Annotated in this window: 56 protein-coding genes and 3 tRNA genes (1 of these 59 running past the window's edge); 5 read left to right on the forward strand and 54 right to left on the reverse strand. The window is 38.2% G+C overall.

The window, feature by feature from the left end; translation table 11 throughout:
* Positions 1–778: 778 nt before the first annotated feature.
* The 18 genes from ABH968_RS23160 to ABH968_RS23245 form a co-directional block, all read right to left on the reverse strand.
* Complete coding sequence (locus ABH968_RS23160) at positions 779–1,051, reverse strand: hypothetical protein (protein ID WP_370047840.1); 273 nt, start codon at positions 1,049–1,051, stop codon at positions 779–781.
* Between the two features lie 279 nt (positions 1,052–1,330).
* Positions 1,331–2,833 (reverse strand): lysine--tRNA ligase, encoded by a 1,503-nt coding sequence (gene lysS / locus ABH968_RS23165; protein ID WP_208327622.1) that lies wholly within the window; start codon positions 2,831–2,833, stop codon positions 1,331–1,333.
* 232 nt (positions 2,834–3,065) lie between these two features.
* The gene (dusB, locus tag ABH968_RS23170; RefSeq protein ID WP_370047842.1) at positions 3,066–4,106 is read right to left on the reverse strand and encodes a tRNA dihydrouridine synthase DusB; all 1,041 of its coding nucleotides are present in this window, start codon (positions 4,104–4,106) and stop codon (positions 3,066–3,068) included.
* A 119-nt stretch (positions 4,107–4,225) separates the two neighbouring features.
* The gene (gene folK, locus ABH968_RS23175; RefSeq protein WP_370047844.1) at positions 4,226–4,747 is read right to left on the reverse strand and encodes a 2-amino-4-hydroxy-6-hydroxymethyldihydropteridine diphosphokinase; all 522 of its coding nucleotides are present in this window, start codon (positions 4,745–4,747) and stop codon (positions 4,226–4,228) included.
* Positions 4,747–5,112: a dihydroneopterin aldolase gene (folB, locus tag ABH968_RS23180; RefSeq protein WP_370047846.1), complete on the reverse strand. Its 366-nt coding sequence runs from the start codon at positions 5,110–5,112 to the stop codon at positions 4,747–4,749. The genes folK and folB overlap by 1 nt, the downstream gene beginning before the upstream one ends.
* On the reverse strand, positions 5,112–5,966 hold the full coding sequence (gene folP, locus ABH968_RS23185; protein WP_370047848.1) for a dihydropteroate synthase: 855 nt from the start codon (positions 5,964–5,966) through the stop codon (positions 5,112–5,114). The genes folB and folP overlap by 1 nt, the downstream gene beginning before the upstream one ends.
* Positions 5,967–5,979: 13 nt before the next feature.
* A complete protein-coding gene (gene pabC, locus ABH968_RS23190; RefSeq protein ID WP_370047850.1) occupies positions 5,980–6,819 on the reverse strand; it encodes an aminodeoxychorismate lyase in 840 nt (279 codons plus the stop codon).
* Positions 6,820–7,401: an aminodeoxychorismate/anthranilate synthase component II gene (gene pabA, locus ABH968_RS23195; protein WP_370047852.1), complete on the reverse strand. Its 582-nt coding sequence runs from the start codon at positions 7,399–7,401 to the stop codon at positions 6,820–6,822. It lies immediately after the preceding gene.
* Positions 7,398–8,807: an anthranilate synthase component I family protein gene (locus ABH968_RS23200; RefSeq protein ID WP_370047854.1), complete on the reverse strand. Its 1,410-nt coding sequence runs from the start codon at positions 8,805–8,807 to the stop codon at positions 7,398–7,400. Before ABH968_RS23200 ends, pabA begins: the two co-directional genes overlap by 4 nt.
* Before the next feature lie 226 nt (positions 8,808–9,033).
* Positions 9,034–9,963, reverse strand: coding sequence for a cysteine synthase A (gene cysK / locus ABH968_RS23205; RefSeq protein WP_370047856.1), 930 nt, complete (start codon positions 9,961–9,963; stop codon positions 9,034–9,036).
* Positions 9,964–10,224: 261 nt separating this feature from the next.
* Positions 10,225–11,196, reverse strand: coding sequence for a peptidyl-prolyl cis-trans isomerase (locus tag ABH968_RS23210; RefSeq protein WP_370047857.1), 972 nt, complete (start codon positions 11,194–11,196; stop codon positions 10,225–10,227).
* Positions 11,180–12,061, reverse strand: a complete 882-nt coding sequence (gene hslO / locus ABH968_RS23215; protein ID WP_370047859.1) for an Hsp33 family molecular chaperone HslO — start codon at positions 12,059–12,061, stop codon at positions 11,180–11,182. The genes ABH968_RS23210 and hslO overlap by 17 nt, the downstream gene beginning before the upstream one ends.
* 21 nt (positions 12,062–12,082) lie before the next feature.
* A complete protein-coding gene (locus tag ABH968_RS23220) occupies positions 12,083–12,850 on the reverse strand; it encodes a type III pantothenate kinase (RefSeq protein WP_370047860.1) in 768 nt (255 codons plus the stop codon).
* 561 nt (positions 12,851–13,411) lie between these two features.
* Complete coding sequence (locus ABH968_RS23225) at positions 13,412–14,245, reverse strand: aldo/keto reductase (RefSeq protein ID WP_370047862.1); 834 nt, start codon at positions 14,243–14,245, stop codon at positions 13,412–13,414.
* 148 nt (positions 14,246–14,393) lie between these two features.
* Entirely contained in the window at positions 14,394–16,418 is a 2,025-nt protein-coding gene (ftsH, locus tag ABH968_RS23230; RefSeq protein ID WP_370047864.1) for an ATP-dependent zinc metalloprotease FtsH, read from the reverse strand.
* A gap of 254 nt (positions 16,419–16,672) precedes the next feature.
* Complete coding sequence (gene hpt / locus ABH968_RS23235; protein ID WP_370047865.1) at positions 16,673–17,215, reverse strand: hypoxanthine phosphoribosyltransferase; 543 nt, start codon at positions 17,213–17,215, stop codon at positions 16,673–16,675.
* A 64-nt stretch (positions 17,216–17,279) separates the two neighbouring features.
* Positions 17,280–18,686 carry a tRNA lysidine(34) synthetase TilS gene (tilS, locus tag ABH968_RS23240; protein WP_370047867.1) on the reverse strand — a complete coding sequence of 469 codons (1,407 nt, stop codon included), beginning with the start codon at positions 18,684–18,686 and terminating at the stop codon, positions 17,280–17,282.
* 29 nt (positions 18,687–18,715) lie between these two features.
* Complete coding sequence (locus tag ABH968_RS23245; RefSeq protein ID WP_370047868.1) at positions 18,716–21,109, reverse strand: SpoIIE family protein phosphatase; 2,394 nt, start codon at positions 21,107–21,109, stop codon at positions 18,716–18,718.
* Positions 21,110–21,638: 529 nt separating this feature from the next.
* Here ABH968_RS23245 and ABH968_RS23250 point away from each other — a divergent pair.
* The 3 genes from ABH968_RS23250 to ABH968_RS23260 all read left to right on the forward strand — a co-directional run bounded on the left by ABH968_RS23250 (position 21,639) and on the right by ABH968_RS23260 (position 21,877).
* Positions 21,639–21,713 (forward strand) — tRNA-Gly (locus ABH968_RS23250).
* A gap of 10 nt (positions 21,714–21,723) precedes the next feature.
* Positions 21,724–21,800 (forward strand) — tRNA-Met (locus tag ABH968_RS23255).
* A gap of 5 nt (positions 21,801–21,805) precedes the next feature.
* A tRNA-Glu gene (locus ABH968_RS23260) sits at positions 21,806–21,877 on the forward strand.
* A 205-nt stretch (positions 21,878–22,082) separates the two neighbouring features.
* On the opposite strand, the gene ABH968_RS23265 is transcribed toward ABH968_RS23260, so the two are convergent.
* Positions 22,083–22,436, reverse strand: a complete 354-nt coding sequence (locus ABH968_RS23265; RefSeq protein ID WP_370047870.1) for a hypothetical protein — start codon at positions 22,434–22,436, stop codon at positions 22,083–22,085.
* A gap of 148 nt (positions 22,437–22,584) precedes the next feature.
* Between ABH968_RS23265 and ABH968_RS23270 the strand changes: the two genes are divergently transcribed.
* Entirely contained in the window at positions 22,585–22,836 is a 252-nt protein-coding gene (locus tag ABH968_RS23270; RefSeq protein ID WP_370047872.1) for a hypothetical protein, read from the forward strand.
* Positions 22,837–22,982: 146 nt separating this feature from the next.
* Here the strand turns inward: ABH968_RS23270 and ABH968_RS23275 are convergent, their stop codons facing one another.
* The 25 genes from ABH968_RS23275 to metG all read right to left on the reverse strand — a co-directional run bounded on the left by ABH968_RS23275 (position 22,983) and on the right by metG (position 48,611).
* On the reverse strand, positions 22,983–23,420 hold the full coding sequence (locus ABH968_RS23275; RefSeq protein ID WP_008180281.1) for a S1 domain-containing RNA-binding protein: 438 nt from the start codon (positions 23,418–23,420) through the stop codon (positions 22,983–22,985).
* Between the two features lie 134 nt (positions 23,421–23,554).
* Entirely contained in the window at positions 23,555–24,019 is a 465-nt protein-coding gene (locus ABH968_RS23280; protein ID WP_370047874.1) for an FtsB family cell division protein, read from the reverse strand.
* A 17-nt stretch (positions 24,020–24,036) separates the two neighbouring features.
* Positions 24,037–24,528 (reverse strand): spore cortex biosynthesis protein YabQ, encoded by a 492-nt coding sequence (yabQ, locus tag ABH968_RS23285; protein WP_370047875.1) that lies wholly within the window; start codon positions 24,526–24,528, stop codon positions 24,037–24,039.
* On the reverse strand, positions 24,525–24,824 hold the full coding sequence (gene yabP / locus ABH968_RS23290) for a sporulation protein YabP (RefSeq protein WP_004229167.1): 300 nt from the start codon (positions 24,822–24,824) through the stop codon (positions 24,525–24,527). Before yabP ends, yabQ begins: the two co-directional genes overlap by 4 nt.
* Positions 24,825–24,996: 172 nt before the next feature.
* Complete coding sequence (locus tag ABH968_RS23295; protein ID WP_053485331.1) at positions 24,997–25,287, reverse strand: RNA-binding S4 domain-containing protein; 291 nt, start codon at positions 25,285–25,287, stop codon at positions 24,997–24,999.
* Positions 25,288–25,291: 4 nt separating this feature from the next.
* Complete coding sequence (gene yabN / locus ABH968_RS23300) at positions 25,292–26,752, reverse strand: bifunctional methyltransferase/pyrophosphohydrolase YabN (RefSeq protein WP_370047878.1); 1,461 nt, start codon at positions 26,750–26,752, stop codon at positions 25,292–25,294.
* A gap of 9 nt (positions 26,753–26,761) precedes the next feature.
* The gene (locus ABH968_RS23305) at positions 26,762–28,384 is read right to left on the reverse strand and encodes a putative polysaccharide biosynthesis protein (RefSeq protein ID WP_370047880.1); all 1,623 of its coding nucleotides are present in this window, start codon (positions 28,382–28,384) and stop codon (positions 26,762–26,764) included.
* 148 nt (positions 28,385–28,532) lie between these two features.
* A complete protein-coding gene (gene spoVT, locus ABH968_RS23310) occupies positions 28,533–29,069 on the reverse strand; it encodes a stage V sporulation protein T (RefSeq protein WP_370047881.1) in 537 nt (178 codons plus the stop codon).
* A gap of 535 nt (positions 29,070–29,604) precedes the next feature.
* Positions 29,605–33,111 carry a transcription-repair coupling factor gene (gene mfd / locus ABH968_RS23315; RefSeq protein WP_370047882.1) on the reverse strand — a complete coding sequence of 1,169 codons (3,507 nt, stop codon included), beginning with the start codon at positions 33,109–33,111 and terminating at the stop codon, positions 29,605–29,607.
* 136 nt (positions 33,112–33,247) lie between these two features.
* On the reverse strand, positions 33,248–33,475 hold the full coding sequence (locus ABH968_RS23320) for an anti-sigma-F factor Fin (RefSeq protein WP_370047883.1): 228 nt from the start codon (positions 33,473–33,475) through the stop codon (positions 33,248–33,250).
* Between the two features lie 223 nt (positions 33,476–33,698).
* Positions 33,699–34,259, reverse strand: a complete 561-nt coding sequence (pth, locus tag ABH968_RS23325; protein ID WP_370047885.1) for an aminoacyl-tRNA hydrolase — start codon at positions 34,257–34,259, stop codon at positions 33,699–33,701.
* A 271-nt stretch (positions 34,260–34,530) separates the two neighbouring features.
* Positions 34,531–35,121 (reverse strand): 50S ribosomal protein L25/general stress protein Ctc, encoded by a 591-nt coding sequence (locus ABH968_RS23330; protein ID WP_370047887.1) that lies wholly within the window; start codon positions 35,119–35,121, stop codon positions 34,531–34,533.
* A 552-nt stretch (positions 35,122–35,673) separates the two neighbouring features.
* A complete protein-coding gene (locus ABH968_RS23335) occupies positions 35,674–36,633 on the reverse strand; it encodes a ribose-phosphate diphosphokinase (RefSeq protein WP_370047888.1) in 960 nt (319 codons plus the stop codon).
* A 24-nt stretch (positions 36,634–36,657) separates the two neighbouring features.
* Positions 36,658–38,028, reverse strand: a complete 1,371-nt coding sequence (gene glmU, locus ABH968_RS23340) for a bifunctional UDP-N-acetylglucosamine diphosphorylase/glucosamine-1-phosphate N-acetyltransferase GlmU (protein ID WP_370047889.1) — start codon at positions 38,026–38,028, stop codon at positions 36,658–36,660.
* A 338-nt stretch (positions 38,029–38,366) separates the two neighbouring features.
* Entirely contained in the window at positions 38,367–38,669 is a 303-nt protein-coding gene (gene spoVG / locus ABH968_RS23345; protein ID WP_370047891.1) for a septation regulator SpoVG, read from the reverse strand.
* Positions 38,670–39,143: 474 nt separating this feature from the next.
* On the reverse strand, positions 39,144–39,518 hold the full coding sequence (locus tag ABH968_RS23350; RefSeq protein ID WP_370047893.1) for a RidA family protein: 375 nt from the start codon (positions 39,516–39,518) through the stop codon (positions 39,144–39,146).
* On the reverse strand, positions 39,515–40,348 hold the full coding sequence (gene purR, locus ABH968_RS23355) for a pur operon repressor (RefSeq protein WP_053485319.1): 834 nt from the start codon (positions 40,346–40,348) through the stop codon (positions 39,515–39,517). The genes ABH968_RS23350 and purR overlap by 4 nt, the downstream gene beginning before the upstream one ends.
* Before the next feature lie 56 nt (positions 40,349–40,404).
* The gene (gene ispE / locus ABH968_RS23360) at positions 40,405–41,271 is read right to left on the reverse strand and encodes a 4-(cytidine 5'-diphospho)-2-C-methyl-D-erythritol kinase (RefSeq protein WP_370047894.1); all 867 of its coding nucleotides are present in this window, start codon (positions 41,269–41,271) and stop codon (positions 40,405–40,407) included.
* A gap of 550 nt (positions 41,272–41,821) precedes the next feature.
* On the reverse strand, positions 41,822–42,004 hold the full coding sequence (locus tag ABH968_RS23365) for a small, acid-soluble spore protein, alpha/beta type (protein ID WP_053485317.1): 183 nt from the start codon (positions 42,002–42,004) through the stop codon (positions 41,822–41,824).
* Positions 42,005–42,112: 108 nt separating this feature from the next.
* Complete coding sequence (gene veg, locus ABH968_RS23370; protein WP_370047895.1) at positions 42,113–42,373, reverse strand: biofilm formation stimulator Veg; 261 nt, start codon at positions 42,371–42,373, stop codon at positions 42,113–42,115.
* 157 nt (positions 42,374–42,530) lie between these two features.
* Entirely contained in the window at positions 42,531–43,412 is an 882-nt protein-coding gene (gene rsmA, locus ABH968_RS23375) for a 16S rRNA (adenine(1518)-N(6)/adenine(1519)-N(6))-dimethyltransferase RsmA (protein ID WP_370047897.1), read from the reverse strand.
* The gene (gene rnmV, locus ABH968_RS23380) at positions 43,405–43,971 is read right to left on the reverse strand and encodes a ribonuclease M5 (RefSeq protein WP_370047899.1); all 567 of its coding nucleotides are present in this window, start codon (positions 43,969–43,971) and stop codon (positions 43,405–43,407) included. The genes rsmA and rnmV overlap by 8 nt, the downstream gene beginning before the upstream one ends.
* Positions 43,972–44,262: 291 nt before the next feature.
* Positions 44,263–45,474, reverse strand: coding sequence for a resuscitation-promoting factor (locus ABH968_RS23385; protein ID WP_370047901.1), 1,212 nt, complete (start codon positions 45,472–45,474; stop codon positions 44,263–44,265).
* Between the two features lie 135 nt (positions 45,475–45,609).
* Entirely contained in the window at positions 45,610–46,380 is a 771-nt protein-coding gene (locus ABH968_RS23390) for a TatD family hydrolase (protein ID WP_370047902.1), read from the reverse strand.
* A 254-nt stretch (positions 46,381–46,634) separates the two neighbouring features.
* Positions 46,635–48,611, reverse strand: a complete 1,977-nt coding sequence (gene metG, locus ABH968_RS23395; protein WP_370047904.1) for a methionine--tRNA ligase — start codon at positions 48,609–48,611, stop codon at positions 46,635–46,637.
* Positions 48,612–49,274: 663 nt separating this feature from the next.
* On the opposite strand from metG, the gene ABH968_RS23400 reads away from it, so the two are divergent.
* Complete coding sequence (locus ABH968_RS23400) at positions 49,275–49,553, forward strand: transition state genes transcriptional regulator AbrB (protein ID WP_276563222.1); 279 nt, start codon at positions 49,275–49,277, stop codon at positions 49,551–49,553.
* 546 nt (positions 49,554–50,099) lie between these two features.
* Here ABH968_RS23400 and rsmI read toward each other — a convergent pair.
* From rsmI to ABH968_RS23450, 10 genes are all read right to left on the reverse strand, one after another.
* Positions 50,100–50,972: a 16S rRNA (cytidine(1402)-2'-O)-methyltransferase gene (gene rsmI, locus ABH968_RS23405; protein WP_370047906.1), complete on the reverse strand. Its 873-nt coding sequence runs from the start codon at positions 50,970–50,972 to the stop codon at positions 50,100–50,102.
* Complete coding sequence (locus ABH968_RS23410) at positions 50,969–51,232, reverse strand: GIY-YIG nuclease family protein (RefSeq protein WP_370047908.1); 264 nt, start codon at positions 51,230–51,232, stop codon at positions 50,969–50,971. The genes rsmI and ABH968_RS23410 overlap by 4 nt, the downstream gene beginning before the upstream one ends.
* Positions 51,216–51,965, reverse strand: coding sequence for a tRNA1(Val) (adenine(37)-N6)-methyltransferase (locus ABH968_RS23415; protein WP_370047909.1), 750 nt, complete (start codon positions 51,963–51,965; stop codon positions 51,216–51,218). The genes ABH968_RS23410 and ABH968_RS23415 overlap by 17 nt, the downstream gene beginning before the upstream one ends.
* A gap of 63 nt (positions 51,966–52,028) precedes the next feature.
* Entirely contained in the window at positions 52,029–52,385 is a 357-nt protein-coding gene (gene yabA / locus ABH968_RS23420) for a DNA replication initiation control protein YabA (RefSeq protein WP_134025818.1), read from the reverse strand.
* A gap of 27 nt (positions 52,386–52,412) precedes the next feature.
* Positions 52,413–53,228: a PSP1 domain-containing protein gene (locus ABH968_RS23425; protein ID WP_370047910.1), complete on the reverse strand. Its 816-nt coding sequence runs from the start codon at positions 53,226–53,228 to the stop codon at positions 52,413–52,415.
* Positions 53,221–54,225: a DNA polymerase III subunit delta' gene (holB, locus tag ABH968_RS23430; protein WP_370047911.1), complete on the reverse strand. Its 1,005-nt coding sequence runs from the start codon at positions 54,223–54,225 to the stop codon at positions 53,221–53,223. The genes ABH968_RS23425 and holB overlap by 8 nt, the downstream gene beginning before the upstream one ends.
* 219 nt (positions 54,226–54,444) lie before the next feature.
* A complete protein-coding gene (locus tag ABH968_RS23435) occupies positions 54,445–54,885 on the reverse strand; it encodes a YaaR family protein (RefSeq protein WP_370047912.1) in 441 nt (146 codons plus the stop codon).
* Positions 54,886–54,972: 87 nt separating this feature from the next.
* Entirely contained in the window at positions 54,973–55,302 is a 330-nt protein-coding gene (locus tag ABH968_RS23440) for a cyclic-di-AMP receptor (RefSeq protein ID WP_049667342.1), read from the reverse strand.
* A gap of 409 nt (positions 55,303–55,711) precedes the next feature.
* On the reverse strand, positions 55,712–56,341 hold the full coding sequence (gene tmk / locus ABH968_RS23445) for a dTMP kinase (RefSeq protein WP_053485304.1): 630 nt from the start codon (positions 56,339–56,341) through the stop codon (positions 55,712–55,714).
* A 17-nt stretch (positions 56,342–56,358) separates the two neighbouring features.
* On the reverse strand, positions 56,359–57,671 hold the 3' portion of the coding sequence (locus ABH968_RS23450) for an aminotransferase class I/II-fold pyridoxal phosphate-dependent enzyme (RefSeq protein ID WP_370047914.1). Its footprint extends 112 nt past the window's final position; the window shows 1,313 of its 1,425 coding nt (coding positions 113–1,425); its start codon lies off the right edge, out of view — the gene reads right to left on this strand; it ends in the stop codon at positions 56,359–56,361.

Genomic DNA, 57,671 nt, shown 5'->3' on the forward strand with positions numbered 1-57,671 from the left:
TGTCCAAAATTTTGTTTCGTTCACCAACTCAAGGTTAGCTACTAAAAACTTTATTGATTACGTTTTGCTTGTTCAGTTTTCAAGGTTCATTTCGTTGTCGTTTTATTTCAACAACTTTTATAGTATAACATTTCTTGTTTTCGTTGTCAACTCTTTTTTTCTAGAAGTTTTTTAACTTCTTTCCCCAAGCGACAACTCTTATATAATATCATTCTAGGATTTTGATGTCAACATCTTTTTTGATGTTTTTTTCAATCCGTTTTATTTCTTACGTCGTCTTAACGACAAGTAATAATTTATCATGATTCCAATACAATCGCAAGTGTTTTTCGCTATAAAATTATCTTTTTTTATAAAAATAGAATTAGTAAGCTATTTTACGTCTTTTCGAGCACTAAATAATTCTTATAATCTTCTAGCTATCACTTTATTTGTTTTACTATACATCTCTTCCTTATAAATCTCAACAAACTAAATAAGAAGATATCAAAATAAACCCTTTTTAAAGAACACTTTCTCAAGCTTCCCTTGAAAAAGCATCAACGATCACACACACATTGTAACGCGCCATTGCCCTTACAAATTACTCAATCGCGAAAAAAAGGAGCCAAAGTGGTTCTCTTGCACCTCGACTCCTACTTATTCATGTTTGTTACTTCTTTAACTTTATTGTTCTGCTACAAAATAACAAGAAAAAAGAAATCCGAATAAGATACAATAATATGTTCCCTTTTCAAATGCGGTTTGTTTTTTAAATTAAATCTAAAAATCTACTAATTTAATCATTTTGTTTATCAACTATATCTAGGCACCAAGAGAAATTATCCCAAGCCGAATACCAGCCGGTGAAAATTTCAGAGGAATCATCCCAACGGACATCGAATTTCTTCTGACCGTCTATATCCACTAAATATAAAGTAAGATTTGGATCTGACTTAGAAACCGCCAATTTCATACCATTCTCAAGCTCTTCTTCAGTTAACAGGACATCTGAAACTGATCGTACTTGTGCCTGTTCAAATACTTGTTTGTTAAAGATTTTATAATTCATTATAAGCCTCCAATAAAACTTTTGATAATGTCTATTTCTATTTAATCTGCAAATTATAGAACTCTAAAAGTATACCTTATATTCATTCATCATTTAAATACTCTACTTAATTCTTTCTAATTTATTTCATCGCAGAAGATGCAAAACAGGAGTCTTGGTGCTTCTTCTGCACTTCGACTCCTGCTTATTCAAGATAACCTTTTAACAAAGCTTTCTTTTTCTAGTTCGACTACCGCTTTTTATCCCGAGTAGTAGTTGTGCTATATCTTTTTAAAACTACTATTTAGTAGTATGACGCATTGTTGGGAATAATAATACGTCGCGAATTGATGGTGAATTTGTAAGAAGCATGATTAAACGGTCGATACCAATACCTAATCCACCTGTTGGAGGCATACCGTATTCTAATGCTTCAATGAAATCATTGTCCATTTCGTGTGCTTCATCATTACCAGCTGCTTTTTCAGCTAACTGAGCTTCAAAACGCTCACGTTGGTCAATTGGATCATTTAGTTCTGTAAAGGCATTTGCATGCTCGCGTCGAACGATAAATAGTTCGAAACGGTCAGTGAAACGCTCGTCCTCTGGATTTTTCTTTGCTAGAGGTGAGATTTCTACTGGATGACCATAAACAAATGTAGGCTGAACAAGAGTCTCCTCAATCTTTTGCTCGAAGAACTCGTTAATAATATGTCCTACTTCATGAGTTTCTTTAACTTCTACTCCATGTTCTTTAGCAAGTGCTTGAGCTTGCTCCTTAGTCATAGGTTGCCAGAAGTCTACACCTGTAGCTTCTTTTACTGCATCTACCATATGAACTCGTTTCCAGCCTACAGCAAGATTAATTTCATCTTCACCGTATTGAACTGTAGTAGTACCTAAAACTTCTTGAGCTACATGAGCAATAAGGTTTTCTGTTAGAGACATAATATCTTTGTAGTCTGCATAAGCTTCATACAGCTCTATCATTGTGAATTCAGGATTGTGGCGTGTTGAAATCCCTTCATTTCGGAAAACACGACCAATTTCATATACTTTTTCTAGTCCACCAACAATTAGACGTTTCAAATGCAGTTCGATTGCAATACGCATATATAATTCCATATCAAGTGCATTATGGTGTGTAATAAACGGACGAGCCGCTGCACCACCAGCAATTGTATGAAGCATTGGTGTTTCTACTTCTAAATATCCTGCATTATCTAAATGATTGCGAATAGCGCGGATAATTTTAGAACGTGTAATGAATGTAGTTTTACTATCCTCATTCGTCATTAAATCTAAATAACGTTGACGGTAACGTTGTTCAACATCTTGTAAGCCATGGAATTTTTCTGGCATAGGGCGTAAAGCTTTTGATAGGAATGTAAATTCTTCAGCTTTAACCGAAAGCTCTCCTACTTGTGTTCGGAATACATTACCGCGAATCCCTACGATATCGCCTAGGTCAGCTTGTTTAAATAATTCATATGCTTCTTCGCCAACATGATCCTGACGAACGTAAATTTGAATTTGGCCACCTAAATCTTGAATATGTGCAAAGCCAGCTTTTCCTTTACCGCGTTTCGTCATAATACGACCCGCAATAATTACCTCTTGTAGGTTTTCCTCTAGCTGCTCTTTTGTTTGATCTGCAAATTGTTCACGCACTTCCGTTGATAAATGCGTACGTTCAAAACGGCTACCAAATGGATCTTGACCATTTTCTCGAATAGCCGTCATTTTTTGGCGTCTCACCAAAAGCTGATCATTTAATTCTTCTATGTTTGACACTTGTTTCACTCCTTATTAAATTGTCCGCGTTGCGTTTACGTCCATAATATTTCTATTGTACACAATTTTATCGCTGTAATCATCTGTTTCGATTTAATTTCCATAAGAGAACAAATGATTAATAATTCTAAAAATTAAAGTTGACAAAAAAATAGACGTCTCAAAACGAACGGTGAGACGCCTCTTCAATTTAATCAATTTAACTTCTTTCAGCGGATGTTTGGACACCCGCTGAAAGAAGTTAAATAATTAATTCTTTTGCTTCCGGTACTATTAATTTAGATTCAAGCTCTTCATAGTCTTGTACAAGTCCATTTAATAGTGCACGAAGCTCTGCCGCAGTTTCTGTTTGGTTAATCGCATTACGCGCTTTACCATTACCGCGAATACCTTTTAAATACCATGAAGCATGTTTACGCATTTCTCGTACCGCCACAGATTCGCCTTTTAATTGCATAAGGCGTTCAAAGTGAAGCAAACACACATCAATTTTTTCACGTACACTAGGCTCTTCTTTCAGCTCACCAGTTTCAAGGTATTGAACAGTACGATAAATCATCCATGGATTACCTAGAGCAGCGCGTCCAATCATTACTGCATCTACCCCAGTAGTATCAAGCATACGTTTTGCATCTTGAGGAGTTTCTACATCACCATTACCAAGCACAGGAATTTTTACGTTTTCCTTCACTTGACGAATGATATCCCAATTTGCTTTTCCTTCGTACATTTGTACACGTGTACGTCCATGAACAGCTATTGCTGAAGCACCAGCACGTTCGGCAGCTTGTGCGTTCTCAACTGCAAAGATATGCTCGTCATCCCAACCAATACGCATTTTTACGCTGACAGGTTTTTTTACTGCATCTACAACAGCCGCTACCATTTCATATAATTTATTTGGATCTAAAAGTAAACGAGCGCCCGCTTCACATTTAATAATTTTATTAACAGGGCAGCCCATATTAATATCGATAATATCGGCAGTTGTGTTTTCATCTACATACTTGGCCGCTTCCACTAGTGTTGCCTTATCACCACCAAAAATTTGCAATGAAAGTGGATTTTCACGCTCATCGATATAAAGCATACCTAGTGTTTTTTCGTTCTTCTGGACAATCCCTTTATCACTAATCATTTCTGCATATACTAGCCCTGCTCCGAACTCCTTAACTGTTAAACGGAAAGCAGAGTTACAGATTCCTGCCATTGGCGCTAATACGACACGGTTGTCCATGACTATATCGCCAATTTGAAACGGCTTCTCAGTTGTCTGACTCAACGATGTTTTCCCCCTTCTATAGGTTTTCACCTATTTCTATATATATATCGTTAATGCAATACAATCAAATATGCCTCGGCATAATTGCGTCCGAAGGCTTTAACTTAAGGATTAGAAACTTAATTAACGGATTGCATAATTTTCAGCTCTGCTGATGCTTGCCATAAAGTTATGCCTTCCTCTTCACAATCCATCTGTTGCATTATACCATGGGCCCTTTGCAGTTGTTTTCCTACTGGTGCAGGCGTAATTTCTATCAGTGGTACTAATACGAAAGCTCGCTCGTACATTCTTGGATGTGGAACAATTAAGCTCTCTGTTTCAATATTTTCGTGATTGTAGAGCAAAATGTCAAGGTCAATGATTCGTGGGCCCCATCGAAATTCACGAACACGCCCTAATTCACTTTCAACCCATTGGCAAATTTTCAGCATTTCAGAAGATGAATAACTCGTTTTAATATGAACAGCAATATTTAAAAAGTCTGCTTGGTCCGTGTAGCCGACAGCAGCTGTTTCATAAACTGAAGAAATGTGTACAACTTCAATTTCCTCTTTACCCTTTAAAAGGGTAACAGCATGTTGTAGGTTTTCAAACCGCTCTCCCATATTTGTACCAATCGATAAGTACACATCATTCATTAGTATTCACCTCTCGTTACCTCTACCGATACTTCTTTATAATACCCTTGGATTGGTGGGTCTGGTTTAATAAGCTCCACGCGAACACCCTTAACCTTTTCTGGATATGTCTCTAAAATACTATTGGCTATTTTTGATACAAGTGCTTCAATAAGCTTGAACGGCTCGCCTTCTACGATATCACGGCATAACGCATAAACCTCTGCATAGTTCACCGTATAATTTAAGTCATCTGTCTCCCCAGCCTTTGTCATATCTACAGCAAGTGAAACATTGGCACGGAAGCGTTGACCGAGTGTTGTTTCCGCTGCTAAAACACCGTGATAGCCGTAAAACTGCATATCCTTTAAATGAATATAGTCCATTACGCTTCCTCCTTATACGTACGCTTACCAACTAAAATATCAGCCATATGTGAAGCTCGTGCCATTTCCTTTACATCATGCACACGAATCATATGACAGCCTTTTTCAATACCGTAAACAACTGTTGCTCCTGTACCTTCTATACGCTCCTCGACAGGTAGCTTTAAGACATTACCAATCATTGATTTACGTGAAGTCGCTAGCAAAACAGGATAACCCATTGCTACTAAATCCTCTAAATGCTGCATCATTTCTATATTTTGAGCGGTAGTTTTCGCAAAGCCTATGCCCGGATCTAAAATAATATGATGATCCGATACACCTGCATTCCGGGCAATAGCAATACTCTTCTCTAAGTCGGCCTTTGCCATCATCCAGAAATCAGCACCATAATCAGTGTTGTCTCGATTATGCATTAAAATAATCGGTACATTTAAATCTGCAGCAACCTGAACAATCTTAGGCTCAGCCTTCGCTCCCCAAATATCATTAATAATATGTGCACCCGCTTTAATGGCTGCGCGCGCTACGTTCGCTTTATACGTATCAACCGAAATAATTGCTGGTACTTCAGTTGCTAACGCTTGAATAACCGGTACAATTCGTGCAATTTCATCCTCATCGGAAATACGTTCATAACCTGGTCGTGTTGATTCTCCACCAACATCAATAATTTTAGCACCCTCAGCTACCATTTTTTTCGCTTGTGCAACAGCAGCTCCAACGTTATAGTACTTTCCTCCATCTGAAAATGAATCTGGTGTAACATTTAAAATACCCATCACAAAAGTTTCTGCTGTATAGTCTAACGTGATACCGTTAATAGTTAATGGTGTTGTATATTTTTCTAGCATGTTAACTCTCCTTCTATTCTTGTTCCACTTCATTGACAAATACTTCATGTAAACGCGAATAAACAGGCCCTTTATTGCCTAATAACTGCTTGCTCTCTAAGTTAAGAATTGGAACAAGCTCTTGTATAGAGTTAGTAATAAAGCACTCTGAACTTTGCTCTACATCCTCTTTAGTAAAGAAACCTTCTTTTACCTTAATCCCTAGAGATTGTGCTCGCTCAATTACCCACGCTCGGATAATTCCAGGTAAAATACCAGTCTCTAAGGAAGGCGTATATAGTATATCATCTTTCATCCAAAAGATATTTGATGTTACACCTTCAGCAACAAAGCCATCTTCGGTTAAAAAGAAGCCCTCTTGTTGCGCCAGAGATGGCATCTCAAAACGCCCAAGAACGTTATTGCCATAATGGTGCGATTTCACTCGAAGCCCTTTTTCAGGAGTATTACGCGGTGTTACAAGCCACTGTGCGTTTTTTTCCATACCTCGAGGTGTATCATGTAATTCTTTGCGAAAAACAATAACATTCGGTTGTCTATATTCAGCAGGCTGTAAACCGATACTATGCTCTCCAGCCGAGACATTTATACGGAAATATCCATCCTGTCCATTGGCCTGTTCATTTAATAGCTGAACAACCTTCAGTACATCCTCGTCAGTATACGGCATATGAATACGATATTGAGAAAGCGCGGTTTGCAACCTTTCCATATGTGCTTCCCAACAAAATACCTTGCCCTTATACGTTCGAAACGTTTCAAAAAAGCCTAATCCATATAAAAATCCATGATCAAATGGTGAAATGCGCAAATCCTGCGCCGCTATGTAGTCTCCATTCATCCAGCACAGCATTTACTTCGCTCCCTCAACATACAAATCTATAAACTGGCGTAGAAGCTTTTTACCTTGCTCCGTCATAATCGATTCAGGATGGTATTGCACTCCCTCAATTGGATAGTCCTTATGACGAATGCCCATAATTTCGCCTTCTTCTGTCCATGCCGTCACTTCAAAACATGCTGGTAATGTTTCTTTTTCTACAATTAAGGAGTGGTACCGAGTAGCTTCAAATGGATTTGGCATCCCCTTATGCAAACCTATTTCAGCATGTAGCACAGGCGATGTTTTACCATGCATCAAACGCTCAGCTCGTATGACATTCCCTCCGAATACTTGGGCAATGGCTTGATGACCAAGGCAAACTCCTAAAATCGGAATATTTCCCGCGAAATACTTAATAATGTTCAGACTTTCACCCGCTTCATTTGGGCTACATGGCCCTGGAGAAATGACAATCATGTCTGGTGTAAGCTGCTCAATATCTTTCACAGTCAATACATCATTTCTTTTTACCACTAATTCATGACCAAATTCCCCAAAATACTGAACTAGGTTATACGTAAAAGAATCGTAGTTATCAATCATTAAAATCATTTTGCTCGCTCCTCTGCCATTGCCTTTGCCTGCCACATCGCCTTCGCTTTATTTAAAGATTCTTGGTATTCTCTTTCCGGAACAGAATCAATAACAATACCTGCTCCTGCCTGAATATGCGCTACTCCATCTTTAACAAATGCTGTACGAATAACAATATTAAATTCCATATCCCCTGTGAAGCCTAACCAGCCAATTGAACCCGTGTATAACCCTCGTCTTACAGGCTCTAATTCTTCAATAATCTCCATCGTACGAATTTTCGGTGCACCTGTTATTGTTCCACCTGGGAACATAGCGCGGATAACGTCTGCATTGGTTTTCCCTTCAGCTATTTCCCCTCTTACATTGGAAACAATGTGCATTACGTGTGAATAGCGTTCAATCACCATGAACTCATCTACTTCAACCGTCCCATATGTAGATACTCTTCCTAAATCATTACGCTCTAAATCAACAAGCATTACATGTTCAGCACGCTCCTTATCGTTATCAATCAATTCCTGCGCTAATGCTAAATCCTCTGCCTCCGATTTCCCTCTTGGGCGTGTACCAGCAATCGGTCGAGTAGACAACTCTTTACCATGACGCTTCACCAATAGCTCTGGTGAACCAGAAACGACAGCAAAATCGGGTGCTTCTATATAAGCCATGTAGGGTGAAGGATTAAATGCACGTAACGCTTCATATACATCCATTGCAGTTGCGTTTAACTTTTTGGATTGACGTACCGACAAATTCACTTGAAATACATCACCTTGCGCTATGTATGTTTGGATTTTACTTACCGCTTCCTCAAAAGCAGTCCCAGCAAATGATACTAACAATTCACTTTCGTCATTTACTATTTCTACAGCGCTTGTTTTTTCAAATTTACGTGTAAGCAATCCTTCTTGCGCTGCCCCTTGCCACACATTAGCCCATTCTTCCAAATCTACGTGACAATCAGCTAGCTTCATAAGCGTTACTTTATTCGTTTTCACATCGTGTACCGCCCAGCAATCAAATATATAAAAATAGATATCTGGTATATGTAAATCATCTACAGCAGTATTAGGTAACACTTCAATTTTACGAGCATAATCGTATGCAACAAACCCGATAGCTCCACCTTGAAAAACAGGAAGCTCCCCATTATATGAAATGTGATAGTTCTCCACTAATTTCTCTAACAAAGCAAGAGGTTCACCACTTAAATTTTCAGTCTCACCATTTCTCCAACTTACAAGCAAACCATTTTCGACCGATTGTGCTGTAGCTAGCGGATTCCAAGCAGCTATTGTAAAATGTCCTCCGCGTCCACTTTCTAAAAATACATGTGCTTGTTCTGCTTCTGTTTGCTTCTTATAACTATAAAAAAACGAGTCCGCATCCATCGATATTGTTTTCGTCAGTATTGTCTTCAAGTTGCTATTCCCCTTTAAGTCATATGATGTGATTCCATCTTAACTTGAATATTACCTGGAAGCGAATATTTTTCAATAGTCTCGATCAATTTAATTGCTGAATATTTCTACATCAGAGCGGTTATGAACAAATGTGCTAAAGCGCTCATTTACATAATAGATTTAGATTCTTTATCAAATAAAAAAAGACTCCTCGTTAAAGGAGCCTTACGTATAAATAATTAGATTAGTCTTCGAATTGATATAGAGGTGTTGATAAATAACGTTCCCCATTAGAAGGTACGATTGCAAGAACATTTGAGCCCTTGCCTAAACGTTTTGCTGCCTCAATAGCAACGTGAATAGCTGCACCTGATGAAATACCGCATAAGATACCTTCTTCACGTGCTACTTTACGAGCTACCTCGAAAGCAATCTCATTTTCGACTGGGGATACAGAAGAATAAACATCTGTATCTAACACTTCAGGTACGAAGCCAGCTCCGATACCTTGAATTTTATGAGGCCCTGGTTGACCGCCAGAAAGTACAGGTGAATCTTTTGGCTCAACTGCAATAATTTCAATATCTGGGTACTTCTCTTTTAGCACAGCGCCTGCACCCGTAATTGTACCGCCCGTACCAACACCAGCTACAAATGCATCTAATTTTAAACCTTCAAATGCTTCTACAATTTCTGGACCAGTTGTTAAACGGTGAACAACAGCATTAGCTGGGTTCGTGAATTGTTGTGGTAAGAAGTAGCCATGCTCAGCAGATAATTCCTCCGCCTTAGAAATTGCACCTTTCATACCTGCTGGTCCAGGTGTTAATACAAGCTCTGCACCATATGCACGTAATAAGTTGCGACGCTCTAAGCTCATTGTTTCTGGCATTACTAAAATAGCTTTATAGCCTTTAGCTGCAGCAATCATCGCAAGACCAATACCTGTATTTCCAGAAGTAGGCTCAATAATTGTACCACCTGGCTTTAATGTACCGTCTTTCTCAGCTGCTTCAATCATCGCTAAAGCTAAACGGTCTTTCACTGAGCTGCCCGGGTTAAAATATTCTAATTTTACATAAACAGTACCTTCATTTTCACCTGTTGCATGATTTAATTTAACAATTGGTGTTTTACCAACTAATTCAGCTACTGAGTTCGCTAATCTACTCATTTATCAATCCACTCCTAATCCCTACTAATTTTATAGGTTTTACTTATTTTGATTTTATCAATTTTTCCATTCGATTGTCAATAAATATAACTTATATTTTCAGAATATTTATTGTAACCAATCTAAACTAGGGTAAACAAAAAATCCGCTCAATATCCTAGGGAGCCTTTACTCTGTTGACGCTAAACGTCTGCAGGGGTTTCCCTGGCTCACTTTTCCCGCAGATATCTTGCAGATTCTTTAAGCTCATTTCAGAGCATGTTATTTACCTTTTTTCGCTTCTCCGTAATACCAAGTTGCATTGAATTCAGACCAAAATGATTCCGGTGTAACATGTTGTGGCAATTGCTCTAACGCAAGCTCACGTTCAATATGTTCTTTCACATCGTCATATGTAAAGGATTGTCCTTCTGTTATCTCTTGAACTTGTACAATTCCATAATGACCGTTCGCAAGTTTAAATGCTTTACTAACCTCTTCTGCTTTTAAAGCCTTCACTGCTTTTAAAATGGCAGAATCGACATTTTCCTGTTTTTCAGTGAGGAAACCAATATCTCCGCCTAAGCTAGCTGACGCACTGTCTACTGATATTTCACGTGCTAGCACCGAAAAATCAGAGGCATCTTTCATTTCACTTAATGCTTCCTCAGCAGCTTTTTTTGAATCCACTTCTATAAAATTCGTACGATAGCTTGTTTTTGTATTGTACAGCGCCTGATTTTCCTCATAATATTTTTCAATACTACCTTCTTTTATAACCACGTCTTTCGTCAGTACCTTATCCAAAATAAGCTGTGAGCGAATTTTTTGTCGCAGTTGCTCTGATGAAAGGTTTTGCATTGCAGTATCAAATTTATCTTGAGCAGAACGCATTAAGGCTAATTCTAAATCAATCTCCTTATCCGATACTTGTATTTTAAACTTTTTAGCTGCCTTTTCCATCACAGATTCATTCACTAAGTTTTGTAGCGTCTCTTTACCATAGCGTTCTTCCATGGCAACCATCCACTCTTGACGTGTAATAATATCCCCGTCAACGGCAGCGACTTGCTCGTCGCTACCAATTTCCTGGTCTTTATTAGGAATTAACCAAGCAATAATCCATAAAATATTTCCTAATAATAAGATTGCAATAACTGTTAAAGCAGGTTTTGTCTTAAGACGGCGTTGCAATAAGGGCGTTTGATTGGGTATTGCAGCGGATAAAGGTCGTCGATTACGCTTTGAGCTCATCGATAAATCCTTCTAACTCTTCTTTTGAGAAATGGTATGTTTCTAAACAGAAGTGACATTGTGCTTCTGCTTCGCCATCCTCTTCAATCATTTCTCGAATTTCCTGTGTCCCTAACCCTAAAATCGCTGCACCAAATCGCTCTTTTGAACATTGACATTTAAATTCTACAGGCATGGAATCTAAAATTTGTAGATGACCTTTTCCTAATACAGCTTCTAAAATTTGCTCCGGTGTAAAACCTTTTTCAATCATTTTTGAAACAGGCTCTAAAGTAGCAAGATGCTGCTCAATTTCATTGATAGTCTCTTCATCACAGCCAGGCATTAATTGAAGGATAAAGCCACCAGCTGCAAGAATTGTGTTATCAGGATTTACTAAAACCCCTAATCCAACTGATGAAGGCACTTGCTCTGACGTAGCGAAATAGTAAGTAAAGTCCTCAGCAATTTCACCTGATACAATTGGTGTTTGTCCAGAGAACATGTCTCTCAAGCCAAGATCTTTTACGACTGTTAATGCACCCTCTGTTCCAACACCTGCTCGAACATCAAGCTTACCGTGCTCGTTTAAATCGAAATGAACGTGAGGATTTGTTACAAAGCCACGTACTTCACCATGCGCGTTACTGTCAATTACTATTGGACCGATTGGACCGTTCCCCTCAATTTTAACAGTGATTTTTTCCTCACCTTTTAACATGGCACCCATCATCACCGCAGCAGTCAGAGAACGACCAAGGGCTGCCGACACAACAGGCCATGTATTATGACGACGTTGCGCTTCTCCTACAGTTGCTGTTGTACAAGCTGCAAAAACGCGAACCTGTCCGTTGAACCCTAAACCTCGTACTAAATAGTCTTTCATAAATGAAATGTCCCTCATTTCTTATTGATTACGTTTATATAGCTTATATAAGCCTTTTAATGTTAAAAACGGGTCAACTACATCAATAGCTTGCGTCTCCCCAGCAATTAAATTTGCTAATCCTCCAGTAGCAATTACTAAAGGCTCTTCCTTACTTTGTGCTTTCATGCGATTAACAATTCCCTCAACTTGTCCAACAAAGCCATAAAAAATTCCGGCCTGCATCGCAGATACGGTTGTCTTTCCAACAATATGTGTAGAGCGCAATATTTCAATACGCGGCAATCTAGCTGCCTGCGTATAGAGCGCCTCCGTTGAAATCGAAATACCCGGAGCGATAGCACCGCCCATATAATCGCCCTTTTCGTTTAAGTAACAATATGTTGTGGCAGTACCAAAATCAACAATAATCAGTGGTGCTTTATAAACATCAAGAGCTGCAATAGCGTTCACTATACGGTCTGAGCCAACTTCACGTGGGTTTTCATATTTAATATTCAATCCTGTTTTCACACCTGGTCCTACAACGAGCGGTTTTTTACGAAAATACTTTTGACACATCGCTTCTAACGAAAACATGATTGGTGGTACAACAGAGGATATAATAATGCCTGTAACCTGTTCAAATGAAATGCCTGCATGATTAAAGAAAGATAATACTTGCATTGCGTATTCATCTTCTGTTTTATGAAGGTCTGTCACCATACGCCAATGGAAGGCTAATTGATCGTTATCATCATAGACACCTAATACGATATTCGAATTTCCTGCATCTAAAACTAAAATCATGATCGATGCCTCCTATTTATTGCCCCTCATCGTAATTGTACCTGTCACTATGTGATTGATACAACTAAAACAATGCATACTCATGCACAAAAAGTAAAGATCGATTATGCCTCGGCATAATTGCGTCCGGAATCGGAAAGAAGTTAAAACACTTTAGAAAATGATACCACACTTTTATTCCTATGAAATAGCATTCATGCTCACTGTAAAAAGGAGAAACCCTTTTGCTATAAAACTACATGTCTAAGGATACTTGCTATGTGAATCGGTTGATTGTAGTGGAGACTGGGCGACTCCTTGGGGATTAGCAATAGAGGAACGAAGGCTAAAACCATCACGTCCTGTGATAACGCCTTCGTGACCAACATCGTGTTGGCCCGAGACCCTGGAGCGAGCAGCGCGAGTGAAGCGGCTCATCGGACGCCCCCAGGAAGCTCTGCTCTGCGCGAAAGCGAAGCGTCAGCAACAAAGCGCCCAGTCGGAACGGAAATCAACCCCTCGTTTTGCCGAAGAGCCATACTATGAAAAAGGGGCTACCCCATATTGGTAGCTCCTTTCATATTATTTAAAATTAAATTTTTCTGGGTCTGGTCCGCAACGTAGCCCATCATTTAGTGTATCTAACTGGGCCATTTCTTCCTCTGTTAATGCAAAGTCAAAGACCGTTAGATTTTCCGTCATGCGTGCAGGAGTCATTGTTTTTGGAATAGTGACTACACCATGCTGCACATCATATCGTAATACAATTTGCGCTGGTGTTTTGCCATATTTAGAAGCTAGCTGCTGAATCAATGATTCTTCCAATAAAGAACCATTCATCAGCGGTGACCATGCTTCTACCTGTATTCCTTTTTCCTTACAATATGCACGAACTTCCTCTTGAGTTAAGTGCGGATGAAATTCAATTTGATTAATAACAGGAATAACTGATGTTTCCTTTAATAAATTTTCTAAATGGTGGACATGGAAATTACTAACACCAATTGATCGTACACGTCCATCCTGATAGATTTTTTCAAGCGCTTTATAAACATCAACATAATTTGTATCTATACCCGGCCAGTGAACTAAATATAAATCTAAATAATCTAATCCTAACTTCTCTAAGCTACTATCATAAGCTGCAAGTGTTTCTTCATAGGAGAGTCCATCATTCCAAACCTTTGATGTTACGAATAGTTCTTCACGTGTTACTAAGCCCTCGTCAATCGCTGCACGAATTCCTCGTCCAACACTCTCTTCATTGCGATATACTTGAGCTGTATCAATGCTACGGTAACCTCTTGCAATAGCTGTTTTTACCGCCTCAGCCAAGTCATCCCCTTCAGGTACTCGAAATACGCCATAGCCGATTAACGGCATTTCTAAACTATTATTCAATGTTACGTTTCCCACGTTTCAACACTCCTATCTATTTTGGTCCTAAAATCTTAAAGAACCTATATTACGCAGCTGCGTAATATAGGTTCTATCGTAATACCTAAGGCCGAAAAAAGGCAAAGAAAAAGACTGCTTACTAAAATCGTAAACAGTCTTTCCCATATTAATCACGCTTTTCATCGATACCTTTTGGTGTATCATTCGACTCTCGGCCTTCTTTAGGTAAATCAGCTGTTGTTGGATCTGGCTCATTGCTAAGCAATTCTTTTTTAACAGCCTGTTCACCAACTACATCTAATATTGGTTGAGCTTCAGCTTTAGGAGCTTTTTCAACAACCGGTTCTACCTCTGGTTCCGGCAAGACACCGTGATCACGTAAATGCTCGATTTCTTGCGCATTCAATGTTTCTTTTTTCATTAATGTGCTAGCAATTAAATCAAGTAATCCACGTTTTTCAGTTAGGATTCGTTTAGTACGCGCATATTGCGAATCGATAATTTTTTGCATTTCCTTATCAATTTCATAAGCGATTGAATCCGAATAGTTTTGATCTGAATTAAAGTCACGACCAAGGAATACATTCCCACCCTGACTTGAACCAAACTGCATTGCACCAAGACTTTCACTCATACCATATTCAGTGACCATGGCACGTGCAATACTTGTTACTTTTTGGAAGTCATTATGTGCCCCAGTAGATACTTCGCCAAGTACGATTTCCTCTGCCACACGACCACCAAGAAGTCCTGCAATACGGTCTAATAGTTCTTGTTTTGTTGTGAAGAAACGTTCTTCCTTCGGTAACATAATCGCGTAACCTCCAGCTTGGCCACGAGGGACGATTGTTACTTTGTGTACTGTATCTGCTTCATCTAGCTCTAAACCAACAACTACGTGGCCGGCTTCATGGAAGGATACAAGTTTCTTCTCTTTCGCTGAGTAAACGCGGCTAGCTTTTGCCGGACCTGCAATTACTCGGTCAGATGCCTCATCGATATCTGCCATATTAATTGTACGTTTACTTTTACGAGCAGCTACAAGTGCAGATTCATTTAACAAGTTCTCTAAGTCCGCACCTGAGAAACCTGGTGTACGTTGTGCAACAGCTGCTAAATCAACTGTATCTGCTAAAGGCTTGTTACGCGCATGTACTTTTAGAATTGCTTCACGACCTTTTACATCAGGATGTCCTACTGTAATTTGACGGTCAAATCGACCAGGACGTAATAACGCTTTATCTAAAATATCTGGGCGGTTTGTTGCAGCGATAATAATAATACCTTCGTTTGCCCCGAAACCATCCATTTCAACTAACAATTGATTCAGTGTTTGTTCACGCTCGTCATGGCCACCACCAAGACCTGCGCCACGTTGACGACCTACTGCATCAATCTCATCGATAAAGATGATACAAGGTGCATTTTTCTTTGCATTTTCAAATAAGTCACGAACACGTGATGCACCGACACCGACGAACATTTCTACGAAGTCAGAACCTGAAATCGAGAAGAATGGTACGCCTGCCTCACCTGCCACTGCACGTGCAAGTAATGTTTTACCTGTACCAGGAGGACCTACGAGTAAGATACCTTTTGGAATTCGAGCACCAATTTCAGTAAATTTACGGTGATCTTTTAAGAAGTCAACAACCTCTACAAGCTCTGCTTTCTCTTCATCAGCACCCGCTACATCTGTAAAACGAACTTTTTTCTTCTGATCATCATAAAGTTTGGCTTTACTTTTACCAAAGCTCATCACTTTATTACCGCCACCTTGAGATTGACTCATTAGGAAGAAGAATAAGAAAATGATAATGATGAAAGGAATAATCCCTGTAAAGAACTGAATCCATCCACTTGTTTCTGGCGCTGTTAAATATTTAATATCACTATTCTTATCCTTAGCAGCCTCATCGATGCGGTCCATTAAAGATTGGTTTTCACGAGGGATATTTACTGTAAAGCTTTGCCCTTTTTCATACCCCTTCAATGTACCTTCAACGATGTATACTGATTTATCAGGTTGAATTGTAGCACTTGTTATTTCTTTCTTATCTAGAGCCTCTTGAAACTCAGGATAAGTTAACTCTTTCGTTGGTGCTTTTCCACCATTGAAAGTACCAAATATACCGATAATCACTAAGAAAATCAGTAAATAGAATATGGTATATCGAAATATTCGATTCATCTCCAGCCTCCTCATTACAAACAGAAAAATTATAAGTAAAATCTTAACATATCATGATTTCATCATACAACGAAAAGCCCTACATAAAAAAAGTTTCGTCCGATTTTTGTCGAAATCGGAAAAAATTTATGCATTTATTTACTATGTTCCAGCGTGGTTGTATCTAACAACGTGCCTAGATTTTTGAAGTAAGTTAAAAAAATCTATAACCTTCGCTGGAGACTCACTTTTCATAACTGGTGTTCTTTCGTTAATTAGAAAGAATAAACTGCTGGCTTTAAAATGCCGATATACGGTAAATTACGGTATTTTTCTGCGTAGTCTAAACCATATCCTACAACAAAACCGTCCGGTACTTTAAAACCAACATAATCAGCACCTAAGTCTACTTTACGACCTGATGGTTTATCTAACAATGTAACAATTTTGATGGATTTTGCTTTGCGGTATTTAAATAAGTCAACTAAATAGCTTAACGTTAAGCCGCTATCAATGATATCCTCGATGATTAATACGTCACGCCCCTCAACGCTTGTATTTAAATCCTTTAGAATTTTAACTTCCCCTGATGAAACTGTAGCATTGCCATAGCTAGAAACATCCATAAAATCTAGCTCAATGAAAGAATCGAAACGTTTCATCAAGTCTGTCATAAAAGGCATTGCCCCTTTTAAAACACCAACAGCTAACGGGAATGAATCTTTGTATTCCTCTGTCAATTGTGCCCCTAACTCAGCGATTCTTTCTTGTAATTGTTCTTCTGTAATCATAATTTTTTCGATGTCATTTTGTAACATAGCGATTCCTCCTCGTGTGTATAAAAAAATGTTCAACCATTTGCGGTGAAATATTACAAAGACCTTAGTCTACGATGAGCACTGTATCATCGTTTGGTTGCGGAGAGATTGAAAAAAACATTCCCATACGCACACCAATTACCGCTACGATCTCATCAGATTGAGAAATCAGTAACGGCCAGCTATTTCGCTCATTTAAAGGAATCTTTTCATCTATAAAAAGGCGAGATAAGCGTTTTGGCTGATCCATTCCTTTTAACAGTATTCTGTCCCCTTCCTTACGCGCCCTAACATAGAGTGGAAGTTTGAGTTTGCTAGCGTTAAAATAAAAAAGTTGTGCAGTATCCGTCAGCATTTCAGACGATAAATCAGGCAACTCGACTACGCATAAACGTTCACCATTCGTCAGTGTTGTCCACCCATTAGCAGTCGAAATAATCTTTTTCTCAGGAGAAGCTTGACCTTCTAATGGCTCTTTCTTCTGAATCGTTAATTTTCCGTAACGGCGAACTGCTATAAAATCTTCTGGCAAGTGAACTTCAGCATACCCTGCTGTCGTATCACAAAGCTTTGAAATCGAAGTCAATAAAGCATAACTTTGTATCGTATTTGAATCTTTGTAAAGATAGTTTAATAGTATTAAAATGAGCCTCCTTTGTAAAGCAAGTGGTACCAATTGAAGAGCCTTAATTTCCATGCTATATGTATTTCCGTCTATTCTTTTTACTGTTCTAGAAAATACATCCTTCGCCAATGTCATTAAATAGGCATCGTCTTCTTGCAATTGTTTTGTAAAATGGGTTACCTGCTCTGTTACTCGTGGGTTTTCTGCCTCCAACAAAGGCACCGCATGATGTCTAACACGATTGCGTACATAGGTGTCCTTAGCATTGCTAGCGTCTTCCCGATAATCTAAACCTTGCTTAAGTAAATATTCCCTTATTTCGGACTTTGTAACCGTTAAAAACGGACGAATTAATGTTTTTCCTTCAAAAATACGTTGTGAACGTATACCTTGCATACCATTTATCGTTGCATTTTTTGTCAGGGCCATTAATACTGACTCCAGTTGGTCGTCCGCATGATGTGCAGTTACAAGCTTGCTAGCATTTGTTTTTCCCATGACTTCTTTAAAATATTGATACCGTTCTCTACGACAAATAAGCTGTGTATTCCCATTTTCTAAAGCCATAATCTCTGGTATTGGAATTGCCTTTGCATATAAGTATACACCATACTCATCACAATATTTTTGAACAAAAGCTCTGTCCTCCGCAGATGCTTCACCTCTAAGCATATGATCCACATGTACGGCTTCTACCGTAAGTCCCCATTGCTCTTTTGTTTTGACAAAATAATGGAGTAAAGCCATCGAATCCACTCCACCCGAAACGGCGATGAGAAGATGGTCGTCTTGCTGTAATAATTGCTCTTCTTCGATAAATTTTTTGACCTTTAATTCAAGTGACAAACGCTTCTCCTCCCCTTTTCGTTCTCTTTTTATGATGAATTGCTCATAGAGTGTTGAACTGGCCTAAATACAGCCCATGTAGGTACAACATGTGTAACCTCCAGCATCAATACAGTACAATCGTCTTCAATGGCATAGTAAGATTGGAAAGATTGCATAATCGTCGTTAGTTTTTCCTGGATAGTTTTAGTAGTGCCTGCTACCTGCTGCGCATACGCTAAAAATGCCTCTTCTTGCTCGTCCCAATCATCAACGCTTGAAAATAATCCATCAGAGTGCATCAAAATTACATCGCCCGCTTTAAGCTTTCTTTTTTCAGCCTCGACTGCTGAAATGGATAAAAAACCTACTGGTGCTGCATTGCTTTCAACCTTCAGCACCTCTTTCCCACGTAAAATATACGTAGACATTCCCCCAGCCTTCCACGACCATAAATCACCGTGTTGTAAATCGACAAGTGCGAAATCAAGTGTTGCATACATATCATTTTGTTGCTTTAGGGACATGACATAATGCAACGTATGCATTGCAGTCTCTGGGTTCATATTGTAATTTAAACATTCTCGCATTAAATGTATTAACTTTCTACTCTCATGCTGTGCTTCTTTACTCTGACCCATACCATCTGATAATAAAATCGCAAATAGTCCTGGATGTAATTGAAATAATGCATGCGAATCACCCGAATATAATGTCGCATCTTTAGACATGCTGTATATATCATACTCTACTTCAAAGCTAATAGCTGATCTAAAGCTTACTTGAATGTGACGAAATGGTATATCACTTGCTACTACTTTTTCAATTTCAAATGGTTCTTCAAAAATGTCATATAAAATTGGCAATATCATCCGTTCAGCTAATGTTGTGTCTTCCTCCCAATTGACTCGTGCTGGTGCTAAAGCGCAGACAATTTTTCGCGCTCCCGGCTTATTACTTAGCACATCTAGTTGAAAACATTCAATATGTGAATCCTTTAATCGTTGCGTAATGTCCTTTTCCACACTAACGAATGAAATAGTCTCTTCTTTCATCTCCGCTATTAATTGATTTAGATGATTACTCATATCCCGTAGCTGAAGCGCAATCATTTTCTTACCATGAAAATACTGACCATTAATGCGCTCCCTATACAGCTCCGTTTCCAATTCTTCGAAAATTTTCGTTGATTTTACGCATTTATAGCGGATTTGTTCTTCGACGCGATGAAGAGAAGAATCTTTCCCAACGCCCTTCATATGAAACCAGTCTGTCATAAGCTTGTCCATTCCGTTATTTTGCGCTCCCCAGCAGCGATCATAGCGGAAACAACTTAAGCATGTATTCATCGGTGACACTTCCTTCACCTCTTCTATTGGGGCTGTCATAAAGCGCTCAAACACAAGCTCCTTCATAAATTGTACAAAATGCTGAAAATGCTCTAATTTAAACGCTACATGCTCTGTTAACCAATTTTGACGGGCGAGTAAGACCTCCTCGCGCTGCGGAAACAGCTTGTTCCGAACCTTATCAGAATATTTTTTAGGGATGGTTAGAAAAACAATACTCCCAACAGCAATCGATGTAAAATAAACGCTATCTAATGGCAATGTTGCATCGTAAAATAAAAAAAACATACTTGGCAAAACACTACCAATTGCTACACCAAATCTTCCAACGCGAGCCCCCATCCCTGCACACAATCCCGTTAAGGTGGCTACAGACAGCATACCCGTAAATGAAAGTTTTGCAACACCTATGAGAGTCCCGAGTACGGCTCCGATAACCGTCGCTAATGGTACACTTCCTACTAACGCACCGAAGCAAATGAATAGTTGTAATAAAAAAATGGGCAGTGAAAAATAGCTAATGACAACTGCTTGCATCCCTGTAAGCATAGCAGCGAATACAACTAATCCAGAGCCTAGCTTCTCATAAGTCCAATGAGTCGTAAACCACTCATGGGAATTGACAAACAACACTTGCATAAACAGCGTCATAATAAGAGCTAAAGCCGCTTCACAACCTACATAAAATTGTACAAGCACCGGTGGCAAACCTTGATACATAACTCCCTGCCACATTATCTGCACAAGTAGTACCGCTAAGGAGACTGCTATACTTTGTGGTAGCTGCCAATAACGGAAGCGCATGATACATTCATACATGACGATTTGCAATGCTAAAATGAAGACTTGTCCAAGACCAAGGAAAAAACATCCTATCAGACTACCGAACAAAACATATTTGGGATATTCCTTATACTTCGTTCGAATAATTGCCCAAAAAGGAACCGAGAAAGGTACGGCCGCTTCAAATACAACAGACTGAGCTAAAAAGAAGGATGTTAAAAAAAATAAAGAGCCGATTAGCAATTGCCTTTTTTTCACTCCTAATTTTTGTTCGTCTACATTTGCCGTGTTATACCATTCAATACTCGTCATTTCACTATCCCCTTTCAGCGCTTTTGGAGCTATTATAAGAAATTATGTATGGAAAGATTGTCTGACGGTGACAGAAAAAAATATAAACATTTCGACGAATACATATGCATAAATACGAGAAATGGCAACAATTTCTACAAAAACATTAGCTGCACAAAATCAGAAACATCTCTTTCTATGTGATAGGTTTTTAAAATTATGAAAATTCCGATAAATAAATCCTACCTTCGTTACATGAGATACGTTACAAAATCTATGCCCTGAGAGGTCTAGTGTGTGTTCACCCTTACTTTTTCATTGGCCGATGCTCCCTATTTCGTCAAAATACTATAGTCAGCAGTTACGCTGATACTTTTCTACTTAAGAACAAAAAGTTTGATAAATTTCCCATTTAAAGAAAATCCCCCTCTTTTCGTTAGCTAATCTTTAAATAATTTATAAAATCATATATTTTTATTAATTTTTTTAAAAAAACTACTTGACGTTAGTAACAAAGGCTTGTATTATTTAACTTGTTGTTAAAAAGAACGCGGAAGTAGTTCAGTGGTAGAACACCACCTTGCCAAGGTGGGGGTCGCGAGTTCGAACCTCGTCTTCCGCTCCATAATCTTAATGGCGGCCTAGCTCAGCTGGCTAGAGCGTACGGTTCATACCCGTAAGGTCGGGGGTTCGATCCCCTCGGCCGCCACCATAGTAGGCCCCTTGGTCAAGTGGTTAAGACACCGCCCTTTCACGGCGGTAACACGGGTTCGAATCCCGTAGGGGTCATCTCAAATAGGCGTCTCAGAATAATTTCTGAGGCGCCTATTTTTTTTTGCAGGTTAGTAGTACAGCATCCTTTTAAGCTTTAACTTCTTTCAGCAAATGTTTTATGTAACGTAAGTGAAACGGCAGTTACAGAAGTCTCCCATCTCTATAGGTGGTGAGATGAATGCGGGTTGAAGTTATTTTTCAGCGGGTGTCCAAACATCAGCTACAAAGAGGAACTCAGGCTAAGAACTTCACATCCTGTGAAAACGCCTGAGTGACCAACATCGTGTTGGCCTAAAGCCTCCGGCGGATGTTGAATACTAGAAATATCACATTTATTTTTTACTGTCTGAGACCCTGGAGCAACCAATAACGGAAGTGCTGCGATAGCGGCTTCATGACCAACTTCCCGTTGTTGTTGCTGTTGCTGCCGCTTCGCTTTCGCACAGACAAAACCCCGTTGTTGCTGTCGCTTCGCTTTCGCACAGACAAAACCCTGTTGTTGCTGTCGCTTCGCTTTCGCACAGACAAAACCCTGTTGTTGCTGTCGCTTCGTTGGCGCTTCGCTTTCGCACACAAAATAATTGTTGCTCCTAGCGACTCATCGGAAGCTCCTTGCAAAGCGCCCAGTCAAAACGAAAATCACCCCCACATTATGGTGATGAGCTGAAAAATATGGCATACTAATAATGAAAAGAGCGTGTTGACTAGGAGGTTTATTCCCTTTGAGTTCATTAACTAAAGCTGCTTTAATTTGTGGAAGTGGCTCTTTGATTATTCTCGTATCCATTCTTATTAATCTACCATTTGCTGTACAAATATTTTTACTCCTCACCGGTTTAGCGGTTAGTGTATATGGTGTGTTTTTACTCGTCAAAACGGTTGTTAATCCAGCCGAAAAGACCTCAGAAACACTCACTGAACAAGCACGCGTACCAGCTCCTAAAAAGAAGAACAGACCAACATCCACATTGTAGGACACACGTAGATCCTACTAGAAAAGTTATTATGACTTATAGCTAGATACGATGAAAAGATTATTAAAAAAAGGGATTAGCTTTATTAAAAAGCTAATCCCAACTCTATTTAATACACTTTTTCTACGATTAAAACAGTCAGCAAACTACCCTCTTCTAGCTCCGCGACCACCGCGTTTTGATTCTGTAGCACGTTTAAGTGTTGCTAGGCGCTCATCACTATCTTTTAAGAAACGTGCCATTTTTTGCTCAAAATTCTCTTTCGGCTGATGACGATCGTTGCGATCATTAGAACGATTATCGCGACGCGGACGTGCTGGACGCTCTGGTCTCTCTGGTCTCTCTGCTTGAGGCTTTGCTTTACGGATTGAAAGACCGATCTTTCCGTCCGCTTCAACATTCATCACTTTTACTTCAACTTCATCTCCAACTTTTAGATGCTCATTGATATCTTTTACATAATTGTCAGCAACTTCACTGATGTGTACTAAGCCTGTTTTGCCATCTGGCAGCTCAACGAATGCTCCAAAATTTGTGATTCCTGTTACTTTACCTTGTACCTTGCTGCCTACTTCAATTGACATAAAAAAAATGCTCCTCCTTAAAAATTAAGCGACTCATTTGAGTCATGTAATCAATTTAATCAAACTTTTTACTGCAATAAGTTTCTCTTTTCATTATATATAACAATAAAATAGTGTCAACAATACATAGCTTTTCAGTCGTCTTTTTTACCTTTCTTTTCTGACATGTCGTCTTTTTTATCTTTTTTTCCAGGTACATCGCCTTTTTTATCTTTTTCGTCCGGAATAATGAAAATTATTTCACCTTTTTCGGATAGAAAATAATCTTTGCGTAATAGCTTTGCGATATACTCATCATCCTCTAGCTGTTTAATTTTAAGATTTAACGAATCTCGCACTTCTTTCAAATCAGAGAGATGCTCCTTCGCTTCAACCTTTTTCTGCTCTTTTGCAGCTAGCGTCTCACTTTGATTAAAAAGTATATTTACGAGAAAGGCAATAATAACGACTGGTATAATCGCAAAAAAGCCAATACGGCGCATTTTCCGTTTCCGCGCTTGAATTTTACGATTTATAGCTTTATCCGTGTTACGGACATAGTCATTATCAAGTTTAGTATAGTTTTGTTGGTCATCATTTGATGAACGACGTATAGTCATGCCCGCACCCCCGAAAATTATTGTTGTCTTTTATTATACTTGATAAATCGAATTTTTTTTAAAAAAGTGTTGGACAAATACGAATAAATTTTGACAAAAGGTCTTAAAACAAACGCTCCAATACTTATTAAGAGTTTAAAAATTTGTCGAATGATAGCACTTATTAATCGTATGATGAACCACAGGGGTCTCCATGTTATATTCACCAAAACCCTTGCGACGAAACGTAAAAAAGTTTGAAAAAACGTTTGATACAAAAAAATTCCGGCTATTTGCGCTAGCGGGTCATAAGCCCGCCAAGCGCCATCTTTTAGCCAAAATAATAAATAGTATGTCAGGCCACCGAGCAGAATCCAGGTAAGAAGTTCAAATACCATCATCCATCTTCGAAGGCTTGACCTTTTTGGAGTTGAAAAAACAATGAGCCTTACACTATCAATAATGAACCCGACTGCTATACCGCTCAAAACCATGACTAATAATTGAACAAATTGTTCACTAACAATCATCCAAACAACTTATGAAGGAAACCTTTCGAGAAGCCACTTTCCTCCTCGTCGTACTGCAAAGTTTTTACAGTTCCTTCAAGCGTCAATAACCCTTTGTCAACATCTAAATGAACGATATGCAGTTCTTCTCCACGGATTAACAAATGCCCTTGGGACGTCTTGATGAAAAACTCTTCCTGATCAAAGCGTTCAATTGATTTTACAGAAGTCATGTCCATTCTTTTACGATTACGAATCGTTAAAATATGTTCTCCAGATGGAATTGTGTAACGGTTACTTTCTTGATGTAGCGTCATTTTCTTCCTCCTTTAGTCGTCCTAGCTTCTGTTCACTTTATGCGGACAACCTTAAAAGCATGACAACTTTATTAAAGTTGCTACACTTTTATCTCCAACATTTATAGCAAAAGCCTAGCGACAACTTCAGAAGTCTCCTACATTATTGTTAATGAGATGCCGTTAAGTTTAATTAGTCCTCGTCATCAATAAATTCAGGCTCAACTTTTTCAAGACGCTCTTCCTTCAAAATAGTAAACATTTTTGCGGCATCTTCTTTTTTCACAGTATCACGTAATTCTTCTACACGTGCTGTCACAACTTTTTGTCCAAAACGAATGGCTAGCTCGTCGCCCGCTTTAACAGTACTACTAGCTTTTGCGACCTTACCATTTATCGTAATACGGCCTTGGTCTGCTACTTCTTTCGCTAATGTACGGCGTTTAATTAAACGTGATACCTTTAAAAATTTATCTAATCGCATATTTTTACTCCTTTTCTAGCTGCTTTGCTTCATCCCAGAAAGCATCTAATTGTTCTAATGTATAATCAGAAAACGGCTTTCCGCTTTCCTTTACCTTTGCTTCCACATAGCCAAAGCGTCTCGCAAACTTCTCATTGGCATGTAACATAGCTTCTTCTGGAGATAGCTTGTAGAAACGTGCTAAATTCACAAGTGTGAACAAGACATCTCCAAATTCATCAAGACGTGACGCATTTGTACCTTTCGTCACCTCATTACGAAATTCCTGCCATTCCTCCGTAAACTTGTCCCATGCTCCCTCTACATCAGGCCAATCAAATCCTACCTTTGCAGCTCTTATTTGATAATTATATGCTGTTTGTAGAGCAGAGGACGCCCGGTATTCCTCTTTCAATAGCGGCTTATCACTTATACCCTTTTCTTCTGCTTTTATAACTTCCCAATTTGCTACAACACCCTCTGCATCTTCCACCGATACATCTCCAAATACATGCGGGTGTCGACGAATCATTTTTTCGCTTATTGAAGCCAATACATCTTCCAATGTAAAGTAACCTTGATCTTCTCCGATTTGTGCATGAAGGAATACTTGTAATAGTACATCTCCAAGCTCCTCGATCATCGCAAAGTCATCCTCTGCATCTACTGCTGCCAAATATTCGTGTGCTTCTTCTAGTAAATATTCTTTCAGTGACTCATGTGTTTGCTTTTGATCCCACGGACAGCCATTCGGACCTCGTAAAACAGCAATAATTTGACGGAAAGTTGTCCAGTCTCGTAAAGCGTCCTCTTGTGATTTCACAGGCGGCACATATACCGTTGTTAAATTGTCCACCTCAACGCTTTGGTCGAGCTCATAAAGTGGTACCGTCACTAATTTTTCCTGTGACGAGCCCGCTGCTGTAACGACTGTAATAGGGTATTCGTCATCGTATTTCTCCATTAACGTTAGCTTTACTTCTGATGCACTAAATGTATCATATACTTGAGCTATTAAAATATGTTGACGCATGTTAATGTCATGCATAGAAAAGCTAGTGCCATCCAGCAGCTGAAAACCCTCAATTGGGTTGATTTTTAATGCGCCAAATATTGGATCTAAGAAGCTTTGCCCACCTTCAATGACTAGTTTTACTTTTCCCTCATCCGCAGCGGCAATAAGCAATTGTACAGTCTGCTCTGCGACAAGTGGATGCCCCGGTACAGCGTACATAACATCTTCATTTGCTGTAGCGGCCACAAGCTTTTCTGCAATTTCCTCATACACAGGCTGGAACGAATTATGTTTTTCATAGACTGCGTCAAAGCTTTCAAATTGTAAGCCCTCAGCTGATAATTCTTCTAATACAGGATGGTCCACTGTACGAACATATAATTTTCTAGCCGCTTTTAGTTTTTTATAGACACCCATTTGCAACTGGTTAAAATCACCCGCACCCAAACCAATAACTGTTAAAGTATTCAATCAATCCACCTACTTCTTTCGATTTAACCATAATTGATAAACTGCCATTTTGCGCCCAAACGGTAGTAAGTACCACTCCTTTTCGACTAGTACTCGTAACTTAGCAATTATGGTGATCATTACAAACGCTCCTAAACACACGGCTGAAAAACCTGCTACCACTGCGACAAATCGAGGTGATAAAAATTGGTTTAACAACGATGGTATAAACTGTAGCCAAACTAGCACTACAGCTGCCATACTAAGTGATGCAATTCCAACTTTTTTGTAAAAATTGGCTGGCGCTAATTGAATGGCAGTCATTCTTTTTAAATAAAAAATAAGCATTAGGGCAGTAAACAAAAGACCTACATTGTTAGCAATAGCCGCACCTAAAACACCAAATAAATCAATTGTCAGCACATTCAATATTATTTTTAATATAAAACCTATAATCAAAAATAAAGCCGGCTTTTTTAATTTCCCATAGCCTTGCAAAATAGCTGTAAATGTCAAAATAATCGACAACGGCACAATTTGTAATACATATACCATAAGTACTCCCGACAGTGCATCTGTTTTAAAGAGCATGGCATTAATATAAGGCATAACGAGTATTAAACCTAGAGATGCTGCCCACCCAAATAATACAGACGCTTTATACGTTAGTTGAATAAACGGAATCGCACTACGGCCTTCCTGTTTTTTGGACATATGCGCGACAAGAGGCACAATAGCAAGCGAAAGTGAAGAAGCAATGACAACTCCGAGCTGTACCAACGGCTGCCCACGATCATAAACACCTTTTGTTGCCTTAGCTACAGTCTGATCCATTCCACCTTCAATTAATAGTGAATAAATTGTAAAGGAATCAACTAGCTGATAACCAAGTAACAATAGGCCACTCATGCTTACACTTAAACTCAGCAATGTAACCTCTTTAATAATCGGAAAACTTTCGATACGTCGCTGTTGTTTCTTATCATTAAATAGACCAAAACGTTTTTTAAAGATAAACACAAGTAATACAAAGCCTACAATTTCACCAATAACTGTACCTATAATAGCCATTTGTCCAGCACTATATAGTGATTCTGTCGTCTTCATAATGATAAATGTTCCTGCTATAATGACAGATACTCTCACAGCTTGTTCAAGGACTTGCGCATAAGCAATTGGCTCCATTATGCCTCTTGATTGGAAGCCGCCCTTTAAAATAGCATGAGCTGGCATGACAAGTACTATAAATGAACCCGTCCGTATTAAAGGTGCAAGTTGAGTATCTCCCATGAGCTGTGCAATTATTTCAGCACCACTAAATAAAGCAACAAAAAACAACAACGATAGTACTGTTAAATAACGAAAAACAATACGCATAATACCGCTTCGTTTCTGATTTCTCTCTAGCGGGTCTAAAATACAATCATTATCTGCAAGCATTTTAGAAATAGCTACTGCAAATCCACTAGTTGTCCATACGACGAAAATGGATATAACCGGATACACCTGCTGATAAATATAAAATCCTTCATCACCAACAAGATTTTGAAAAGGCACACGATAAATTGCACTAAGAACTTTCACAATAAGAGCAGCAATTGTAAGTAAGGCTGCGCCCTTCATGTAGCTTTTCATGCCAAAACGTTCCGACATAAATTGCCCTCTTTCCTTCTTTAACAATGCCAATAGTATAGCATATCTCAAAAGTTTGACGCGCGCGGGTAGCACTACCATAAAACTATGTACGAAAAAAAAGTTATTGTTCAGCCTAAAAGGTCAGCGCAATAACTTTCTATTCTCATCAACTATTCATTTGTTTAGCTAAGAAGTTAGCAGCAGTTTCTGCAACTTTCACTTCAACCTCACCGATAAAATGTACCTTAGACAAAACGATAATACAGCCAATCGGATCACCATTTACCATAATAGGCGTTGCACAATAAGACTTCACTTGCTCATATTGTCCAGGAACAATCTCGATAGTTGTTTCCATTTTTTCTATTTTTGTTGAACGCTCGTCCATAAAAGTTTCCGCAAAGGATGTAATACGACGATTAATATACTCTTTCTTACCGATTCCTGAGACAGCAATTACTTCATCTCGGTCGGTTACAAATGCTGGAGTACCTAACGTTTCATATAATGTTTCTACATATTCTCTTGCAAATTCCCCTAAATCATTAATTGGAGAATATTTCTTTAAAATGACTTCACCTTCACGGTCTGTATAAATTTCTAGCGGGTCACCCTCACGAATACGCAGCGTCCTACGAATTTCTTTTGGAATAACCACACGCCCTAAATCATCAATACGACGAACAATTCCTGTTGCCTTCATTCTTAATCCTCGCTTTCGCTACAATGAAATTTTTTTCAATTTTAGTATGGTTTTTTATGAAGCAATCTATGCAAAAACTGAAGAAAAAGGATTTCACACCCAATAATATTTTTCAAAAAAGCCCTAAAAGCCTAAGCAATTGTGCTTCAAATAATTTTACATGTAGAATTTTTATCTTCAATCAACTTATCTTAGATTAACCATAAAAATAAATTTTATAAAAAATCATAAAAAATTTTTATCAAGAAATAATAATAATTCAATTTTTACCATTACGTCAATAAGGCAAAAGGACGTTTATCACAAAGGAACTATCATAAAAAGTGATACTTTTACCCTTATTTTCCCTACTATCTAGCTCCTGTGTCTCAATTTTTGATGTTGCTTTCTAAGGAGTCACACAGTCTACAGTCCAATCATCCAATGAAGATAAAGCGCCACAACATTCACAAAGATTTCCTTGTAATTTTTTGTTTTTCAACAATAAAAAGCTGATCATTATCCGAGAGAGATAAGATCAGCTTTTCTTCTATTATCATTTTTTAGCGTTAGCAATAATATGCATCATTTCTTCTAGAATATCAAAGGGTTGATATTTCCCAGATTTTCGTTCATCAATTGTTAATTTCAATTGCATACCATCCATACCAAAACCGACAGCACGTTCAAATTTCATGGATTCTCCCACAATTTTACTGCCATCAACTTGTCCTGTACCTTCTTCAGACAACAGTATTGTGATGATTTTTTGCTTTTCTTTTACAGACAATACACCTACACCTAAGCCCCATACCTTCATACGTGCAATTCGCAGTAAGCGCTCTGTTTCAATTGGAAGATCACCGAAGCGATCTTCTAATTCCTCCATGATCTCGCTGTGCTCCTCCTCTTGATCCATTGCTTTAATACGTTTATACATTTGAATTTTTTGATAGCCGTCAGGAATGTATACATCTGGAATATACGCATCAACACTCAATAAAATTTCAATGTCAGGCTTCTCTTCTTTTTTCACACCTGTTTGGCGCTCAGCAATCGCCTCTTCCAGCATTTGTGAATACAAGTCAAAACCAACAGAATCAATAAAGCCATGCTGCTGCGCTCCAAGAAGATTACCAGCACCACGAATAGATAAGTCACGCATAGCAATTTTAAATCCTGAACCTAACTCTGTAAATTCTTTAATCGCCTGCAATCTTTGCTCAGCTACATCAGTAAGAACTTTATCACGTTGATACATAAAGTAAGCATATGCCACCCTATTAGAACGCCCAACACGCCCACGCAATTGATAAAGCTGCGCTAAGCCCATTCGATCAGCATCGTGAACGATCAATGTGTTAACGTTTGGTATATCTACGCCTGTCTCAATAATGGTTGTCGTTACAAGCACATCATAGTCACCTTCTAAAAAGGCTAGTATGACAGATTCTAATTCTGATTCCGTCATTTTGCCATGTGCATGCCCAATACGCGCTTCTGGGACAAGCATTTGAATTTCATCAACCTTGCGAGCCATATCTTCTACACGATTGTATAAGTAGAATACTTGCCCACCACGCGCCATTTCTCTCTCAATAGCTTCCCGCACTAATGCACCGCTATGCTCCATTACGTAGGTTTGCACAGGGAAACGGTTTGCTGGCGGTGTTTCAATTACCGATAAATCGCGAACACCTACCATCGACATATGAAGTGTTCTTGGAATCGGAGTTGCCGTTAGCGTTAATACATCAACATTCGTCTTTAGTTGTTTAATTTTTTCCTTATGTGTTACACCAAAACGTTGCTCCTCGTCAACAATCAGCAGTCCAAGGTCTTGGAATGTTAAATCTTTAGATAAAATCCGATGCGTTCCAACGACAATATCAACTTGCCCTTCTTTTAAACCCTTTAACGTCAATGTTTGCTCTTTTTTTGTGCGGAAACGAGACAAGAGACCTACATTAATAGCAAAGTCTTGGAATCTCTCACGAATCGTTTCGTAATGCTGCTGCGCTAAAATCGTTGTCGGCACAAGGAAAGCTACCTGCTTGCCATCTTGAATTGCTTTAAAGGCAGCACGAATCGCTACCTCTGTTTTACCATACCCTACGTCTCCGCACACAAGACGATCCATTGGACGCTCACGCTCCATATCACGTTTTACTTCGATAATCGAACGTAGCTGATCCTCTGTTTCTTCATAAGGGAAAGAAGCCTCGAAATTGCGCTGATCGTCGTTGTCAATCGCGAATGCATGGCCCTTTTCTGCTTCACGTTTCGCATACAGTTTAATTAAATCATCAGCAATATCTTGCACAGCTGAGGATACCTTTGCTTTAGCCTTTTTCCACTCTGCTCCACCTAATTTATGTAGCTTTGGTTCTCGGTCTTCAGATGCTACATATTTTTGGATTAAATCTATTTGCTCTACTGGAACATATAACTTATCATCTGCGCGGTATCGAATGTGTAAGTAATCTTTATGTGTTCCATTTACATCTAATGTTTCTAAACCTATATATTTCCCAATACCGTGATGGACATGTACAACATAGTCGCCAGGTTTAATTTCCGTATAGCTTTTAATACGTTCTGCGTTCGTCATCTTTTGAGGACGTGCTTTTTTCTTCACCTGTTGTTTAAATAGTTCATCCTCTGTGACAATCACCAAGCGTTGTAGTGGGAATTCAAAGCCACTAGATAGTGATCCATCCACAATATAAATACCCGCTTCTGTCGGATGACCAATTGTCGTATGAATATCATATTCTTCAAGCATTTGCTGTACACGCTTAACACGATCTTTATCTCTCGCAACAATTAGTACTGTAAATTTACCAAGTAGCCAGCGTTCAACCTCACTTTGTAATAATGACATTTGGCCATGAAATTGCTGCATTGGCTTACAAGAAAAGTTCGTCGTCTTATTAAAGGATACACCCGCAAATGTTCGGGAAAATAATGAAAAATATAGTTTTTGCTGAGACAGCATTGCTAGAATTTCTTTCAAAGAGAAAGCTGGCTTTACATCATGCACCATTTTCCCTTCTTCAATCAGTGATAAGAACCATTCATCCTCTTCACGCTCCCAGGCATCCATAACCTCCTGAATACGTCCGAGCTCATCAAACAGCACAATGCCATCATGTGCAAAATAATCTCCTAAATATGCTGTTTTCTCATACAGTAATGAACCATACTTATTTACGTAGTCTGGTAAATTCCCTTGCTGCAACATTTCAATATCATATTGAATATGCTGATACAGTAACTCCTTAGTCTCCTGCTTTTTGACTTTCTTTAAGCTTGTCGCTAACGCAGCTTCTAAACGACCTGCCAACGCCATTCTTTCTTCCTTTGTCAAAATAACTTCTGATGCAGGTAGGATACGAATCTTCTGCAATTTATCAATGGAACGCTGATCGTCAGCAGAAAATGTTCGGATTGAGTCCACTTCCGTATCAAATAATTCTATACGAATCGGCGCCTCTAAATATGGTGGGTAAATATCTAATATGCCACCACGTAACGCAAACTCTCCAGGTGTTGTCACCATCGAATTACGTACGTATCCCATTTCTACTAATGTTTGTAGACATTCATCAATTTGAATATCTTCGCCTACTGCTATTTGTAAAAAATACTGTAGCCAATGCTCTTTAGGCTGCATCATTTTGCGTAAGCCCGCAACTGGTATCACATAAACAGCTTTTTCACCTCTAGCTAGGCAATCAAGTGTTGCGATACGCTCAGCACGTAACTCTGGAGAGGCAACAGACAAATCGGCAGCAATAAACTCATCGGCAGGATAATAATGAACATGCTCCTCACCTAAAAGTCCTGCCAACTCGTCAACCATTTTTTGTGCCTGCAATAGATTAGGAGATACAATATAAATAGGTTTTTTTACATATTCAAATAACGCATCGACCATTACCGGGCGCGCGCTTCCATTTAATCCTGTAATAAGCTGTGCTGCAGAATGACCGCTCTGAATTTCCTGTAAAAATGATGTGATATGTTTATCCTGCATCACAAGCTGTCGTAAAACTTCCAATATCAAAAGCTCCTTTCAGCGCATAATTCTATTCGCCATTACTAGTAATCTAGTACTATAATACGCATCTTTATTTTATATTTATCAATGGAAAAAGCTTTGAACGCACGTGATGTGCGCCAAAGCATCCTTCCAATTATTGAATCCATTTATTGAGTGCGTGATAATCTGGATATTGTTTCAGCGAATCCTCACATTGCTCACAAATGCAGTGCACCGTCGTGTGACCATGCTGATCTTGCTCAACATAATCATCCGCTTCACCCAATTCGAAAATATGTAGTTTTCGAATTGTATCATCTGCATCAAATGGTAGTGTTCCTATTTCTACTTCACAATGCCGACATCGATAGCGAACTGACATCTCCAAATCATCCTCCTTTAAGCAACTTACTACTTAAAGTATAGACATTTCTAAAACAGATTATGCACTTCCAATTTTGCCTTAGCGCCATTTAGAATAGAGAATAGTTTTTGCATTGTGTTTAAGACTATACTATATATTTAATTAGCTGTAGTCGCAGGAAAAAACATTTTAATCGTCATCCTAGACAACTTTAATATCCATACTATACTTTAACTTATTGTTACCCGTTAAAGTGATTCATCACATCAAGAAATGGCTTTGAAAGAGATCCTTCTACAGCATTTACACACTTTTCAACAGCTTCGCCAACAATAGCTTGATCTTCTTTTGGAAATTTTGACAACACGTAATCTGCTACCTTCATGCCAGCTGGCGGGCGATTAACCCCTACACGTATGCGATTAAATTCTTGTGTGCCTAAATGCTGAATTAATGATTTAATACCATTATGTCCACCCGCACTTCCTTTTTGACGCAGGCGTAATTTACCTGTTTCTAAATCTAAATCGTCATAAATAACAATTAAATCTTCCACATCAATATCAAAATAGTTCATAAGGGGCCCAACACATTCCCCCGATAAATTCATATATGTTAAAGGCTTAACAAGTAGAACCTTTCCTTCAGGACGATGTACCGTTGCATACATACCATTAAACTTTGAATTAGTTAAAGGTGCACCCCATTTTTCAGCTAATGCATCGATAACATCGAAGCCAATATTATGTCTTGTATGCTCATAAGGTTTACCTGGATTTCCTAAACCAACGATAATTTTCATAAGTACCCCTCTTCTTTCAAATCTAGTAGTCATTATTTTACCATATCATGCGCTAAGAAAGCAGTTTGTACAATTTTTGAAAGTAAAAGTTCAATAATGGTTTGATATTATTTGAAATCCTCAATTCAACCATACATATTATCGTAACTAAAGATGCAAAAGCTTACATACGTACGAATAACGTCTCCCATAAATATCGATTTATTAAGATGCAAAAGGCTACTAAAGAGGGTTTTAGCCTTCCTTAGTAGCCTTTCCTTAACATATATTTTTACGCTTGTTCCTGTGCACTTTCTGCCGTTTCTTCAACAGTTGTAGCTGGGGCCATAATTGTTACCAATGTATGATCATTTTCACTGATCATATCAAAATCAATCGTATCTCGAATATCAGCTACCGTAATTGTTTCACCAATTTTAAGTTCGGTAATATCAACTTCAATAGCTTCTGGTATATCTGCTGGCTTTACTTTAATTTTCACATCTAGGTTAGGTTGCATTAATATTCCACCTACACTAATACCAACTGACTCTCCAACTAGTTTAATAGGCACTTCAGCCTCTATCGCTTCGGACATATTGATTGCTAAAAAGTCGATATGATTTAATTCATCTTTCATAGAGCATTGTTGGATTTCTGACACAACAACATTCACTTTTTTCCCATCTAACTCCATTGAAAACAAACCGTTTTGCCCATTCTTTTGAATGGATTTTCTGAATTCCTTCGCTGAAATAGAAATTGGGGTTGAATCTAAATTATAGCCGTAAATAACTGCCGGAATGGCTCCCCCTTTTCTAAGTTGGGTTAATGTCGAACGATGCCCAGCTTCGCGCTTTTTAACACTTAATACTGTACTCATATCTATCTTCCCCTTCCAAGAAAAATTATTTACGCCTTATTATAAATGTCACTTTGAAATTCAATAAAATTAATGACATTTGTTAAGGCTATTATAATATTTACCTCTATTTTGGTTCATCATCATAACGTGGGGTTGATTTCCGTTCCAACTGGACGCTTTCCTGGGGGCGTCCGATGAGCCGCTTGGGCAAACAGATGTTTTTTGCGCGAAAGCGTAGTGCTAACGTAGCGGCAGCAGCACGATGTTGGTCACGAAGGCGTTATCACAGGATGTGATGCTTTTCGCCTTCGTTCCTCTATCGCTGATCCCCAAGGAGTCGCCCAGTCTCCACTCCAATCAACGTTTTCATATAAAATACGTTTTAACAAAATGTATCCCCAACTTTAGGCGATAAACTTCTTAAAATAGTGTAAATATTATTAAGTCACAATTATCATTATACCCTTTTATAAGAAAATTCAAACAAAAGAAACCTAGAAAAAGGACAAATCTACTTGCAAACGTAGATTTGTCCTTAATAAGCCACATATTGGGGCTCGTTTATATATATTAATCAAATAGAGTACTTACAGATTTATTTTCATAGACACGAGAGATTGCATCTGCCATCAATTTAGCTACTGAAAGCTCAGTAATTTTTGGAGATTTTTTTTCTTCAGGAAGTTGGATTGTATTTGTTACAACTAACTCTTTAATCGAAGAGTTTTCGATACGCTCGATTGCTGGTCCTGATAATACTGGGTGAGAGCAACAAGCATAAACTTCTTTCGCGCCAGCTGCACGTAATGCATCTGCGCCGATTGTAATCGTACCTGCAGTGTCAATAATATCATCAATCAAGATTGCCACTTTACCATCAACATTACCAACAATGTTCATTACTTCTGCAACATTCGGTTTTGGACGGCGCTTGTCAATAATTGCAATAGGTGCTTTTAAACGTTCTGCCATTTTACGAGCACGTGTTACACCACCATGGTCTGGGGAAACAACAACGATTTCTTCTTCTGGGATACCTTTTGATTTGAAGTGATCAGATAATAAAGGCACTGCCATCAAGTGATCGATTAAAATATCGAAGAAACCTTGGATTTGTGGTGCATGTAAATCTAAAACGATAACACGTGTTGCACCAGCTGTTTCAAGTAAGTTTGCTACTAATTTAGCTGTAATTGGCTCGCGCGCTTTTGCTTTGCGGTCCTGACGAGCATAGCCATAATAAGGCATTACAACGTTTACTGTACGAGCAGATGCGCGTTTTACAGCATCTACCATAATTAAAAGCTCCATTAAATGTTCGTTTACAGGTGCAGAAGTAGACTGCACGATAAACACATCACAACCACGAATACTTTCTTCAATGCTAATTTGAACCTCTCCATCGCTGAAGTGCTTAACAGAAGATTTACCTAATTCAACACCCATTTCTTGCGCAATTTCTTGAGCAAGTGGATTATTAGAATTAAGTGAAAATATTTTTAATTGTGAGTTTGCATAATGATACGGCATGATGGCCTCCTGTTTAGTTGATAATTATTTTGAGTTTAATTTGCTTACATAATTCGGTTTGTTTTCTTGTCTTGCACGAGCAATTGCAAGTGCATCCTCAGGAACTTCTTTTGTAATTGTAGATCCTGCAGCAATAAATGAACCTTTTCCAACTTTCACTGGCGCTACTAAGTTAGTATTACATCCTACAAATACATCATCTTCAATAATTGTTTGGAACTTGTTTTTTCCATCATAGTTTACTGTAATGGAACCACAGCCAATATTGACATTACTTCCTATTTCGGCATCGCCAATATAGCTTAAGTGCGATACTTTCGTGTCATTACCTAGTTTACTTTTCTTCACTTCTACAAAGTTACCAATTTTCACATGGCTACCAATATCCGAAAGTGGTCGAATATTCGCAAACGGTCCAATAGCAGTGTCTTCCGCTACAGCGCTTTCACGCACAACAGAAGAATGCACAGTTGTTCGGTCACCGATACGGCTATCTATGATTTGTGTGTTAGGCCCGATTATACAATCTTCGCCAATAACAGTTGTACCTTCAATCATAGAACCTGGCTGGATGACAGTATCACGACCAATCATTGCGTCCACGCTAATATATGTTGCTTCTGGATTAATAATTGTGACTCCGTTACGCATATGCTTTTCATTAATTCTTGTACGCATTAGCGTCTCTGCTTGAGACAGAGCAACACGATCATTGACACCAAGTGTTTCTTCAAAGTCTTCCGTTACATATGCTTCAACGACATCGCCTTGTTTTTGTAAAATTTCAATCACATCAGGTAAATAATACTCACCCTGTGCATTGTCGTTTTTCACAAGCTTTAATGTCTCAAATAACGCTTTATTATCGAAGCAGTATGTGCCCGTATTAATCTCTTTAACTAATTGCTGCTCTGCTGAAGCGTCCTTTTGCTCAACAATTTGCTCCACTTGTCCATTGTCGCCACGTAAAATACGACCATAGCCTGTTGGATTTTCAGCAATGGCTGTTAAAATAGTTGCCTTAGCATTCTTTGCTTGATGATGCTCGAACAAAGCTTGCATCGTTTCAGGGCGAATAAGTGGTGTATCGCCACAAACAACTAATGTTGTCCCTTCTTCGCTAGCTAAAATTGCCTCAGCCTGCTGAACAGCATGAGCTGTCCCTAACTGTTCAGCCTGTAAAACATACTCGCTTTTATCGCCAAGCTGTTGTTTCACATTTTCTGCACCATGTCCTACAACCGTTACGATGCGATTCACATCTAACGTTTGAATGTGATCCACCACATGTTGTACCATTGGCTTCCCACATACTGGATGGAGCACTTTATATAATTTGGACTTCATACGTGTACCTTGACCTGCAGCCAAAATGACAGCAAAAATGTTGCTCATCTGTAAGTCCTCCAATACGCTCATTTTCTCTTATGACTATATAGCAAAATCCATCTATTTTCAAGGCATGTTGACTTGACAAAAAGATGAATTTCTAAATCAAATGCACCTTATGCTCGAATGTTAATATGTATGTCGTAAAACTGCTCATTTTCTCTTATTCTCAAAATAAAAAGAACTCTCCAATTAAGAAGAGCTCTTATTATTTACTTTCACCATAACTATAAATTAATAGGTCAATTATGCCTCGGCATAATTGTGTCCGGAGGTTTAACTTCTTTCCGCGGATGTTTGGACACCCGCGGAAAGAAGTTGATTTAACATTTATTACCCATTAACTATACACCAATTCCTTCTAATTCTTCTGCATTGTCCGTTGCTTCGGTCTCGCTTGAATTATGGTACTCGTTTAAAATAATCTCCTGAATTTTATTACGAGTAGTAGAATTAATAGGATGCGCAATATCTCTAAACTCACCGTCTGGCGTTCGTTTACTTGGCATAGCAACAAACAAACCTGCATTGCCATCGATCACACGAATATCGTGAACTACGAACTCATTGTCGAGTGTAATGGAAGCAATCGCACGCATGCGACCATCCGTCTGTACACGACGTAACCTTACATCAGTAACTTCCATTTTCTCACCACCTCTCTTCTTAGATGCCTAAATAAAAATATAATATTCTTTATTACCGAATATTTTCCTTTATATAGTCTATCAAATTTTCTAAAAAATTTGAATACTTATTAGTATAATTTTTCCTTTTATATACGTAAATTTTGACAATTGTTTGTCGGTCGCCCTCTACGATGTTGCCTTTCAGTTTGGTAATACTTTTAGGAGTTTTATCAGCGATTTGCTCCTTATCGGCGATTGTTGGGGTTTTATCAGCGGTTTTTCTATTTTTATCAGCGATTATTGGAACTCTATCAGCGATTTCACTACTTTATCAGCGATACTACTTGTAGTTTTGAATATTCACTTCGCCTTGGCGTAATTGTTGTTGCTGTCACTTCGTTAACACTTCGCTTTCGCACAGAAAACATTGCTATAAAAAAAGCCCACTAAAAGAGCTATTCATTTCTCTTCTAGTGAGCTTAAAAAAATTTCTTATTTAACGATGGCAATAACTTCAATTTCTACTCTCACATCTTTTGGTAGACGTGCAACCTCTACTGCTGAACGAGCTGGCTTATGATCACCAAAGTGGCTAGCATATACTTCATTCATTGCAACAAAGTCGTTCATATCCTTCATAAAAACGGTTGTTTTAACAACATTGTCTAAAGATGTCCCAGCAGCTTCTAAAACTGCTTTTAAATTAGCAAATACTTGATTTGTTTGAACAGTGATATCGCCTTCCACTAATTCACCTGTCGCTGTTAGTGGAATCTGACCTGAGCTATAAAACATGCCATTTACAATAATTCCTTGTGAATACGGTCCGATTGCTGCTGGTGCATTTGTTGTTGCTACTACTTTCATTTGTCATTTCCCCTTTTTGAAAAATAGTTACCTTCACTTAATGCAATTGTACGGTCTTTTTCATTGACCTCATGAAGCTTCACTAATGAATAATAATCATCTACTAAAGTTTCATCTGCATGCTCAGCCTCTACAAGCACAGCAATACCAGCTAGCTGACAGTCAAACTCCTCTAATAGATTTTTCATGCCATTCATTGTACCACCGACCTTCATAAAGTCGTCAGTAATAAGCACTCGTTGCCCACTCTTCATGCTTCTTTTTGATAATACCATTGTCTGAATTCTTCTGGAAGAACCAGATACATAGTTGATGCTGACTGTAGAGCCTTCAGTTACCTTACTATCTCTTCTGACAACAACAACTGGTACATTTAAATGTCTTGCTATCGCATGGGCAATAGAAATTCCCTTTGTTGCGACAGTCATTATGACATCAATTTGTTGATCAGCAAATGCGGATGCAAATACCTTTCCAACTCGATTAATTAAATCTGGATTGCCGAGTAAGTCCGTCATAAATAAATAACCGCCTGGCAACAAACGATCTGAATGCTCAAGCTCCGTCTTTAAATCCTGAATAACTAAACGGACCTCAGCCTCGGACATTTTAGGAATATACTTAACTCCTCCTGCAGCGCCCGGTACTGTCATCAATAACCCGATTCCTTTTTCTTCGAAAGTTTCTTTTACAATCGTCAAATCTTCACTAATGGAAGACTTTGCAGATTGATATAGTTCAGAAAAATAAGTTAGCGGGATCAGCTGATGTGGATGTTCTAGTAAATAGTACGTCATATCAACTAGTCGTTCACTACGCTTCCATTTCATGCGACCCTCTCCTAAACACGAATATTTATAGGTAAAATTAACATAAATTTGCGGTTTTAAGCAAGCGTATTTCGCTCGCCTAAAATCCGAACAGCATATACTTCTTCGCAAAAACCACGTAAACCATTATAAATGCGGCTTACTCGAGCTTCACTATCCACTAAACCAAACACCGTCGGACCGCTTCCACTCATTAATGTTGCATCTGCTCCGAAGCGCTTCATCTGTTCTTTTAACATCACTACTTCTGGATGTAGCTTAAATGTTACAGTTTCTAAAACATTCCCTAACGATGCACATAATAGCTCATAATCTTCCGTTTCAATAGCACGTATCATTTGCTTCGTATTTGGATGCTCTAACCCTTCAACCTTTAATCCTCCATACACCTCTGCAGTAGAGACACCTATTTTAGGCTTAGCTAAGACTACCCAACAGTTTGGTGGTGCTGGCAATTCCTGAATTTTTTCTCCACGCCCCGTTGCTAATGCTGTACCACCGTAGACACAAAACGAAACATCTGAACCAATTTTCGCACCTAATTCAGCTAACTCATCTATAGATAACCCTAAATTCCATAGCTCATTTAAACCCTTCAGTGTCGCAGCGGCATCGCTACTTCCGCCTGCTAATCCTGCTGCAATTGGTATTTCTTTTTCTATAGTTATGGATACACCTTGTCCAATGCCGTATGTATCTTTAACTAGACGCGCTGCCTGATAAGCAAAATTTCGGTGATCATTTGGCACAAAATTATCAGTCGAAATTATTTCAATTACGCCATCTTCTCGAGATTCCAGACTAATACGATCAGCTAAATCCACAGTTGTCATGACCATCTCTACTTCATGATAATTATCTGGTCTTTTATAAAGCACATCTAATGTTAAATTTATTTTTGCAGGCGCCTTTACATAAAGCATCTTTCTTCCTCCTTATAGCTACACTTATCAATTACGCATTGGCGCAATTGGCTGACGCTTCGCCTTCGCACAGATCAACATTGCATCCGGATTTTAAATTGTAATTAGGTCTGCGTGATGACCAACACGATGTCGGCCATTTCGGTAAAACCACAAGACTTTTAAGCTTTTACCAATGCAGGTTAGTAAGCCTTCTATGGAGTTAGGCTAACATCCTACTTGTCCTTTCAAAATCCGTGACATTTAGAATTACACTCTCACTACCTTTAGATGTAGGAGCCTTCTGTAACTGTTACAAAACATCAGTAGCTGGCGTTCACTTCGCTATATAAAACATTTTCTGAATGAAGATAAACCTGTCGTTCATCTTTCACAAGATTATTCATTTTATTTTACCATAATGGGAAAGCGAAAATGGAAAAAAAGAACCGTATACCCCTATTTGGTGTAACGGTTCTCTCTCGTCAGTTGTGTTGTTGTGTTTACAGGGCGTTTTCATCCCTTCGAAATGAAGTTCTAAAAAAATAAGTGGTCTATTTTCACAAAGAGGCTACTTATTATGCTCTTGCTCATTACTTGCTCTTTCAGCCATTTCGATGGCACGTTTGACCATATTACCAGCGTCTCGAGCTTTAATGCCGCCCCAGCCTTCTCGTTGCACAACATCATAAAATCCAAGCTCTTTAGCGATCTCTTCTTTTAAACGAGGTGACATGATACCTTTTCTAGGCATATAAACTCCTCCTTTAACAACTGACGAATTTAGTATGTCCCAGAAAACGCAAAACACTCATGTATTACATACATGAGTGTTTCGAAATATAGAAATAAGTACTAGAAACTATTTTGCGATAGCAGCTTTTGCTTCGTCTAAAAATGTAATCTCTACTGCTTCAGTTAAAATATCTGTGTAGCTATACGATACGCGCTTGCACGTATTGTCTTCTTGATCAAGCTCAACCACAAAGATAGCGCGATATGTCTCACGCAATACCCCTGCACACTCGATCGTTTTCTTGCGACCTCCGTTTGCTTTTAACTGCAAACGTTTACCCAAATGACAATCCAACGACTTTTTAATGTCCGCTAAAGTTTTTGGCATTTTCGCTTACACCTCACTATTTATTAGTATAAGCGATCCGCCCAAAAATGTCAATAAAATATAATATTTTATCAGCCTATTATAAATGTTGTCAACTTATTTTTCATAAAAAGACCATATTTTTTTACGTATACTCAAAAAAGTTAACAAAAATTTTTTACTTTGCAAATGTAGGGTATAATGTATCGGCTAATTTTCCAAACTCTTGAATGGTTAGGGTCTCTCCTCGACGTGTTGGTTCAATATTTACTGCTTTTAAAGCATTCATAATTTTTTCTTTGTGTACCTTACCATTTGGTAAACCTGCTTGTAAATTATTGAAGATTGTTTTTCGTCGTTGTACAAACGACGCGCGAGTAACAACAAATAAAAAATCCTCATCAATCACTTTTACTGGAGGTTCATCATGTTTAATAAGACGGATCACTGCAGAATCCACATTTGGCTGAGGCATAAACACAGTTTTCGGTACCGTCATGGCAATATCAGCCTTTACATAATATTGAATCGCAATTGATAAAGAACCGTACTCCTTCGTTCCAGGTTTAGCCGTAATACGATCTGCTACCTCCTTTTGCATCATGACAACAAAACCGCGAATTGGCAAACGATCATTGAGTAATTTCAATAAAATCGGAGTCGTCACATAATAAGGTAAATTCGCTACAACCATAATATCCTCAATACCTGGCATCTCTTCCTGAATTACCTTAGCAACATCCGCCTTTAAAATGTCTGAATGTACAATAGTCACATTATTATATGGGCTAAGTGTGTCTTCTAATACAGGTAATAATCGTTGATCAATTTCAAAAGATACAACCTTTTTTGCACTTCTCGCTAAATGCTCTGTTAACGCTCCAATGCCAGGACCAACTTCGATTGCACCACTATTTTCAGTTAAATTTGCATGACTAACAATATTTCGTAAAATGTTCGGATCTATTAAAAAATTTTGACCTAAGCTTTTTTTAAATGAAAATCCATATTTTTTTAAAATTTCCTGTGTTCTAATTGGTGTTGCAATATCCTTATGCATCGTTTTCCTCCTGATCTAACTGTGCGACTGCCGCACCAAATTGCTTTTCTGTGATTTGAAACATTTTTAATCTTTTATGAAGTTGTTTACCGTTTGTTGTACCAATATTCAAAATTCCCCCAAGATGATCACGACGAATTTTCGCCTGTGGATGGCCAATTAAACGTGCCGTCATTAAATCTTCGAGCGTAATGTCATCAGTGGTTGGTTCAACATCATTAGGGGTATAAACATGTCGTAGTGCATCGCGTATATCTTCATCTGCTGCATGCTCAATACCTAGTCCTTTACCGTTTTTCGCAATTGTTTTAGCTTTCGGTAAAAAAGCGTGTTTTACACCTTTTACATGCTCCTCGATAATGGCACGAATTCGCCGTCCTGGATAATCTGGATCAGTAAAAACAATAACACCTCTTTTATCCTGTGCATGTTGAATTCTCTTCAGTGTTTCCTCTGAAATAGCCGATCCATTTGTTTCTATTGTATCTGCTTGTACAGCTCGCTTAATAGCTGTTGTATCATCTTTTCCTTCAACAACAATGATTTCTTTTATTTGCAAAAAGGCTCCTCTTTTCTACCTTATCTTCAGACCATTTTACAACTGCACTGTACTATTGTACAGAAATACACGGCTATTCACCTTCTTATAATATTCTCCCTCGACTTTGCTATTGTTGACACTTCACTTTCGAGCAGATTGTGCAGTTACCGTTACAGCTTAATTTATGTATATATAGCTATGTTCTATCCTCCAGTACAACTTACTGAAAAAGATAAAAAGCTTTCCCGCCAGTCAAAACAGGAAAGCTACTAATAGTGAAAAACATATTTGATTAATTTTACAATTTTTTTAATTTAATACTTTTATACGTACTTTCTTTACTCCCCAATTACTAGCTTGAGATTCAGATTGTACAAGTATGTCGATCCGATTACCCTTAATTGCACCACCAGTATCCCCTGCTATAGCTGTTCCATAGCCTTCAACCCAAACTTTTGAGCCAAGCTTAATAACAGAAGGGTCTACTGCAATTACTTTCAACCCAGATCCTGATCGTAAATTAATGCCAGTGGCAGATGTCCCCGAGCAGCCACTACAATAAGCTGTATAGGCTGTTGCCGTTACATAAAATTCTTTACCGCTAGCTGGCTCGGATGAACCACGAGATACAGTCGCTGCACTAGCTACTACAGTTTTAGTACCTACTGCAACTACTTGCTTTTTCGGTTCTTTTACAACTTTTTCAGATTGTAGATTTTTAGCTACAACTTGGCCATTCTCTTTTACGACTTCATATGTTTTAGTCATTAAACCTTGTTGACCTGCTGTTACAACTTTTTGTTTTCCCTTTTGCAATGAAGCATCCTGCTTCTTTTCAATTGCGAAGTCTAAAGAGTCTTCCACTACATCGATAACCTTTTCTACGCGAACTACTGTGATTTTACTCTGCGGAGTGATTACGTCCTTCAGGTTATTTTCGACACGATCGAATTCATTAAGTTGAATTCCTTGTTGTTTTAAAAAGTTAGCGACCGTAGTCGAAGTGGACCATACTTGTCTTTCGTTAACGCCATCGACAAGCGATACTTGAAACGCTTTTTGAATATCGATCTTGTTGTCTGCTCCTATTTCTGTATCTAGACCTTGTACTAAAGAGTCATGGTCTGATACTTCAATATTTGCTTCTTTCAAAATGTCTTTCACTTGTGTTTCAGTTGTCCAAACTTTTGACTGATTTCCATCAACTGAAATTGTTACTTCTTTTGCCTGTTCCCATGAAATTGCTAATCCATTAGCAATTTTGGTGTTCAGAGAGGGTGTTATTTTATCATGCTCTGCTACGTCTATATTTTGATCTTGTAATAATTGTTCTACAGTTTTGGCATGTGTTGTTACTTCGATTGTTTCACCGTTCGCATCAAACGTTACGGTTTTTTTAGTACCTTGATAAAGTACAAATGAAATTACAGATACAAACAGGACAAGTGAAATAATTCTTATCACTGTTTGCTTACTCCTCAATGATCCTAAGAACAAGTTTTTCATGGAATTATTTGACATGAAAAAACGCCTCCTTAATACAAAGTTGGATTATACGTACTAGATTTGGCACTGTCAACCCGAATGTATTTCTAAGAAAATTGACATCACCTTTTTAGCCAACTACAAACTCAGTATTGGAGGCATCTCAGCTAGTTAATTGTCAATCCTAAAAAAATTTTTCGCATTGGCTGTCGTTACCTGTGCAATTTCCTCAATCGTTAATCCTTTTAAACGAGCAATTTCTTCTGCAACTAATGGCACTAAAGCTGGCTCATTACGTTTCCCTCGATATGGATGGGGCGCTAAATACGGTGCATCTGTTTCGATCATCAAATGCTCTAAAGGTATTTCTGTCGCCACTTCCTTCGGCATTCGTGCATTTTTAAATGTCACCGGCCCACCAAGACTAATCATAAAATTCATAGCAATACATTCATGTGCGGTTTCCACACTGCCACTATAACAGTGCATAACGCCTCCCACGGAAGCAGCATTTTCTTCACGTAAAATTTGTACAACATCTCCAGTTGCATCCCTGTTATGAATAATGATTGGTAAATTCAGCTTTTGCGCTAAATGAATTTGCTTGCGGAAAAGTGCTTGTTGGACATCTTTCGGGGATTTATCCCAATAGTAGTCCAATCCAGTTTCACCAATACCCACTATTTTTGGATGTGCTGCTAATTCCTCAATCCAATTTAAATCATCTTGTGTACAATCAATGGCGTCAACTGGGTGCCAGCCAATGACACCATAAACAAAATCATATTGTTCAACCAGTTGCATTGTTTTTTCAATAGTTTTGCGGTCAAAACCAACAACAACCATTGTTTCTACTTTGGCTTCAAGAGCTCTATCTATAACCTCTTGTATGTCTTCTTCATACTGATCTGCATTTAAGTGTACATGTGTATCAATGAACATCGTCATTCTCCTAACATAGATTTTATTAAAAATTATTATTTCATATTTTGCGTAAGTGTTACAAATTTGTTACAAACAATTTAGTATTATAACATTTCACACAATCCCAAACACCGCGTTTGTTACTATATACCTAAAAAAACCTATTAATTACTCTGCATAAATTATTTCAAGATAATAAACTACTCATTTTATACGCGGATTTTAAAAGCCTGCTGAATTTTTTGCATTCAGCAGGCCTTCCTAAAATTTTTTTACTTTACTTTTGCACCATTCTCTAGTTTTGGATCAACCGATGCTAATTTTAAAATTCCATCTTTTTCACCAGCTAGAATCATTCCTTGCGATAATTCACCACGTAATTTAACTGGCTTTAAGTTAGTGACTACAATCACTTTTTGACCAATTAATTCATCAGGAGAATAGAACTTTGCAATACCTGAAACTACTTGTCGTTGCTCATATCCAAGATCCACTTGAAGCTTTAATAATTTGTCTGCTTTCGGAACATTTTCACACGCTGTTACAGTAGCTACACGTAAATCAATTTTCATAAAATCATCGATAGTAATTTCAGGAATTTCTGGAATTCCAGCATCTTTTTGCTCATCTTTTGCTTCTTCCTCTTGTGGAGTTTTCACTGAACCACGCATTTCCTCACGAATATACGTAATTTCAACTTCACTCTCTAAACGAGGGAAAATCGGAATCCCTTTTTCTACCACTTTAATGTTTGCTGGAATAGTATTGCCGAATGTTTCAATTGTTTCCCATGCTAATAATTTGTCATCCAAGCCTAATTGTTCAATAATTCGTTTGGGAGTAGATGTCATAAATGGTTGTAACATGACAGCAATTTGGTGTAGACTTTCCGCCAAATTTCGCATAACAGCGCCTAATTTTGGCTTATCTGACTCCTCTTTTGCTAGTACCCATGGTTGAGTTTCATCAATATATTTATTTGTTCTTGAAACAAGCGTCCATATGTCGGCTAATACGACACTAAATTGCATTTTTTCCATACTTTCTTCATATTTAATACGTACCGACTCAGCCTGCTCTTTTAAAGCTGCATCAAACTCTGTCGACTGAAGATTTTCAGTTGGAATAATGCCGTCGAAATATTTATTAATCATTGAAATAGTACGATTCAATAAATTACCTAAATCGTTTGCTAAGTCGAAGTTTGTGCGCTCAACAAAAGATTCTGGTGAAAATACACCATCAGAGCCGAATGGTAACTCGCGCAATAGGAAGTATCGTGTCGCATCTAAACCATAACGCTCTATTAACATTTCAGGATAAATAACATTGCCCTTTGATTTAGACATTTTACCGTCTTTCATCATTATAAAACCATGGGCAAACACTTTTTTAGGAAGTGGTAAATCTAGTGCCATTAAGAAAATTGGCCAATAAATAGTATGGAATCGAACGATATCTTTACCAACTACATGTACATCTGCCGGCCAATATTTATTAAATAATGTTTCATCTTCTGAAAGATAACCTAATGATGTTATATAGTTAGTTAAGGCATCCACCCATACATAAATTACATGCTTAGGATCTCCTGGAACTTTAATGCCCCAATCAAATGAAGTTCTTGAAACAGATAAATCTTCTAGCCCTGGTTTAATAAAGTTATTAATCATTTCATTTTTTCGAGATTCAGGCTCAATGAATTCAAGGTTTTCTTCATAATAAGCTAAAAGACGATCTGCGTATTTCTTCATATTAAAGAAGTAAGATTCCTCTTTAACTTTGTGAACTGGACGACCACAGTCTGGACAGTTACCATCTACTAATTGTGTCTCAGTAAAGAATGATTCACAAGGTGTACAGTACCAACCTTCATACTCACCTTTATAAATATCACCATTATCTAAAAACTTTTGGAAAATCTTTTCGACAGTTTTCGTATGACGCTCTTGCGTTGTCTGAATAAAGTCATCATATGAAATGTCCATTAATGCCCAAAGTTTTTTCGCAGCATCTGCAATTTCATTCACGTATTCTTGTGGATGTTTGCCCGCTTCTGCCGCTTTTTCTTGAATTTTTTGCCCATGCTCATCCATTCCAGTTAAAAAACGTACATCATAACCACGTAAACGTTTATAACGTGCAATTGTATCTGATGCTACAGTTGTATACGCTGTACCAATATGGAATTTCCCACTTGGGTAATAAATAGGGGTTGTTATATAGAATGTTTTATCTTGTTCGCTCACGAGAACTGCCTCCATTGTTTCACAGTATACTATCTATTCTAACTAAGTACGAAATTCGTTTCAACTTCTTTTAGCGGGTGTCCAAACACCCGCTGAAATAGAGGAACTCAGGCTAAGACCTTCACATCCTGTGAAAACGCCTGAGTGACCAACATCGTGTTGGCCTAAAGCCTCCGGCGGATGTCACGGAATCGGAAAGGAGCTCTTAAAGGATGTTAGCCTAAAATCATCGCATCCATGCGATAACGGCTAACTGACCTGTATCGGCAAAAACGCCACGTCCTGTGGCATTACCGAAATGACCGACATCGTGTCGGCCCTCGTGCAGGCCTAAGCACAAAGCCGATTCCGGACGCAATTATGCCAAGGCATAATTGATTGATAGTTTATCATCCGCGAAAAATGTCGAATGATATAATCAATCCATTTAATGTCTTAAATAAGAAGCTTTTTTACTATAAATTAAAATATATAATAAAAACCTTTTAAAAAAACCAAAATATCTGTTTTCTCCTCAAAAAATTTTTTCAAAACAATAATATTAGTGTATTAATTAATTGACGTTTATGGCATTACTTGGTATGATAACTATCAGACAAGGAAAATATGTCGAAATTTGACGAAATACCAATATAACTTTTAACATTAGGAGGAAATATAATTATGAAATCAACAGGAATCGTTCGTAAAGTCGATGAATTAGGTCGTGTAGTAATTCCAATCGAACTTCGCCGTACATTAGGTATTGCAGAGAAAGACGCTTTAGAAATCTATGTGGATGATGACAAAATCATCTTAAAAAAATATATGCCTAACATGACATGTGCTGTAACTGGTGAAGTTTCTGATGATAACTTCCGTCTAGTTGGAGGCAAATTAATTTTAAGCCCTGAAGGCGCAGAAATGTTAGTGAAAGAAATCCAATCTAACTTAACAAAATAATTTGATATACACACCTAAATCAAACACTGTGATTTGGGTGTTTTATTTTTTATCAATTTCGACTTGGCGTAATTGTATCCGTAGGGGTTATCTTCATTCAATAGAAGATAATTATAATATAACCAATTCTTAAGTCCCTTATAATGTCCATGTCAGACCTTTCATGATTAAGAATACTATTTTTTACAATTATTATCAATTTAAATGATTTTCTGTGCTCATCACTAAAGATTAAGCGTGACATATGTTAAAACGTTGAATATTAGTTGATTGGAGTGGAGGCTGGGCGACTCCTTGGGGATCAGCGGTAGAGGAACGAAGGCTAAAACCATCACATCCTGTGATAACGCCTTCGTGACCAACATCGTGCTGTTGCTGACGCTACGTTAGCACTACGCTTTCGCGCAAAAAACATCCGTTGGCCCAAGCGGCTCATCGGACGCCCCCAGGAAGGCGCCCAGCCGGAACGGAAATCAACCCCTCGTTATGGGATGAATAGATATACAAAAAAAGAGGTGCCCTATTAAGGCAGCCTCTTTCTTTACATTAACTATGGTATTCATTATAGACGTCTCGTTTTGCAACTTGACGTAGTTTTGCTACTTCCTTTATAGCTTCTTTTGATGTAACACCTGTATGATCAATAATATAATCAACATGTTCAACGATAGACATTGTCATCCAATAGGCTTCTTCACTATTTTCTTCCTCAGCATTCTCGTTTCCTTCAAGGACAATACAAAATTCTCCTCGAATTTCCTCTGTTTGTGACCATTCCACTGCTTCAGCCACCGTACCACGTAAAAACTCTTCGAATTTTTTAGTTAACTCTCGAGCTAATACAATTCGACGATTACCAAGAATAGTTTCCATATCTTTCAAAGTGTCCTTTAAACGATGAGGAGCCTCATAAAACAAAATAGTTTCCTGACGTTTTTTTAGTTGCTCTAATTGCTGTCGACGTTCCTTTTTTCCTCGATTTAAAAATCCATAAAAGAAAAATGGCTGCGGTGTTAATCCAGAAGCGATTAATGCTGATATTGCTGCATTGGGACCTGGTACCGGCACAACTGGAAAGTCTTGCTCGATTGCTTTTTCGACTATATCTGCACCAGGATCGGAAATACAAGGTAGACCAGCATCACTAACTAATGCAACTGTTTTTCCTTCACGTAAGAAGGCTAATAGCTTCTCTCCCCCCACCTCTAAATTATGTTCATGATAGCTTATCAGTGGTGTTCCTATATCAAAGTAGTTGCATAGCTTCTTTGTATTACGTGTATCCTCGGCAGCAATAATATCTGCTTCCTTTAAAATACGTAGCGCACGTACACTCATATCCTCTAGGTTGCCAATAGGCGTTGCCACTAAATATAAACAACCTGTATGACCGTGCATTGTACTTTTCTGAGATTTCATGAGTCAGCCCTCCCTATATATTTCATTTTTTGCGTTCGTGTTAGTTGTTTAAAAGCATATTCTGCACGCATCGCCTCTTGTTTCGTATCGAATTCCTCCACATAAATGCAATCCACCGGTCCTCGCGCTCTCGTATATTTTGCTCCCTTACCAGCATTATGTACAGCGATACGCCTGTCTACATTATTCGTGTAGCCTGCGTAAAAGGATTGATCTGCACATTCTAACACATAAAAATAATGGCTATTGTTCTTTTCCATAAAGGATTTCTCTCACTTCTGCTGTATATTCATTATTCTCATTATAAACATACAGAGGCGGTAATATTTTCAAATCAGGTTTACCGTCTTTAATTCCTTCTATTAATAGTGTATTGGCCTCCTTACCTTCTTTTGGATAAATAAGTTGCATACGTTTAGGCTCTAAACGATTAGCACGCATTGTCGTAACAATATCTAATAACCGACCAGGACGATGAACAAAAGCTGCCTTTCCGCCTTGTTTTAATAATTTACTTGTTGATTGTATTGCTTCCTCTAACGTTAAATATAGTTCATGACGTGCAATAGCGTAATGCTCACTTAAATTTTTATCACTAGCTTCATGTGCTAAAAAATATGGTGGATTACAGGTTACAACATCATATTTTTCAATACCAAGCTCCTTAGGAATTTCCTTCACATCACCAAGGACCATATGAATTTGCTCTTCTAACTTATTGTAACGGATACTTCGCTCAGCCATATCAAATAAACGTGGTTGAATTTCTACTCCTGTAATATGTCCCTTTGTTCTGGCACTTAGAAAAAGTGGGATTACACCATTACCTGAGCACAAATCAACCATTTTCCCTTTATGATATGGAACATTGACAAATTTCGAAAGTAACACTGCATCCAATGAAAACGAAAAGACAGAGGGACTTTGAATAATACGTAAATTCTCAGCCAATAAATAGTCTAACCGTTCGTCACCTTTTAACCAATTTTCCATGTTTCTTCCTCCTATTATACAAAACAAAAGACTGACACCACCATAGTGGGAATCAGCCTTCTATTACACATTTTGTTTATTTAAAAATGATAGACAAAACAGACAGTCTTCACCTTTACGTGAACTTCCGAAATGAACATGACAAACATGGAAGCCTTCTTGGTATAAACGTGCTAGGTTATCATAACCCTCACCAATATCTAACGGATTCTCTTTCTTCTCATCAGCAGCCTGTACAGAGTTTTCATTAGAAAGTAGTTCTTCTAGACGTGTACGAAGGTGATGATTTTCTGTTTCGAGTGCCTTATGCTCCTCCATCATTAACGCTACAAATTGTTTCAATGCACTAAATTGCTCCTGCATTGCTTCGAGCTGTTGTTCGAACTCCATAACGGTATCTAAGAAATTACGGTCCTTCACCCAAGCCACCTCGTCCAATTCTCTATCTTAAATAAGATTTTTTTCGCATGCTAGCAGTTCTTCTAATGTATACTCGACTGTGCGCTCCTGCTCTTGTAAATATACTTGAATGAGCCTTTCCAGTACATTTAAACCAACAACTTTACCGCGGCCATCTGGTGTCATCGTCATTTCACCAATATCTGGCATGCCCTCTTTTGCTTCTTCATATTCATCATTTTCATACTTCAAGCAGCACATTAAACGACCGCAAAGACCTGAAATTTTGGATGGATTTAAAGATAAATTTTGATCTTTAGCCATTTTAATAGAAACCGGCTCAAAATCTCCTAAAAAAGTTGAGCAGCAAAGCATCCGGCCACATGGACCAATGCCACCTAACAGCTTGGCCTCATCACGTACACCAATTTGACGAAGTTCAATACGTGTCCTAAAAACCGAAGCTAAATCTTTTACAAGATCTCTGAAATCAACGCGTCCTTCAGCCGTAAAATAAAAGATGATCTTATTACGATCAAATGTATATTCAACATCAACGAGCTTCATTTCTAAATTATGCTCTATGATTTTTGTACTTGCTAGTTCAAATGCGCGCTTTGATTCGGCAGCATTTTCCTCTACTTGGATACGATCACGTTCATCCGCTGGTCGTAGAACTTGTTTAAGTGGTAATACAACATCATTATCCCCAACAACCTTTTGAGGGACAACTACTTTACCATATTCTACACCGCGAGCTGTCTCTACAATGACATATTGACTGTCCTCTAGTAGATATGATGCTGGATCAAAATAATATATTTTACCCGCTTTTTTAAAGCGGACTCCCACTACATTATACAAATGTATATCCCTCCTGCAGATTTAGCATTAACTGCTCCATCATTAACGTCCTATTCATGTTACGCTGTAAAGATGAACGTGCCTGTAAAATAGACTCCATTTGACTAGATAGACGTTCATAAGTCGAATGTAATGCCGCTTCTTTAAATGTCTGTAACATGTCTGGGTAAGTACAAGCTGCTTCGGGATTAGCTTTTATTGACACTATATCACGGTAAGCAAATAGTAATAAATCTAATGCCTGCTCCAGCTCGCCTTTTTCTTTAAACAGTGGCAACCATTCTTCATGTACAACAAGCATTGCTTCATGTACATTCTGACGAATTGCCTCTACTAATTTTAACACTGTTTTTCGAGCATGTGCAAACTGCTCATCATTTGCTAAAATCATAGCTGTTTCGAGCTCGTTCGTCATCATGCTCACTGTAGAAGCCATCGAGTAAGAAATGTTGTTATCTTGCAAATGCTTTAACAATATATGTCGAGGCATTTTTTGAAATTTAATATGCTGGCAGCGAGAGCGAATCGTTGGTAAAATTGACTGCATTTGCTCCGTTAACAAAATCGCTGTTACCTCACCATCAGGTTCCTCTAAAAATTTAAGTATCATGTTTGCAGATGCGATATTGAGACGGTCTGCATGATGAAGTACATAAATCTTACGTCCCTCTTCAACACCCATCATCTTCATTTCTGCAATTAATTCACGCATTTGATCAATTTTTATAAATTGACCTTCTGGATGAATTTGATGAATATTTGGATGATTACCCGAATCAACACGTCTGCAATTTCGACATGTTTCACATGGAACATTTTGATTTGGTTGCTCACATAGCATTAATTTGACAAAAAACTGCATAATATCTACTTTGCCTGTCCCTTTTTCGCCATCAAAAATGTATGCATGTGCTAATCTATTTTTGTCAAAAATCGTTTGAAGCTGCTTCATTACGACTGGTTGTAGTGTGAGTAGCTCTTCAACATTCTTGGCCATATATTTAAATTCCTTCCTATATCAATTACACTCATAGCATAATTGTTTCCTTTCCTATTGCTCATTTTTTGTGCAGAAATATCTGCAACTTTAGAGCAGATAGATTAGTTACATTGTTAATTAGTTTGCAGCAAATAAAATCTTAACCCAGTGCTGTAAATTTGGCTGCTGAATAGATTTGAAAAAAGCCCGCGCCTACAAGAGAACGAGACACGGGTTTTACATATACAAATTAATTAATAAGCCTTTAATCTCACCGATTTTATCAAGTAGGTCAATTGCTTCCTTTTCTTCATCTAAAATGTCTTGCGCAAGCTCTACAAGACGCGTATCAATAGTTTCGATTATTTTTAAGCGCCTTCCTTCACCAAAACGATTCCATGTATGCGATTGCTTTAAATCCATACCATTCTCTACCGTTTCTTGTAAAAATCGTTTAACAAGCATTTTAAAACGAGCAAGTTCTCGTAAATTACGTGACCTTGCAACACGGTCACCTGCTGTAGAAATATCCCCTAGCAATCGTGTAATCTGTTCAGTTTGCAATTTGGTTCCTTGCTTGACGACCATATCTCCAAATCGGTTATTTTGATTATTGTTATGAAGTGGCTCTTTACGATTAGTATTTAACCCGACACGTATATCTTGATTGATCTTCAAGCTGTTTCGCCCCCACTTGCTTTCTTTATCAAATACACAAAAGCTAATTTATAATATGATTTACTTCTCGTTTAACGTGGCAATGAATTAAAAATGATGAAACTGTTCAATTGGTAATACAAAAACAGTCGCTCCTCCTACCTCTACCTCCACAGGATAAGGTATATAGGAATCTGTATTCCCGCCTAATGGCGAAACAGGTGCAACCATTTGTTCTCGTGCTCGACAATTATCACGAATAATATCTAAAACTTTGGGTATGAGAGAGTCTTCCGTCCCAATAAGAAACGTCGTATTTCCAGAGCGTAAAAATCCCCCTGTGCTCGCTAATTTAGTTGCGCGAAACTGATTTTTCGTTAAAGCATTCGATAAGCGACTACTATCCTGATCTTGCACTACAGCTACGACTAACTTCATTCGCACTCACCCCTTTGATAAAATTAATCTAAATAATTTTTAGTTACCTTTTATCAATTATGCCTCGGCATAATTGTGTCAGGATTCGGCTTTGAGCTTAGGCCCGACACGATGTCGGTCATTTCGGTAATGCCACAGGACGTGGCGTTTTTACCGATGCAGGTCATTTAGCCGTTATCACATAGATGCGATGATTTTAGGCTAACACCCTTTAAGAACTTCTTTCCGATTCCGTGACATACGCCGGAGTTCCTCTATTTCAGTAGGTGTTTGAATATCTACTGAAAAGGAACCGCATCCTCATTCATCTTAAAACATTTTGCCGCTGTCGCGCAGAAAACAATGCTGAATGAAGATAAAATTATAGACGTTACCATTATATCACATTGTGGTAGACAACTTCATTCATTTACTGTATTGCTTCATATAATAATGACCATACATCTTCAACAACACGTTCAATATTTTGGTCTGCATTGACGACATGTATACGTCCAGGGTAACGCTCTACTAACTGTAAATATCCTTCCCGAACCTTCTTATGAAAAGCTAAGCTTTCAACGTCTAAGCGATTTACTTCTCGCTCTCCATGAGCATGAATCCGTGCCAAGCCAACCTCTGGTGCAAGGTCAAATAATATTGTCATATCGGGTAGCTTCTTACCGATTGCAAACTCATTAATGGATAATACTTCATCAACGCCGATACCACGTGCATATCCTTGGTATGCTAATGATGAGTCGATAAATCGATCGCAAATAACCATTTTACCAGCATCCAACGCAGGTCTTACTTTTTCAAAATAATGCTGACTTCTCGCTGCTGCGTATAATAATGCTTCTGTTCGCTCATCCATGGCTGTATGTTCAGGATTTAAAATAATGCTCCTAATTTTCTCAGCAATGTCAATACCGCCAGGTTCTCTCGTTGCTAATACATCAATATTTTCTTCTGCAAGTCGCTCGGCTATTTTTTGAATAACTGTTGTTTTTCCAGCACCCTCTGGACCTTCAAATGTAATAAATAAATTGCAATTCATGCTGTTATTGCCTCCAACTATTTAATGATCTCAATCATCTTTTCTTCTAAACGGTGATTTCCTTGGAATGTCGCACCACTAGCCAGTAACTCCTCTAGCTGACTCAACTTTGCTACTGTTATTTTTTCGCCAGGAACAAGCAATGGAATGCCTGGTGGATAAGGAATAATCATACTAGCAGAGATACGTCCCATTGTTCGCATATACGGTAACCATTCTTTTTCCGACTTTTCAATTTCATCAAACGTATAGGCTGGTTCCGTAATGGCCACAAAATTATAGGCTGTTTGTGAAGCAGTTATTATTTCCGCCTTTGGTGTACTTAACAATAATGTTATAGCATCCTTAATACGGACACGTATTTCTGCAAATGGATAGTTATGCCCATGTTTCAACAAAGGTAGCACAAGCAATACTTGATTTGCATCTGCTAGTTCTGCATATACATGCTTTGCTTCTAACGCTTCTTGTAATTGAAAACCGCTATAACCATCAACGCGTAACAATATTTTTATAGGGTCGTCTACCTCAATAACTTCCAAAGAGCCAATAGCTCGTAATGCCTCTATCCATTGATTCCTTTTTTCTATTATATATGCACCATCACTCTCCATATATGTCTGTATATAATAGCGTGCATCATCTAAAGAAGCCAATAAAAGATAGGATGGGCTGCTAGATTGTAGCATTCGTAAATAGTGATTTATTTTATCGACATCGATTAAGTTAGAATTAACATGCATAAAGGATGCCATTGTCATAGCAGGCAATGTTTTATGTGCAGACTGTACTACTATGTCTGCACCAAATGTCAATGCTGATGGTTGAAATAAGGTACATGCACTAAAATGGGCTCCATGTGCTTCATCCACTAAAACAGGAATACCTTTCTCATGACAATACGCAATCTGCTGCTGTATTTCTTTAGATGTCATACCATAGTAAGTAGGATACGTTAAAACGACTGCACGAGCCTCTGGATAATCATCAACTGCATCTTTTAAATCTTTATAAGAAACATGTGTTGCAGTTAATGTACGTTCATCCCATTGCGGGGAAACAAATACAGGTTTTGCTCCAACAAGCTCAATTGCGTGAAATATAGACTTATGTGCATTACGTTGAACAATAATCGTATCCCCTTTTTTACATGTGGCATAAATCATCGCTAAATTTCCAACTGTAGATCCACCTACTAAAAAGAAGCTTTTCATCGCCCCATAGGTATCTGCCAACAAGTTTTCTGCCTCTAATATCATTTCCTCTGGGTGATGTAAGTCATCCAGACCTGATAATTCAGTCACATCATACCGCATTACATCTTTAAAGG

The sequence above is a fragment of the Lysinibacillus sp. RC79 genome (genome assembly GCF_041262405.1).
Classification (GTDB): domain Bacteria; phylum Bacillota; class Bacilli; order Bacillales_A; family Planococcaceae; genus Lysinibacillus.

What these genes read in the sequence shown, in the direction of transcription:
- ABH968_RS23160 (WP_370047840.1), bottom strand. Translation starts at nt 1,051, where the DNA reads ATGAATTATAAAATCTTTAACAAACAAGTATTTGAACAGGCACAAGTA.
- folK (WP_370047844.1), bottom strand. Translation starts at nt 4,747, where the DNA reads ATGAATGATGTGTACTTATCGATTGGTACAAATATGGGAGAGCGGTTT.
- folB (WP_370047846.1), bottom strand. Translation starts at nt 5,112, where the DNA reads ATGGACTATATTCATTTAAAGGATATGCAGTTTTACGGCTATCACGGT.
- folP (WP_370047848.1), bottom strand. Translation starts at nt 5,966, where the DNA reads ATGCTAGAAAAATATACAACACCATTAACTATTAACGGTATCACGTTA.
- pabC (WP_370047850.1), bottom strand. Translation starts at nt 6,819, where the DNA reads ATGCTGTGCTGGATGAATGGAGACTACATAGCGGCGCAGGATTTGCGC.
- pabA (WP_370047852.1), bottom strand. Translation starts at nt 7,401, where the DNA reads ATGATTTTAATGATTGATAACTACGATTCTTTTACGTATAACCTAGTT.
- cysK (WP_370047856.1), bottom strand. Translation starts at nt 9,963, where the DNA reads ATGAGTAGATTAGCGAACTCAGTAGCTGAATTAGTTGGTAAAACACCA.
- ABH968_RS23210 (WP_370047857.1), bottom strand. Translation starts at nt 11,196, where the DNA reads ATGAGCTCAAAGCGTAATCGACGACCTTTATCCGCTGCAATACCCAAT.
- hslO (WP_370047859.1), bottom strand. Translation starts at nt 12,061, where the DNA reads ATGAAAGACTATTTAGTACGAGGTTTAGGGTTCAACGGACAGGTTCGC.
- ABH968_RS23220 (WP_370047860.1), bottom strand. Translation starts at nt 12,850, where the DNA reads ATGATTTTAGTTTTAGATGCAGGAAATTCGAATATCGTATTAGGTGTC.
- ftsH (WP_370047864.1), bottom strand. Translation starts at nt 16,418, where the DNA reads ATGAATCGAATATTTCGATATACCATATTCTATTTACTGATTTTCTTA.
- hpt (WP_370047865.1), bottom strand. Translation starts at nt 17,215, where the DNA reads ATGTTACAAAATGACATCGAAAAAATTATGATTACAGAAGAACAATTA.
- ABH968_RS23245 (WP_370047868.1), bottom strand. Translation starts at nt 21,109, where the DNA reads ATGACGAGTATTGAATGGTATAACACGGCAAATGTAGACGAACAAAAA.
- ABH968_RS23275 (WP_008180281.1), bottom strand. Translation starts at nt 23,420, where the DNA reads ATGTCAATTGAAGTAGGCAGCAAGGTACAAGGTAAAGTAACAGGAATC.
- ABH968_RS23280 (WP_370047874.1), bottom strand. Translation starts at nt 24,019, where the DNA reads ATGACTATACGTCGTTCATCAAATGATGACCAACAAAACTATACTAAA.
- yabQ (WP_370047875.1), bottom strand. Translation starts at nt 24,528, where the DNA reads ATGATTGTTAGTGAACAATTTGTTCAATTATTAGTCATGGTTTTGAGC.
- yabP (WP_004229167.1), bottom strand. Translation starts at nt 24,824, where the DNA reads ATGACGCTACATCAAGAAAGTAACCGTTACACAATTCCATCTGGAGAA.
- ABH968_RS23295 (WP_053485331.1), bottom strand. Translation starts at nt 25,287, where the DNA reads ATGCGATTAGATAAATTTTTAAAGGTATCACGTTTAATTAAACGCCGT.
- ABH968_RS23305 (WP_370047880.1), bottom strand. Translation starts at nt 28,384, where the DNA reads ATGTCGGAACGTTTTGGCATGAAAAGCTACATGAAGGGCGCAGCCTTA.
- spoVT (WP_370047881.1), bottom strand. Translation starts at nt 29,069, where the DNA reads ATGAAGGCAACAGGAATTGTTCGTCGTATTGATGATTTAGGGCGTGTG.
- ABH968_RS23320 (WP_370047883.1), bottom strand. Translation starts at nt 33,475, where the DNA reads ATGTCAGTTCGCTATCGATGTCGGCATTGTGAAGTAGAAATAGGAACA.
- pth (WP_370047885.1), bottom strand. Translation starts at nt 34,259, where the DNA reads ATGAAAATTATCGTTGGTTTAGGAAATCCAGGTAAACCTTATGAGCAT.
- ABH968_RS23330 (WP_370047887.1), bottom strand. Translation starts at nt 35,121, where the DNA reads ATGAGTACAGTATTAAGTGTTAAAAAGCGCGAAGCTGGGCATCGTTCG.
- ABH968_RS23335 (WP_370047888.1), bottom strand. Translation starts at nt 36,633, where the DNA reads ATGCCGTATCATTATGCAAACTCACAATTAAAAATATTTTCACTTAAT.
- glmU (WP_370047889.1), bottom strand. Translation starts at nt 38,028, where the DNA reads ATGAGCAACATTTTTGCTGTCATTTTGGCTGCAGGTCAAGGTACACGT.
- spoVG (WP_370047891.1), bottom strand. Translation starts at nt 38,669, where the DNA reads ATGGAAGTTACTGATGTAAGGTTACGTCGTGTACAGACGGATGGTCGC.
- ABH968_RS23350 (WP_370047893.1), bottom strand. Translation starts at nt 39,518, where the DNA reads ATGAAAGTAGTAGCAACAACAAATGCACCAGCAGCAATCGGACCGTAT.
- purR (WP_053485319.1), bottom strand. Translation starts at nt 40,348, where the DNA reads ATGAAATGGAAGCGTAGTGAACGACTAGTTGATATGACGTACTATTTA.
- ispE (WP_370047894.1), bottom strand. Translation starts at nt 41,271, where the DNA reads ATGCTTTATGTAAAGGCGCCTGCAAAAATAAATTTAACATTAGATGTG.
- ABH968_RS23365 (WP_053485317.1), bottom strand. Translation starts at nt 42,004, where the DNA reads ATGCCTAGAAAAGGTATCATGTCACCTCGTTTAAAAGAAGAGATCGCT.
- veg (WP_370047895.1), bottom strand. Translation starts at nt 42,373, where the DNA reads ATGCCAAAAACTTTAGCGGACATTAAAAAGTCGTTGGATTGTCATTTG.
- rsmA (WP_370047897.1), bottom strand. Translation starts at nt 43,412, where the DNA reads ATGCATAAGGATATTGCAACACCAATTAGAACACAGGAAATTTTAAAA.
- ABH968_RS23385 (WP_370047901.1), bottom strand. Translation starts at nt 45,474, where the DNA reads ATGTCAAATAATTCCATGAAAAACTTGTTCTTAGGATCATTGAGGAGT.
- ABH968_RS23390 (WP_370047902.1), bottom strand. Translation starts at nt 46,380, where the DNA reads ATGTTCATTGATACACATGTACACTTAAATGCAGATCAGTATGAAGAA.
- ABH968_RS23400 (WP_276563222.1), top strand. Translation starts at nt 49,275, where the DNA reads ATGAAATCAACAGGAATCGTTCGTAAAGTCGATGAATTAGGTCGTGTA.
- rsmI (WP_370047906.1), bottom strand. Translation starts at nt 50,972, where the DNA reads ATGAAATCTCAGAAAAGTACAATGCACGGTCATACAGGTTGTTTATAT.
- ABH968_RS23410 (WP_370047908.1), bottom strand. Translation starts at nt 51,232, where the DNA reads ATGGAAAAGAACAATAGCCATTATTTTTATGTGTTAGAATGTGCAGAT.
- ABH968_RS23415 (WP_370047909.1), bottom strand. Translation starts at nt 51,965, where the DNA reads ATGGAAAATTGGTTAAAAGGTGACGAACGGTTAGACTATTTATTGGCT.
- holB (WP_370047911.1), bottom strand. Translation starts at nt 54,225, where the DNA reads ATGGCCAAGAATGTTGAAGAGCTACTCACACTACAACCAGTCGTAATG.
- ABH968_RS23440 (WP_049667342.1), bottom strand. Translation starts at nt 55,302, where the DNA reads ATGAAGTTAGTCGTAGCTGTAGTGCAAGATCAGGATAGTAGTCGCTTA.
- tmk (WP_053485304.1), bottom strand. Translation starts at nt 56,341, where the DNA reads ATGAATTGCAATTTATTTATTACATTTGAAGGTCCAGAGGGTGCTGGA.